General features: G+C 64.3%; 43 protein-coding genes and 1 riboswitch (1 of these 44 only partly in view). Of the genes, 27 read left to right on the top strand and 16 right to left on the bottom strand.

Translation table 11 applies throughout. The features are described from left to right. The 5 genes from Q0319_RS15090 to Q0319_RS15110 all read left to right on the top strand — a co-directional run. On the top strand, positions 1-725 hold the 3' portion of the coding sequence (locus tag Q0319_RS15090; RefSeq protein ID WP_299453958.1) for a LysR family transcriptional regulator. It extends 301 nt beyond the left edge of the window; only the last 725 of its 1026 coding nucleotides appear in the window; its start codon lies off the left edge, out of view; the stop codon is at positions 723-725. Between the two features lie 61 nt (positions 726-786). Beyond that, a riboswitch (ZMP/ZTP riboswitch) is annotated at positions 787-934 on the top strand. A gap of 133 nt (positions 935-1067) precedes the next feature. Next, on the top strand, positions 1068-2312 hold the full coding sequence (gene glyA / locus Q0319_RS15095) for a serine hydroxymethyltransferase (RefSeq protein ID WP_296468460.1): 1245 nt from the start codon (positions 1068-1070) through the stop codon (positions 2310-2312). A 184-nt stretch (positions 2313-2496) separates the two neighbouring features. Then, entirely contained in the window at positions 2497-2970 is a 474-nt protein-coding gene (gene nrdR / locus Q0319_RS15100; RefSeq protein ID WP_296468458.1) for a transcriptional regulator NrdR, read from the top strand. 17 nt (positions 2971-2987) lie between these two features. After that, a complete protein-coding gene (gene ribD, locus Q0319_RS15105; RefSeq protein ID WP_299453963.1) occupies positions 2988-4136 on the top strand; it encodes a bifunctional diaminohydroxyphosphoribosylaminopyrimidine deaminase/5-amino-6-(5-phosphoribosylamino)uracil reductase RibD in 1149 nt (382 codons plus the stop codon). A 142-nt stretch (positions 4137-4278) separates the two neighbouring features. Further along, the gene (locus Q0319_RS15110) at positions 4279-5130 is read left to right on the top strand and encodes a GntR family transcriptional regulator (RefSeq protein ID WP_299453966.1); all 852 of its coding nucleotides are present in this window, start codon (positions 4279-4281) and stop codon (positions 5128-5130) included. A gap of 20 nt (positions 5131-5150) precedes the next feature. Here the strand turns inward: Q0319_RS15110 and Q0319_RS15115 are convergent, their stop codons facing one another. Continuing rightward, positions 5151-6122 carry a tripartite tricarboxylate transporter substrate binding protein gene (locus Q0319_RS15115; RefSeq protein ID WP_299453969.1) on the bottom strand — a complete coding sequence of 324 codons (972 nt, stop codon included), beginning with the start codon at positions 6120-6122 and terminating at the stop codon, positions 5151-5153. A gap of 204 nt (positions 6123-6326) precedes the next feature. Between Q0319_RS15115 and Q0319_RS15120 the strand changes: the two genes are divergently transcribed. The 5 genes from Q0319_RS15120 to Q0319_RS15140 are packed head-to-tail and all read left to right on the top strand — an operon-like array spanning position 6327 to position 11147. Continuing rightward, a complete protein-coding gene (locus Q0319_RS15120; RefSeq protein ID WP_299453972.1) occupies positions 6327-7121 on the top strand; it encodes an aldolase/citrate lyase family protein in 795 nt (264 codons plus the stop codon). Further along, entirely contained in the window at positions 7118-8551 is a 1434-nt protein-coding gene (locus Q0319_RS15125; protein ID WP_299453975.1) for an MmgE/PrpD family protein, read from the top strand. The genes Q0319_RS15120 and Q0319_RS15125 overlap by 4 nt, the downstream gene beginning before the upstream one ends. A gap of 8 nt (positions 8552-8559) precedes the next feature. Beyond that, positions 8560-9300, top strand: coding sequence for an SDR family oxidoreductase (locus Q0319_RS15130; RefSeq protein WP_299453978.1), 741 nt, complete (start codon positions 8560-8562; stop codon positions 9298-9300). A 40-nt stretch (positions 9301-9340) separates the two neighbouring features. Next, complete coding sequence (locus tag Q0319_RS15135) at positions 9341-10657, top strand: Rieske 2Fe-2S domain-containing protein (RefSeq protein ID WP_299453981.1); 1317 nt, start codon at positions 9341-9343, stop codon at positions 10655-10657. Beyond that, positions 10650-11147 (top strand): aromatic-ring-hydroxylating dioxygenase subunit beta, encoded by a 498-nt coding sequence (locus Q0319_RS15140; RefSeq protein ID WP_299453984.1) that lies wholly within the window; start codon positions 10650-10652, stop codon positions 11145-11147. The genes Q0319_RS15135 and Q0319_RS15140 overlap by 8 nt, the downstream gene beginning before the upstream one ends. Before the next feature lie 48 nt (positions 11148-11195). Here Q0319_RS15140 and Q0319_RS15145 read toward each other — a convergent pair whose 3' ends face one another. Next, positions 11196-12623, bottom strand: a complete 1428-nt coding sequence (locus tag Q0319_RS15145) for an NAD-dependent succinate-semialdehyde dehydrogenase (protein WP_296468123.1) — start codon at positions 12621-12623, stop codon at positions 11196-11198. Positions 12624-12874: 251 nt separating this feature from the next. Between Q0319_RS15145 and Q0319_RS15150 the strand changes: the two genes are divergently transcribed. From Q0319_RS15150 to Q0319_RS15185, 8 genes are all read left to right on the top strand, one after another. Continuing rightward, positions 12875-13861, top strand: coding sequence for an XdhC family protein (locus Q0319_RS15150; protein WP_299453988.1), 987 nt, complete (start codon positions 12875-12877; stop codon positions 13859-13861). A 37-nt stretch (positions 13862-13898) separates the two neighbouring features. Further along, positions 13899-14699 carry a sulfurtransferase gene (locus Q0319_RS15155; protein WP_296468127.1) on the top strand — a complete coding sequence of 267 codons (801 nt, stop codon included), beginning with the start codon at positions 13899-13901 and terminating at the stop codon, positions 14697-14699. Positions 14700-14808: 109 nt separating this feature from the next. After that, positions 14809-15999, top strand: coding sequence for a bifunctional 3,4-dihydroxy-2-butanone-4-phosphate synthase/GTP cyclohydrolase II (gene ribBA, locus Q0319_RS15160; RefSeq protein ID WP_296468129.1), 1191 nt, complete (start codon positions 14809-14811; stop codon positions 15997-15999). Beyond that, positions 15996-16529, top strand: a complete 534-nt coding sequence (gene ribH, locus Q0319_RS15165) for a 6,7-dimethyl-8-ribityllumazine synthase (protein WP_296468131.1) — start codon at positions 15996-15998, stop codon at positions 16527-16529. Before ribBA ends, ribH begins: the two co-directional genes overlap by 4 nt. Next, entirely contained in the window at positions 16522-16989 is a 468-nt protein-coding gene (gene nusB, locus Q0319_RS15170) for a transcription antitermination factor NusB (protein WP_299453993.1), read from the top strand. Before ribH ends, nusB begins: the two co-directional genes overlap by 8 nt. 60 nt (positions 16990-17049) lie before the next feature. Then, positions 17050-18021, top strand: coding sequence for a thiamine-phosphate kinase (gene thiL, locus Q0319_RS15175; RefSeq protein WP_299453996.1), 972 nt, complete (start codon positions 17050-17052; stop codon positions 18019-18021). A 59-nt stretch (positions 18022-18080) separates the two neighbouring features. Beyond that, positions 18081-18542, top strand: a complete 462-nt coding sequence (locus tag Q0319_RS15180; protein WP_296468149.1) for a phosphatidylglycerophosphatase A — start codon at positions 18081-18083, stop codon at positions 18540-18542. 93 nt (positions 18543-18635) lie between these two features. Further along, positions 18636-19088: a CinA family protein gene (locus tag Q0319_RS15185; RefSeq protein WP_296468151.1), complete on the top strand. Its 453-nt coding sequence runs from the start codon at positions 18636-18638 to the stop codon at positions 19086-19088. 25 nt (positions 19089-19113) lie between these two features. On the opposite strand, the gene gcvA is transcribed toward Q0319_RS15185, so the two are convergent. Continuing rightward, positions 19114-20031: a transcriptional regulator GcvA gene (gene gcvA / locus Q0319_RS15190; protein WP_296468138.1), complete on the bottom strand. Its 918-nt coding sequence runs from the start codon at positions 20029-20031 to the stop codon at positions 19114-19116. 121 nt (positions 20032-20152) lie between these two features. On the opposite strand from gcvA, the gene Q0319_RS15195 reads away from it, so the two are divergent. Beyond that, on the top strand, positions 20153-20875 hold the full coding sequence (locus Q0319_RS15195) for an RraA family protein (RefSeq protein ID WP_296468140.1): 723 nt from the start codon (positions 20153-20155) through the stop codon (positions 20873-20875). Between the two features lie 63 nt (positions 20876-20938). Here Q0319_RS15195 and pyrF read toward each other — a convergent pair whose 3' ends face one another. Next, positions 20939-21766 (bottom strand): orotidine-5'-phosphate decarboxylase, encoded by an 828-nt coding sequence (pyrF, locus tag Q0319_RS15200; protein WP_296468142.1) that lies wholly within the window; start codon positions 21764-21766, stop codon positions 20939-20941. Positions 21767-21848: 82 nt separating this feature from the next. Further along, positions 21849-22241 carry a diacylglycerol kinase gene (locus Q0319_RS15205; RefSeq protein ID WP_296468144.1) on the bottom strand — a complete coding sequence of 131 codons (393 nt, stop codon included), beginning with the start codon at positions 22239-22241 and terminating at the stop codon, positions 21849-21851. 151 nt (positions 22242-22392) lie between these two features. On the opposite strand from Q0319_RS15205, the gene Q0319_RS15210 reads away from it, so the two are divergent. Continuing rightward, positions 22393-23373: a tripartite tricarboxylate transporter substrate binding protein gene (locus tag Q0319_RS15210; protein ID WP_296468146.1), complete on the top strand. Its 981-nt coding sequence runs from the start codon at positions 22393-22395 to the stop codon at positions 23371-23373. A gap of 86 nt (positions 23374-23459) precedes the next feature. Here the strand turns inward: Q0319_RS15210 and groL are convergent, their stop codons facing one another. Then, complete coding sequence (gene groL, locus Q0319_RS15215) at positions 23460-25106, bottom strand: chaperonin GroEL (RefSeq protein ID WP_296466356.1); 1647 nt, start codon at positions 25104-25106, stop codon at positions 23460-23462. Between the two features lie 61 nt (positions 25107-25167). Then, positions 25168-25455 carry a co-chaperone GroES gene (groES, locus tag Q0319_RS15220; protein ID WP_296466359.1) on the bottom strand — a complete coding sequence of 96 codons (288 nt, stop codon included), beginning with the start codon at positions 25453-25455 and terminating at the stop codon, positions 25168-25170. Between the two features lie 495 nt (positions 25456-25950). On the opposite strand from groES, the gene Q0319_RS15225 reads away from it, so the two are divergent. Both Q0319_RS15225 and Q0319_RS15230 read left to right on the top strand, forming a co-directional pair. Next, complete coding sequence (locus Q0319_RS15225; RefSeq protein ID WP_296466362.1) at positions 25951-26937, top strand: tripartite tricarboxylate transporter substrate binding protein; 987 nt, start codon at positions 25951-25953, stop codon at positions 26935-26937. A 1-nt stretch (position 26938) separates the two neighbouring features. Next, positions 26939-27655 (top strand): alpha/beta hydrolase, encoded by a 717-nt coding sequence (locus tag Q0319_RS15230; RefSeq protein ID WP_299454006.1) that lies wholly within the window; start codon positions 26939-26941, stop codon positions 27653-27655. 39 nt (positions 27656-27694) lie between these two features. On the opposite strand, the gene Q0319_RS15235 is transcribed toward Q0319_RS15230, so the two are convergent. Continuing rightward, positions 27695-28627 (bottom strand): LysR family transcriptional regulator, encoded by a 933-nt coding sequence (locus tag Q0319_RS15235; RefSeq protein WP_299454010.1) that lies wholly within the window; start codon positions 28625-28627, stop codon positions 27695-27697. A gap of 115 nt (positions 28628-28742) precedes the next feature. Here Q0319_RS15235 and Q0319_RS15240 point away from each other — a divergent pair, with 115 nt between their 5' ends. Then, positions 28743-29717 carry a tripartite tricarboxylate transporter substrate binding protein gene (locus Q0319_RS15240; protein WP_299454014.1) on the top strand — a complete coding sequence of 325 codons (975 nt, stop codon included), beginning with the start codon at positions 28743-28745 and terminating at the stop codon, positions 29715-29717. A gap of 50 nt (positions 29718-29767) precedes the next feature. Further along, positions 29768-30292 carry a heme-binding protein gene (locus Q0319_RS15245; protein WP_299454017.1) on the top strand — a complete coding sequence of 175 codons (525 nt, stop codon included), beginning with the start codon at positions 29768-29770 and terminating at the stop codon, positions 30290-30292. Positions 30293-30477: 185 nt separating this feature from the next. Here the strand turns inward: Q0319_RS15245 and Q0319_RS15250 are convergent, their stop codons facing one another. The 8 genes from Q0319_RS15250 to fghA all read right to left on the bottom strand — a co-directional run bounded on the left by Q0319_RS15250 (position 30478) and on the right by fghA (position 40639). Next, positions 30478-31233, bottom strand: a complete 756-nt coding sequence (locus Q0319_RS15250; protein WP_299454020.1) for an SDR family oxidoreductase — start codon at positions 31231-31233, stop codon at positions 30478-30480. Between the two features lie 178 nt (positions 31234-31411). After that, positions 31412-32053 (bottom strand): protocatechuate 3,4-dioxygenase subunit alpha, encoded by a 642-nt coding sequence (gene pcaG, locus Q0319_RS15255; RefSeq protein WP_296466369.1) that lies wholly within the window; start codon positions 32051-32053, stop codon positions 31412-31414. A 14-nt stretch (positions 32054-32067) separates the two neighbouring features. Beyond that, positions 32068-32802, bottom strand: coding sequence for a protocatechuate 3,4-dioxygenase subunit beta (pcaH, locus tag Q0319_RS15260; protein ID WP_296466371.1), 735 nt, complete (start codon positions 32800-32802; stop codon positions 32068-32070). A 124-nt stretch (positions 32803-32926) separates the two neighbouring features. Then, positions 32927-33874, bottom strand: a complete 948-nt coding sequence (locus Q0319_RS15265; RefSeq protein ID WP_296466374.1) for a LysR substrate-binding domain-containing protein — start codon at positions 33872-33874, stop codon at positions 32927-32929. An 85-nt stretch (positions 33875-33959) separates the two neighbouring features. Continuing rightward, positions 33960-36263 (bottom strand): glucans biosynthesis glucosyltransferase MdoH, encoded by a 2304-nt coding sequence (gene mdoH, locus Q0319_RS15270; RefSeq protein WP_296466377.1) that lies wholly within the window; start codon positions 36261-36263, stop codon positions 33960-33962. Between the two features lie 4 nt (positions 36264-36267). After that, positions 36268-37863 (bottom strand): glucan biosynthesis protein G, encoded by a 1596-nt coding sequence (locus Q0319_RS15275; RefSeq protein WP_296466380.1) that lies wholly within the window; start codon positions 37861-37863, stop codon positions 36268-36270. Positions 37864-38017: 154 nt separating this feature from the next. Beyond that, the gene (ggt, locus tag Q0319_RS15280) at positions 38018-39784 is read right to left on the bottom strand and encodes a gamma-glutamyltransferase (protein WP_296466383.1); all 1767 of its coding nucleotides are present in this window, start codon (positions 39782-39784) and stop codon (positions 38018-38020) included. Between the two features lie 9 nt (positions 39785-39793). Continuing rightward, positions 39794-40639, bottom strand: a complete 846-nt coding sequence (fghA, locus tag Q0319_RS15285; RefSeq protein WP_299454027.1) for an S-formylglutathione hydrolase — start codon at positions 40637-40639, stop codon at positions 39794-39796. A 121-nt stretch (positions 40640-40760) separates the two neighbouring features. Between fghA and Q0319_RS15290 the strand changes: the two genes are divergently transcribed. The 3 genes from Q0319_RS15290 to Q0319_RS15300 all read left to right on the top strand — a co-directional run. Then, a complete protein-coding gene (locus Q0319_RS15290; protein WP_299454030.1) occupies positions 40761-41756 on the top strand; it encodes a LysR family transcriptional regulator in 996 nt (331 codons plus the stop codon). 170 nt (positions 41757-41926) lie between these two features. Beyond that, positions 41927-43087, top strand: coding sequence for a mandelate racemase/muconate lactonizing enzyme family protein (locus tag Q0319_RS15295; RefSeq protein ID WP_299454033.1), 1161 nt, complete (start codon positions 41927-41929; stop codon positions 43085-43087). 42 nt (positions 43088-43129) lie between these two features. Further along, on the top strand, positions 43130-44073 hold a 944-nt coding region (locus Q0319_RS15300; protein ID WP_299454036.1), incomplete at its 3' end, for a tripartite tricarboxylate transporter substrate binding protein.

Here is a 44073-nt window from a genome sequence, read left to right on the forward strand (position 1 = left end):
CGCCCTCGATGATCATCCAAATATTGACGCCGGCGCTGGCCGAGTTCCGCCGGGCCTATCCGTCCATCACCGTGTCGGTGCGCGACGGTGGCTCCGACAAGATCGAGCGGGCAGTGCTCGAAGGCGAGGTCGATTTCGGCCTGTGCAGCCGGCTCAATAATTATCCCGAGCTGGATTACGTGCCCATCCTGGCCGATCCGTTCGGCGTCATTTTCCCCAACGACCACCCGCTCGCCCTCACCAACGGCCCCATCAAGTGGTCGGACTTGGCCGGCTACGACTACATCGGCTTGACCGGAGATACCGGCATAGGCGCTTTCCTGGAAACCCATCCGGAGCTCGGCCTGCACGAGAAAACGAAGCTCTACGACCACGTCTCCAGCACCAATTCCCTTTACGCCATGTTGGGCCTGGGCGGCAAAATCTCGGTCGTCCCCTCCCTGGCCGCGCAGGCCAGCCCGCTGAATGAATTCAAGTTCCGCGAATTGTGTGAACCGCGCATCACCCGGGAAATCTGCCTCATTACCCGCCATCTGCGCTCATTCTCGGTCAATACCCGGCGGATCCTCGAGGTGCTGATCGACACGCTGCGCCAGGCCAGGCACCTGAACGGTGTCGAAGTCATCCTCGATGACAGCTGCCCCGTCCTCGATCCCCCGGACGGGGAGGAGGGGGCGGCTGGGCGCCCCGCTGTGGGCATCCGGGAGGCGGTCGCCAGCGTGTGATGCTTGCGGGCGCGGTTTCCTTTGCACTTATCCACTCTGCGCTAAAATGTGAAACATTGCCTTCGCCCTGCGTGACTGGCGATTCGAGCGACCCGGCGGCAGCCGGCCGCTGAGTGGGCTACCACAAGGAAGCGCAGGGTTTGGGCGAGGTCCTGGCCCCGCTCCCGCGGGTTGGGGCTTCTCCCCCGCCGTTCGCCTGGGCAGCCGTTAGGCAGGTTCGCAGATCGCGCATCCCCGTGTCGTCGTTCGATCCGGAAAATGCGCGGTTTTCGCAAATTCGGCTGGCCGGTCTCGTCACGACATGCCGGTTGGCCCGCTCTGCACAGGAAAAGGAAACCCGTCATGTTCGACCGCAGCCGCACTCTCGCCCAGACCGATCCCGAGCTCTGGTCCGCCATCGAGCTGGAAAACCAGCGCCAGGAACAGCACATCGAGCTGATCGCCTCGGAAAACTACGCCAGCCCGGCCGTCATGCAGGCCCAGGGCACGCAGCTTACCAACAAATACGCCGAGGGCTACCCGGGCAAGCGCTACTACGGCGGCTGCGAGTTCGTCGACATCGTCGAGCAGCTCGCCATTGATCGCGCCAAGCAAATCTTCGGGGCCGACGCCGTCAACGTCCAGCCGAACTCCGGCTCGCAGGCCAACCAGGGTGTCTACATGGCCGTGCTCAAGCCCGGCGACACGGTGCTGGGCATGAGCCTGGCCGAAGGTGGCCACCTGACCCACGGCTCGCCGGTCAACGCCTCGGGCAAGCTGTATAACTTCATTTCCTATGGCCTGAACGCCCAGGAAGAAATCGATTACGACCAGGTTGCGCGCCTGGCGGAGCAGCACAAGCCCAAGCTCATCGTGGCCGGCGCGTCGGCTTATTCCCTGCGCATCGACTTCGCCCGGTTTGCCGAAATCGCCAAGGCGAACGGCGCGCTGTTCATGGTGGACATCGCCCACTACGCCGGCCTAGTCGCGGGCGGCGTGTATCCGAACCCCGTGCCGTACGCCGACTTCGTCACGTCGACTACCCACAAGTCGCTGCGTGGCCCCCGCGGCGGGCTGATCATGTGCAAGGCGGAATTCGAGAAAGCCGTCAACTCGGCCATCTTCCCCGGCATCCAAGGCGGCCCGCTGGAGCACGTGATTGCTGCCAAGGCCGTGGCGTTCAAGGAAGCACTGGACCCCTCGTTCAAGGAATACGCCGCGCAGGTCGTGGCCAACGCAAAGGTGATGGCCGAGACCCTGGTCGAGCGCGGTTTGCGCATCGTCTCGGGCCGGACCGAAAGCCACGTCATGCTGGTCGACCTGCGCGCCAAGGGCATTACCGGGAAAGAGGCCGAGCATGCGCTGGGGCAGGCCCACATCACGGTGAACAAGAACGCCATCCCCAACGATCCGGAGAAGCCTTTCGTCACGAGCGGCATCCGCGTCGGTTCGCCTGCCATGACCACCCGGGGCTTCAAGGAAGAAGAGGCACGCCTGACCGCCAACCTGATCGCCGACGTGCTGGACAATCCGCGCGACGAAGCCAATATCGCGGCCGTCCGCGAGCGCGTCAACGCCTTGACCGCCAAGTTCCCGGTCTATCGCTAAGCGCGGCGCATCATGATAGCCACCCACTTCCCGTGTCCCGGAGCCTTTCTTGAGGAGAGGCACCGGCGTACCGGAGAGGCCGGTCCTGCCGCGCCGGGAAGTGGGCGCCGCATCGCGTTCCAGGGATAGTGATCGGCTGGGCCATGGAGACTGGCATGCACCTCGTCTTGAGGGGGAGCTGCGCATGAAGTGTCCTTTCTGTCGTCACGATGACACCCAAGTGATCGACACCCGCGTGCTCGAAGAGGGAAGCGCCATTCGCCGCCGTCGCCGCTGCACGAGCTGCGACCGGCGGTTTACCACTTACGAGCGCGTGGAGCTGTCGTTGCCGACCGTGGTCAAGCGCAACGGCAGCCGGACCGAGTACGACCAGCGCAAGCTGCGTGGCAGCCTCATGCTTGCGCTGCGCAAGCGGGCAGTCAGCGCCGATGCGGTGGACGCGGCGGTTGCCCGCATCGAGGAAGCCTTGATGACGAGCGGGCTGCGCGAGGTGCATTCGGAACGAGTAGGCGAGCTGGTCATGCAGGAGCTCAAGAAGCTCGACAAGATCGCCTACATCCGCTTTGCGTCCGTCTACAAAAGTTTCGAGGACGTAGACGAATTCACCGACGTGGTCCGCGAATTCCAGGGCCCCGTTCCTCCCGTCACGAAATCTTGATCCCTGATGCGATGCCCATGATGCCCGCCGACGCCGAACGCCCAGAGGACGCCGCTTGGATGCGGCGCGCGTTGGCCTTGGCAGAGGGCGCGCTCTACGCCACTTCGCCCAATCCCCGCGTCGGGTGCGTGATCGTGCGGGACGGCAAGGTGCTCGGCGAAGGTGCCACCCAGCCCGTAGGTGGGCCACATGCCGAAGTGTGCGCCTTGCGTGATGCGAGGTCGCGGGGTGAGTCGGTACAGGGCGCCACCGTGTACGTGACGCTGGAGCCATGCAGCCATTACGGCCGCACGCCGCCTTGCGTCGATGCGTTGATAGAGGCCGCGCCCGCACGCGTCGTGGTGGCCATGGGGGATCCCAACCCCCGCGTCGACGGCCAGGGGCTCGCCAAGCTGCGCGCCGCGGGGATCGCCGTGACGACTGGCGTGTGCTTGGACGACGCACTGGCGCTGAACCTCGGCTTCGCGGCGCGCATGAGCCGGGGAACGCCATGGTTGTGGGCCAAGATGGCTGCCACGCTCGACGGGCGTTCCGCATTGCCCAATGGCCGCTCGCAATGGATCACCGGCGAGGCGGCGCGCGCGGACGGCCATCATTGGCGCGCGCGCAGCTGCGCCGTGTTGACCGGCATCGGGACGGTACTGGCCGATGATCCACGCTTGGACGTGCGCCATGTGGAAACAGGCCGCCAGCCACGGAAAATCGTGCTGGACTCCCGCTTGCGCATCTCGCCCGGCGCCCGGCTGCTCGATGGTGCCGAAACGTGGATTTTCACCGCCGTCGAAGACGCCGGCAAGGCAGCGCAACTCGCAGACCGGAATGCCCGCGTCATCTGCCTCCCGGACGGCAACGGCCGGGTCGACCTGCCCGCCATGATGCAATGGCTAGGCCAGCATGAAATCAATGAAGTGCACGCCGAGGCAGGTGCGCAGCTGACCGGCGCACTGCTCGAGGCCGGCTGCGTCGATGAGTGGTTGGTCTACCTTGCCCCCATGCTCGTGGGTGAGGGGGCAGGCATGGCCAAGCTGCCCGTGCTCGAGGATCTCGCCCAGGCGCGCCGCTTCGCATTCAACGACGTCGCGCGCGTCGGCGCCGACGTGCGCTTGCGGGCCCAGGACCCCGAACGCCTTGCCGCCGTCCGCGCGGCAGTGGCGTTGAGGGAGTGAGGGGACAATTTGCTGCCGTTTCTTCGCATTATTCGCTCCCCCGACAAGTGTGCTAACCGTGGGTGGGTGCAATAAGTTAAGCTTTGGTATGCCGGATCGTTTCCGGACCTATCGATGAATAGGAGAAAGGGCTGGCATCCTCATGGTCTCGACAAAAAAAACGGCGGCGGGCGTAAAAACCCGCATGAAGCAAACGCGTACATCCGAGTCTCAATCCGCCAACAATGTGGCCAAGGCGCCGGCGAAGAGCGACGCTCACGCGATTTATCAACGACTGCGTCGCGATATCCTGTCAGGGGCGTTGCCCCCCGGAGAAATCCTGAATACGGTCCATCTCGCGCGTGAGTACAACGTCAGCCGCATGCCCGTCAGGGAGGCGCTTCGGATGCTACAGAGCGAGGGGCTGGTGGATGCTCCTTATCAGCATCGGATGCGCGTGAAGGCTGTGACCGCAGAAGAGGTCGACACGGTCTATGCTACCTGGATCTTGATGCAGTCTTTGGCGGTCGGGCTGACTGTGCCGGAGACGACGCCTTCGGAGCTGGAAGAGCTCAGAGAAGCGGTACACGCGTTAAACCAAATTACTCCGATCAACGCCCGCTCGGCGGCAGCGTGGAGGAAGCGTCACATGGCCTACAGCCGCATGGTAATTCGCCACGCCGGAAGCGAGATTCTCTCGACTATCGAGAAGTGCTGGTTGCGTTCAGAACGAGCTCGCCGAGCTGCACTTCGAACCTCGAGCGCTTCGTGGCAGGCGTCGGAAAGCGAACACAGCGCTATCCTCGCTGCCTTCGAGCAGGGATCGTCGACCAAGGCGGTCGAGCTATTTAGCATGCACTTGGCCCGGGTAGCACTCGAGGTCATAGAAAAGATAGACCCGGAGTACGAACCTCGAGCCATTCGGCAAGCGCTTAGTATGACGGCGGGGAAAGCCGCGGCTGTTACGTTAGGGCGTTCAGCGTCGAGGCGAGAAAAGCGTGCTGCGGGCGAATAAAACCCGCAGAGCCCCCTTCCTTATTGCGACTTGATGCCCATCTGTTGGGCGAGCGTTTTCCAGCGCTGGGCATCAGCCGCTATTTCTTTGTGCGTTTCTTCTGGCGAGCTACCTATGGGAGTCAGGCTCAGCTCCTTTAGTTTCTTCTCGATCTCTGGCAGCTTGAGGGCTTTACGTAGGCCGACCGAGATGTTTTCCAAGACTGCTGGGGGTGTACCTGCCGGCGCCAGCAATCCGATCCAGCTTTCAGCAACATAGCCATTTACGTATTCAGCTACAGCCGGAACATTGGGTAGATCGGCGATCCGCGTAGGCGACGTGACGCCCAGAGCTGTCAAACGACCGGATCGCAGTGCGGCTCCGATTTCGTTGACCGGTGCAAATAGCATTGAAACGTGCCCCGCCATGACTGCGTTGAGCCCTGGACCGACTCCCTGGTAGGGAACGTTCATGATGTCGACGCTAGCCATAGATTTAAAGAGCTCGGCCGTGAAGTAGCTCGTGGTGCCCACGCCGGAGCTGGCGTAAGTGTACTTTCCAGGTTCGCGCTTGAGCGTTGCGAGTAATTCGGGCAAGGATTTGGCTACGCTGGAGTTGGCGGTGAGGACGTAGGGATAGGAAACCGCGATCGTGGCATGGGCGAAGTCTTTGACCGGATCATAGGGGATCTTTGGATTGACCGCGGCGAGAATGGTCAACGTAGCAGGTCCGGCGACCAATAGAGTGTGACCGTCAGGTGCTGCCCTCCGTACGTATTCCCCCCCTATGGTCCCGCTTGCACCCGGCCGGTTTTCAACGATGACGGGCACTTTCCAGATTTCGCTCAGAGCTTGCGCAAAGATGCGCCCCATGTTGTCGGATGCTCCTCCGGGTGAAAAGGGCACGACCAGCGTCACCATGCGGCTAGGGTAGGGAGCAGTGGAAGGTTGCGCGGTGGCCGACGCCGATGCCAGGCCAATAAGCGCAGTTGAGAGAAAGCTGACCATCCTCATGACAATCTCCGTGTTGGCCTTTCGGCGGGTATGTGGATTCTCTCGTCTTCTAAAAAATGGATCCACATTTTTTCTAGTCTAGGTGTGGCCTCTGCATGGTGTCAACGATTTGATTGCGTTGGTCCGATGGGAGTTGTCGGCATTGACAAATTTTCTTAACCAGGCCAGATTATTAAAAAAATGGATCCATTTTGTGAGGGGCGAATGGCTTCAGCATTGAGCTTGAGAGAAAACTGGAAGAAGGGCAAGCCGGTGTTTGGGGCTTGGGCTGCGCTGCCGTCATTTTTTTCTGCCGAGCTACTGGTGGCGGAAGGCTTAGGGTATGTATGTGTCGACCAGCAGCATGGGCTTATCGATTACGAGTCGGCATTGCCGATGTTTGCTGGCATCGAGGCGAGAGGCTGTGTTGCGCTGACTCGGGTGCCCGCCAATGAGGCATGGATGATCGGGCGATCCTTGGATGCCGGGGCGCAAGGTGTGATCGTCCCCATGGTGGAAACGAAAGCCGAAGCAGCCAGGGCTGTCGCTGCGTGCCGTTATCCGCCCCGTGGCGTTCGCTCATATGGTCCGATACGCGCTGCATTGGTCGGTCGATCTCGCGATACGCAGGCGTTGGGAGACAGCCCCTTGTGTTTCGTCATGGTCGAAACCCGAAAGGGCCTTGACAACATCCGGGACATTGTCCGTACACCAGGTTTGGACGGCATCTATGTGGGGCCAGCTGACCTTGCCCTGGGGCTCGGATTGGAACCGGATCTCGACAAAACGGAGCCGGAGCACGTGCGCGCAGTACAAGCCATCCTGGATGCTTGCCGCGAAGCAGGCATTGTGGCCGGCATTCAGTGCTCGAACGGAAAGTCGGGCCGCGAGTATGCCGAGCGAGGCTTTGGTCTTGTCACGGTCGCCAAAGATACGGCGTTGATCCAGGCTGGCGCACGCCGTGAGGCGTCATTAGCCAATGGATCGGCGATGGAGCAACGGCCGGGAGGGTATACGTGAGCACTGCAACATCTTGTCCGGATCGAGTACAGGCAGCGTTGGCTGCCTTTGCCGCGAAGGCGGTTGTTCCTCTTGACGCAGAGCTGGAGCAAGCTGCGTCCCTGACTTTAATCGATGCGGTAGCCGTTGCGCTCGGAGCACTCCAGCACGAGGCCGCAGTTGCCGCACGCCGTTATGGACGTTTGTACCCGGTGACCCGGGGGGCGACGATTTGGGGGACTGGGGAGATCGTCGCCCCAGAAACGGCGACATTGGTCAATGGCGTACCGCTTCGTGGATACGATTTCAACGATTTATATATCGGCAAATGTGGCGGGCATCCCAGCGATATTCTGCCCGGTCTCATTGCATTAGCGGAGGCACGCAGCCTTAGTGGCCGGTCGTTGCTGGAGGCGATGGTGGTGGGTTATGAGGTCACCGTTGCGCTCATGGATGCCGTTAACCTCAAGTTGGGTGGCTGGGACTATCCCGTCATCACGGCGATTGGCGCCACTTGTGCGGCTTGTCGACTGTTGAGCCTTAGTGAACAGCAAACGAGAGAAGCATTGGCTATCACGGTCATTCCGCATCTGGCGTCTTTAGAGCCGGAATCTGGCGATCTCAACGCACGCGGCGACCTTACGATGTGGAAGCGCTTCAATGGAAGCGATGCGACCCGCCAGGCGGTCTATGCAACGCTATTGGCGGAGGTCGGCGTAGAAGGGGTTGTACGGCCATTCGAGGGCCGTTACGGACTTTGGGAAAAGGTCGGCGCGACAGGACAGGAAGCAGACGAATTGATTGGGCGGCTGGGCACGCTCAGTGTCGGTGCTGCACAAAAAAAAATTACCTTCAAGCGATGGCCAGTGGGGTCGCGTGCGCAAAGCGCCATTCAGGCAGCCTTGTCGGCTAGAGGCCAGTTGCGTGACGTTGATGCCATACGAGAAGTTCGCATTCACGCTGACAAGCAGGTATACGAGCATCTGGTCAGCAGTCGCGTGGATGCCTGGGCACCTCACTCACGTGAGACGGCCGACCATTCGCTGCCATACATAGTAGTCGCGGCTTTGTTGGATGGGAAAGTAAACAGTCTGTCATTCGAGCGGACAGTCGTCACGGAGCGGCGGAGGCAAGCATTCTTGAAAGAGCGCGTCAAGGCGTTCGTGGCTGAAGAGTTAAGTCAAGGGGCGGCTGCGGGCTTTCTGTGTCGAGTAGAGGTTATCGAGGCCGATGGCCGAGTAGTGGTAGGAGAGGCGATGGCGCCTCCCGGACATCCTCTGCAGCCCTTCACTCCGGACGATTTTCGCGCCAAGTTCTGTGAAACAGTGGTGCCTATGTACGGCAAGGCCCGTACCGATCAACTGTATCAGGCCCTTTCCTACATAAACGAAGCGGCGTCCGTGGGTGACGTCGTACGTTTGATGGTACTTCCAGAAAATGTTCGCCTATAGGTTTCACAATGAGCGACCGCGCACGAGAGACAGAGTTTCGAGGGATAGGAGTAGTCGTAGCAGGTGGAAATCTCGGGGTGGGGCCTGCGGTGGTACAGGCTTTCGCCGCCGAGTCTGCGTGCGTCGCGATAGGCGTCCTACCCGGTACGACGCCTATGACGGACCTTCCGAAAGGCGTATATCAGCATGCCTGCGATCTTTTTGACCCCGATGTATTTCTGGACGCTTGCGAAGCGCAGGTCGGGCTCGTTCGAGTGCTGGTGGTCGTGCCGCCACCAGTGAGAACTATGGGTGCTCTCGACGTCGAACCAAGCGAAATGGAGGCCATTGTTGAACAGGAGCTGCTAGGCCCTATGCGGCTGATCCAAGCATGCGCTCGTCGCATGGTGGAGAAAGGCATCGGCGGTCGCATCATGTCTTTTGTTTCCATGTCGGGAAAAACCGGCGTGCATCCCCGGGTGGCACCGTTTGCGGCGGCCAAGGGAGGGCTGATTGCATATTCACGATCGCTGGCAGCGGAGTTGGCTCCGCACGGCGTGACGGTCAATGCGATCGCTACTGCTTTATTCGACGTCCAACTGGCTGGCAAGTCGGACGAGGAACGCGCCGCGATCGAAGCCGGTATTCCCGTGGGTAGGGCCGGCCGGTCGGAAGAGGCTGCGCATGCAGCCCTCTTCTTGGCATCGGATCGCGCAGGGTACGTCACCGGAGAGACGCTTAGTCTGTCCGGTGGGCGGTTCATGGACTAGGGGCTGCAATAGGCCCGCTTGCAGAGAGGAGTATTGCGCTATGTCGCCATACCAGTCGGCGATAGGCATTCAGGACTTGATCCGGGAAGGGCCGGGCACGTTCCGCGTGAGCGGACGTGCTTATGCTGACCAGGCCATTTTCGATCTCGAACAGGAGCGTATTTTCCTGAAAACGTGGATCTATGTGGCGCACGAGAGCGAGCTACGCGAGCCAGGCGATTTCAAGACCGCCCATCTCGGCACGCAACCCGTCATTGTCACGCGAGGCGACGACATGCGCATTCACGTGTTCGCGAACCGATGCGTGCATCGAGGCGCGGCTGTGTGTCGTGAGCGCTCCGGAAACGCTCGGGTTTTTGTCTGCCCGTATCATTCCTGGTCTTTCGACCTGACTGGCCGCCTCACCGGTATTCCAGGTAGAGACGACGCGGGCGGTTACGGTCCGGATTTCGAGCAGCCTGAAGGCTTGGCTCGCATTCCCCGAGTCGAGAGTTATCGAGGTTTTATTTTCGCTTGTGCTTCGGACGATGTAGTGCCTCTTGAAACTTATCTGGCTGGGGGAGCGGCGCAGCTCATCGATCGGAAGCTTGCTCAGGCTCCGGCAGGCACTATTAGTCTGCGCGGCGCACCTTTCATCGGCGTTTACCAAGGAAACTGGAAATTCCAGGCTGAAAACATCGTTGACGGCTACCACTTCATGCACACGCATCGTGCCTTTGTTAGTTTGCAGAGCAAATATGGCGACAGTACGGGTGATTTTGGAGTGCACAAGGGCGATAACGCGGCAAAGATGCGACGCAATCGGATGCTCGGGAATGTACTGGCTTCTCGTTACGGCCATGGCATCAATCAGAAACCTACCCCAGACCTGGAGTCGCTGTTCATAGGCAACTATGCAGCCTACTACTTTCAGCTGAGAGAGCTGCATGGCGAAGACGAACTGAAGTGGGTAGTCGGTGCTGGCGCAGGGTGCATCTTTCCCAATTTTGGCATTATCCACAATCAGCTGCGGGTATGGCGGCCGATCGGGCCCGATCTGACCGAGGTCACGATCTATCCCTATTCCCTCGACGGTGCACCGGATAGTTTCAACGAAGGCATGCTACGCAGCCATGAGCGGTTTTATGGTCCGGCTGGATACGGTGCCACGGACGACGTAGAAGTGTTTGCTTTGAATCAGCAAGGGTTAGCGGCCACGCTCTCGGACTGGATCATATTGGAGCGCGGCATGCATGCGGAAACGGTTCTGCCTTCGGGAGAGATCGAGGGGCGCCCGTCCAGCGAGACCGTCCATCGTGCGTTTTGGCGTCGATGGCGGGAATTGATGTCCGCGGAGCCGGAGGGGAGTCATGTCTGACCTGCGAACCCGGATTGAGGCCTTGCTCTATCACGAGGTAGAGTTGTTGGATACGGCGCGCCTCGAGGAGTGGTTGACATTATTTACGCCGGATGGGCTGTATTGGGTGCCCATCGACGATAGGCAGCCGCATGAGGCTAGCGCGTCCATCATTTATGACGATACGATCAGCCGTGAGGAGCGGGTCTATCGCTTTCTGCATTTGACCTTTCCTGCTCAGACCCCGAGGTCGCGTACGCTGCACTTCGTCAACAATATCCGGATCGATGAGCCGTCGCTGGATGGCCTCGTCAACGTACGGACCAACCAATTGATCGTAGAGATGCGAGGCGGGGATTCCAGTCAAGTGGGACTTGGCAAGGTGTCTACTCACGCTGCCGCGGTCCACTATGTCTTGCGGCAGGACGGAGACAAGTTGGGCATCAAAGAAAAGAAAGTGCTCTTGATCAATCGCGACATGCCGCTGGGCAATCTAACTTTCTTTCTCTGACTCCATTCGCGGGGCCGCTTCCGGCCCCGCGAATCGGCGTAGCTGCCGTCAGATCTGCGTGATGAACTTGGTGGTCAGGTAGCCGTCGAAGGACTCGATCCCGCCTTCGCTGCCTATGCCGGAGTCTTTCACGCCGCCGAACGGGGTTTCGGGAAGCGCGACGCCGAAGTGGTTGATGTTGACCATGCCGGCCTCCAGGCCATTGGAGACTGCGGTCGCCGTCTTCAGCGAATTGGTGAACACGTAGGAGGCGAGGCCGTACGGCAGGCTGTTGGCGCGCTTGAGTACCTCTTCGATGGTCTTGAACCGGGTGACGGGCGCCACGGGGCCGAAGGGCTCTTCGGTCATCAGCTTGGAGTCGTCCGGGATGTCGGTGACGACGGCCGGCGCGAAGAAGTAGCCTTTTTCGCCGATGCGGGAGCCGCCCGTCACGACGCGGGCACCGCGTTGGTTGGCGTCGTCCAGGAACATCTGCATGGCCATCAGGCGACGCTCGTGGGCGAGGGGCCCCATCTCGGTGCCTTGGACCAAGCCGTCGCCGATCTTGATCGACGAAATGGCGTCGGTGAAGCGGGCCAGGAATTTGTCGTAGGCCTTCTCTTGGACGTAGAAGCGCGTCGGCGAGATGCACACCTGGCCAGCGTTGCGGACCTTGAGGCGGGCCAGCATTTCGGCGGCCGGTTCGATGTCGGCATCGTCGAATACCAACACGGGGGAGTGTCCGCCCAGTTCCATCGTGACGCGTTTCATGTGCGCCCCGGCCATCGCGGCCAGCTGTTTGCCGACGGGCACGGAGCCGGTGAAGGAGATCTTCCGGACGATGGGCGACTGGATGAGATGGGTCGAGATTTCGCTCGGCACGCCCCATACGATGTTGAATACACCGGGGGGCAGGCCTGCGTCATGGAATAGCTGGGCCAGCGCGACCACGGCGCTCGGGGTGTCTTCGGGCCCTTTCAGGATGATGGTGCAGCCCGCGCCGATGGCGGCCGCGGCCTTGCGAATGGCTTGGTTGAACGGGAAGTTCCACGGCGTGAAGGCCGCGCACACGCCCACCGGTTCGCGCACGACGAATTGGCGCACCGCGGGATTGCGCGGGGGAATGACGCGGCCGTAGATGCGGCGGCATTCTTCGGCGTGCCAGTCGGCGTGCTCGGAGCAGGTCATGACTTCGGCGACAGCTTCGGCCAGAGGCTTGCCTTGGTCGAGGGTGATGTTGCGGCCGATTTCCTGCGCCCGCTCGCGCGCGAGCTCGCCGACCTTGCGCAGGATGCGGGAGCGCTCCATGGGCGAGGTCTTCTTCCAGCTTTCGAAGGCACGCTGCGCTGCCGCTAGGGCACGGTCGAGGTCTTCGGGCGTGGCGTGCGGCAGCTTGCCAAGGACTTCCTGGGTAGCCGGGTTGATGACGTCCTGTTCGCGACGACCGCCGCCTTTGATGAATTCACCGTCAATGTAGAGGGCGAGGTCTTGGTACATACATCTCCTCCTGAGAGCGGCAGCCTGGGCAGGCGCCGGAAAAGGGATAACAAACTGCGAAAAATCTTTCCTTGCCGAAGGTGTAACGCAAAAGACTAGCACGCTGCGGGGCGCCGGGGCATTGGGGGCGGCCTCTAGCCTTCTTGTCCGGTCGGCCCGGCCGGGCTTTCCAGGTGGCCGGCGAAACGGCCCACGGCTCCCCCGTTGCACTATCATGGCGTTCTGCGAACGAAGTGGAGTGGCAACGAGCAATGGACAACGTCGATCTGGATGTCCTGCGGCGCCTGGCCCAATGGCGGCGCGAGGGTCACAAGGCGGTGTTGGGCACGGTGACCCGCACCTGGGGTTCCGCCCCCCGGCCCATTGGCGCGATGGTCGCCGTGCGCGATGACGGCGTCATCGCGGGGTCGGTGTCGGGCGGCTGTATCGAAGACGATCTCTCGGACAAGGCACGCGCCGGCGCATGGTCCGGGCCGGCGCCGCACGTCGTGCGCTATGGGGTGTCGGCGGAGGAGGCCAACCGCTTCGGCTTGCCCTGCGGCGGCACGTTGGAGCTGGTTCTCGAGCCGGTCGGCGAGCACAGCGGCCTGGACCAGTTGCTGGAGGAGCTGGGCGCGGGGAACCGTGTGTTGCGCCGGCTCGATCTTGCCACCGGCGCAGCCACGCTGGAGCCGGCGGGCGATCGCGCCGATACGCTGGAGCTGACCGACAAAGAGCTGGTCGCCACGCACGGGCCGAGCTGGCGCCTGTTGATCATCGGGGCGGGCCAGTTGTCCCAATATTTGGCGCAGATGGCGCTCGCGCTCAACTACGAGGTCATCGTCTGCGATCCGCGCGAGGAGTACACCCAGGGATGGGAAGTGCCGGGCGCGAAACTGGTGACCACCATGCCCGACGACACCGTGGTCGAAATGCGCCCGGACCGGCATACCGCCATCGTCGCACTCACGCATGATCCCAAGCTCGATGACCTCGCCCTGCTCGAAGCCCTGAAGTCCGAGGCCTTTTACGTCGGTGCCATCGGTTCGCGCGCCAACCAGAAGAAGCGCCGCGAACGGCTGCTGGATTTCGACCTTACGCCTGAAGACCTGGCCCGGCTGCACGGTCCGGTGGGGTTGCGCATCGGCGCCCGCACGCCGCCGGAGATCGCCGTCGCGATCTTGGCCCACATGACGGCCGAGCGCTACGGCTATCGCAAGCTGGAGTTCGCGGAGCCGGCCGCCGCCGCGACGGCGTAAACTAGCGGGCTTTGCCGTTTCTACTCACTGGATTGCCGTGCCCGCCGTCGTCAACATCGCCGCTTACCGCTTTATCTCGCTCGAGGACCTGCCCGCCTTGCGGCAGGCGGTGCGGGAGCGCGCAGATGCCTGCGGCCTGAAGGGCACGGTATTGCTTGCCCCCGAAGGCATCAATCTGTTCTTGGCCGGCACGCGCGCCGGCATCGACGCCTGGCTCGATTGGCTTCGCAACGGGCCGGCCTTCGGCGGCAGGCTTGCCGACATCGAGGTCAAGGAAAGCCTGTCCGAGCATGTGCCTTTCCGCAAGCTGCTGGTCAAGATCAAACGCGAAATCATTCGCATGAATCACCCGACGATCCGGCCTGAAGCCGGCCGGGCGCCGGCCGTCGACGCGCGCACGTTGGCGCGATGGTTGCGGCAAGGGCGGGACGACGCGGGCAATGAAGTCGTGATGCTCGATACGCGCAATGCCTTCGAGGTCGACGAAGGTACGTTCGAAGGGGCCATCGATTGGCGGATTTCTCGCTTTTCGGAGTTTCCCGAGGCGGTGCAAGCGCATCGCGCGGAGCTGGAGGGCAAGACCGTCGTGAGCTTCTGCACAGGGGGCATTCGCTGCGAAAAGGCGGCGATCTACATGGCCGAAGCGGGCATCGAACGCATTTACCAGCTCGACGGCGGGATCCTCAAATACTTCGAGGAGGTCGGCGGCGAAAAATTCCGGGGTAGTTGCTTCGTTTTCGACGGACGCGAAGCGTTGGATCCCGAGCTGAGGCCCAGGCTGGATCGCCCGGCGGAGGCTGCCGACGCGCAGGGCGCATCGGATCGACGCTCCAGCTGACGGGCCGGCGGGCTTTCCGTCCCATCCGGGTAAAATACCTGGTTTCCCCGTAGCGGCCGTTCTGCAGGCCGCCACGGTAAGGTTTTTAATCCAGCGCCGGACGACCGTCATGTCTGCATTTGCTTCTCCCGATTCCGCCGCTTCCGGCCCCAGCCCCATCTCGTCGATTCCCGAAATCGTGGCTGAGCTGCGGGCAGGCCGCATGGTTATCTTGGTCGATGAGGAAGACCGTGAGAACGAGGGTGACCTGGTCATGGCCGCGGAGTTCGTGACGCCGGAAGCCATCAATTTCATGGCCCGCTACGGGCGCGGCCTGATCTGCCTGACGCTCACCGAGGAACGCTGCCGGCAGCTGAACCTGCCGCTGATGGTCGCCGCCAACGGCACCAAGCACGGCACGAATTTCACGGTATCGATCGAAGCCGCCCAAGGCGTGACGACCGGGATCTCCGCTGCCGACCGCGCCCGCACCATCCAGGCGGCCGTGGCGCGCGACGCCAAGCCGTCGGACCTAGTCCAGCCCGGCCACATCTTCCCGCTCAAGGCCGCTCGCGGCGGCGTGCTGGCACGCGCCGGACATACCGAGGCCGGCTGCGACCTGACGGCGATGGCCGGGCTCACGCCGGCAGCCGTCATCTGCGAGGTGCTCAAGGATGACGGTTCGATGGCACGCCTGCCCGACCTCATCGAGTTTTCCAAGCAGCACAACATCAAGATCGGCACCATTGCCGATCTCATCCAGTACCGCAGTGAACACGAATCGCTCGTCCAGCGCGTGGCAGAGCGCCCGATGCGCACGGCCTGCGGCACTTTCCGGGCGGTGATGTACCGCGATACGCCTAGTGGCGCGCCGCACCTGGCGTTGGTCCACGGGGTGATCCATCCCGACCGCGAGACGCTGGTGCGCGTGCACGAGCCCACCTCGCTCCTGGACGTGTTGGAGGTCGGCAAGAGCACGCACAGCTGGAGTGTGTCTAGCGCGCTGGAAGCCATTTCCCAGGCTGAGGCCGGGGTGGTGATCCTGCTCAATTGCGATGGTGCGTCCTCCGATCTCGTGGCGGAGTTCCAGCAACTGATCGAGCAGGACCGCACCGGCGAAACCTGCGGCCCGGCCGCACCCCGCATGGATCTGCGCACTTACGGCATAGGCGCGCAAATCCTGAAAGACCTGAACGTCGGCAACATGAAGTTGCTGGCGCGCCCGGTCCGCATGCCTAGCATGACCGGTTTTTCCCTGACCGTGACCGGTTACGACGCCGGCCATGAACAACCCACCACCAAGGACGGCGCCCAATCATGAATCCCTATACCATGACCCCCGATCTGAACGGCGAAGGGCTGCATATCTGTATCGTGCGCTCTCGCTTCAACGAGAACATCGGCGAACAGGAATTACAAGCCTGCCTGGAGGAGCTGGGCAAACTGGGCGTGGATGAACGCGACATCATGGTGGTCTCCGTGCCTGGCGCGCTGGAGCTGGGCGTGACGCTCGCCCAACTGGCCCACACCGGCGAGTTCGATGCGCTGATCGCGCTCGGCGCGGTGATCCGCGGCGAAACCTACCACTTTGAAGTGGTCAGCAATGAAAGCGCCGCCGCCATCACGCGCGTTTCGCTCGAGACGGGCATACCCATCGCCAACGGCGTGCTCACCACCGACACCGAGGAGCAGGCGCTGGAGCGTGCCGCCACCAAGGGCCGCGATTGCGCGCAGGCCGCGGTGGAAATGGCCAACCTGCTTGCCGCTCTCGAACCCGAAGAAGACGACGAGGACTTCGACGAAGACGAGGACGACGAAGACCTGGACGATGAGGAAAACGGGGATGACTGAAGCACACCGCCAAGCCGGGCGCAGCGCCCGACGCCGTGCGCGGGAGATTGCCCTGCAGGGCGTCTATGAATGGCTGCTCAAGGGCGCCGACGCAGGCGAGATGGGAGAGATCGACGCCCACATGCAGGATTCCGAGGGCTTCTCCGAAGCGGACCTCGCCCACTATAAGGCGCTGCTGTACGGGGCGGCGCGCGATGCCAATGCGCTGCGCGAGCGCTTCGCGCCTTTCCTGGATCGCCAGGTTGCCGAACTTTCGCCGGTCGAACACGGCATTTTGCTGATCGGCGCCTATGAGCTGGTCAACCACATTGAGATCCCCTACAAGGTCGTCATCAATGAGGCGGTGGAGCTGGCCAAGTCGTTCGGTGGCACTGACGGCTTCAAGTTCGTCAATGGCGTGCTGGACAAGCTCGCGGCCGTGGTGCGGGCCGAGGAAGTCCAGGCAGCCCGCCGCAGCTGACCGCGAGGCGCGGATGCATTCCGCCGCACGCCTGCTTCGCGTGTTTTCCCCGGAGATGTGATGGCAGGCGGCGAATTCGACCTGATCCGGCGCCATTTCCACCGCGCCGCACCCGACGGCATGTTGGGCGTGGGCGATGATTGTGCCCTGCTGCCCGCGACGGGCGAATCCACCGCCGTCAGCACGGACCTGCTGATCGAGGGGCGCCATTTTTTTCCTGATGTCGATCCCCGGGCACTCGGGCACAAGGCCTTGGCCGTCAACCTTTCTGATTTGGCCGCCATGGGCGCGCGGCCCGTGGCTTTCGTGCTCGGGCTGGCCCTGCCGCGCATCGACGATGCTTGGCTGGCGGCATTCGCGCAGGGGCTTTATGCGCTGGCCGACGCACACGGGTGTGCGCTCGTGGGGGGCGATACGACCCGGGGCCAGGCGGGCGTGACCATCTCGATCACCATTTTCGGCGCCGTAGCCCAGGAGCAGGCCTTGCGCCGTTCGGGGGCGCGGCCTGGCGACGACATCTGGGTGTCCGGCACGTTGGGCGACGCCGATTTGGCGCTGCGCCTGTTGTCGGGCGAATCCGTGCCGGTTGCCGATCCCGCCGCCGCGCTGGCAGCTTCCCGGCAGGCGCTGGAGTGGCCGCAGCCCAGGGTCGCGCTCGGGCTCGCCTTGCGCGGCATCGCGAGCGCGGCCATCGACATCTCGGACGGGCTGCTGCAGGACTTGGGGCATGTCTTGGCCGCAAGCGGCTGTGGCGCCCGTCTCTGTGCCGACGACGTACCCGTATCCCAGGCTTTGGCAGCCTTGCCTCCCGCGTGGCGGTATCGTTGCGCCTTGGGGGGCGGGGACGCTTATGAGCTTTGTTTTACCGCGCCGCCCTCCGCGCGCGAACGGGTCGCCGAGGCGGCCGCGCGAGTGGGAACGGCGGTGACGCGCATAGGGGCCGTGGAGCTTGGGTCCGGGCTGTCCGTGGTGGACGGCAGCGGCGCGCCGCTGCCGGAATTGCCCCGCGCAGGCTTCGATCACTTCGCTTGAATGCCATGACCGATTTCTCTTCCGCCGGCACGGCGCCGGCCAGTCCGAATTTCGCATGGATGCGCGTCCGACTCTCGCGCATCGTCGCCTTTGGCCTGGGGAGCGGCCTGATGCGGCCGGCGCCGGGCACCTGGGGAACGCTCCTTGCGTGGCTGCTGTGGCAGCCCTTGGCCGTAGTGTTGGCGCCGCTGCACCAGGCCGTGTTCCTGTTGGCCGCTTTTGTGCTGGGCGTGTGGGCGTGCCACCGCACTGGGCGCGACCTGGGCGTGCCCGACCACGGCGGAATGGTATGGGACGAAATGGTGGCGTTCTGGACAGTGCTGTGGCTGATTCCCGGCTCGGCCGTGGCCCAGGCTTTCGGTTTTCTGCTCTTTCGCTTGTTCGACATCCTCAAGCCGCCTCCGATCGGCTATTTCGACCGCAAGCTCAAGAACGGGCTGGGCGTCATGTGGGACGATCTCATCGCGGCGTTCTATACATTGCTTGCGTTTGCGCTGTACTACCGCTTCATGGGCGGCTGAAGTCCGCTCCGCACGACCGGAGGTTCCATGTTCGACGAAGACTCCCTCGCGCTGTCCGCCGAAGTCGGACGTTTCCTGCAGGCAAGACAATTGATGCTGGCGTCGGCCGAGTCATGCACGGGCGGGCTGGTGGCCGGCCTGGTGACGGCCATCGCAGGATCGAGCGCCTGGTTCGACCGCGGCTTCGTCACCTACACCAATGCCGCCAAGATGGCGCAGCTCGGCGTGCACGAAGCGACGCTCGCGGCGCACGGTGCAGTCAGTGAAGAGACGGCGGCCGAAATGGCGGCAGGCGCCTTGCGCGCGGCGGGCGCGCAGGTTGCGGTTTCTACCACCGGCATTGCGGGGCCGGGAGGCGCTACGCCGGGCAAGCCGGTGGGCATGGTGTGCTTCGGCTGGGCCTGGGGCGACCCGGCGCATCCTGAAGTCAGGACCGCTACCCACCTGCTTGAAGGGGACCGCACCTCCGTTCGCATGCAATCCGTGCACATCGCGTTGCGGGGCGTCTTGGAGAGGGTGGGTGGCGCCGGCGGGCGCGGGGCTTAGCCAGCCCCCTTGCACGGCTGGCCTGTCATTGCCTGAGCGCCGCGCGGCGCGCCTCGTCGGCCTGGGCTTCCGCCAGGATCCAGTCCCGGAAGGTGCTCAGGTGGGCGTCGTCTTCCAGCCTCTCCGGGTAAACCAGATAAAAGGCGTTGTCGATCGGCACGCGCGGCCCGAACGGCGCGACCAGCCTGCCCACAGCCAGATCTTCCGCCACCAGCGCATGCTGCCCCATCGCAACGCCCAGGCCTTCCAGCGCCGCCTGGTACGCAAGACTCACGCTCTCGAAAGTCAGTCCCCGATCGGGGTCGACGTCGCCGGCGCCGGCGGCCTCGAGCCAGATGCGCCAGTACTCCGGCCGGGCCACCGATTGCAGCAAGGTGTGGCGGGCGAGGTCGCGCGGCGTTTTCAGTGGCGTCGGCCCGCTGAGCAGCCGGGGGCTGCATACAGGCAGCAACTCGATGCCGACCAGGTGGCGTGAAATGACGCCCGGCCAATCGCCCCGCCCCATGCGAATGGCGACGTCTGCATCGTGCACAGAGAAATCCACGGGCTTGAGCGACGTCGTGAAGATCGCGTCGCGCCCCGGGTGGGCGGCATGGAAGGCGGGCAGCCGCGGCACGAGCCAGCGCATGGCGAAGGTCATGGGGCACCAGACGTGCAGCGGCCGTTCGCGCACGCCTTGCATGGCCCGCAGGGTGGATGCGGCGATGCGGTCGAAGACATCGCTCAAGTCGTTCAGGTAACGCTGGCCCACCGGCGTCAGGCGCACTTCGCGATTGACCCGCTCGAATAGCCGGGCGCCGAGGAATTTCTCGAGCACCATGACCTGGCGGCTCACCGCGCCGGGGGTGACGTGCAGTTCGCGGGCGGCGCGGGTAAAGCTCTGGTGGCGCGCCGCGGCCTCGAACGTGCGCAGGGGATTCAGCGGGGGCAGGCGAGGGCGCATGATGGATGAATAAAAGTCAATGATATTGACTATAAATCGATTGATGCCGCCCGGGAATGCGATGAGAATTTTTCAATCATTGTCCCGGCCGCCAGGGGCCGCATTCCACAGGAGACACCGCATGACCAAGACGCTGTTGGGCAAGATCGCCCCAGAACGCGTAAAAAGCCTCGACATCGAACGTCCGCCGAAGGATCTGATCGACGGTTTCAAGGCGCTCGGCGATGCCACCGGCATCGTCTCAGACGTCATGGACAACCTCGGCATCGTCGGCGCGCTGCCCGGCTCGCGCCTCAAGCCCACCATTCCCGGGGCCACCATCGTCGGGCCGGCCCTCACCCTGCGCAACACCGTGCTGACGGGGCATCCGACCGACAATGCGCGTGCCTATCGCAACGGCATGGCCGAGATCGAAGCCCACAACATCGCGGAAGACGGCGACGTGCTCGTGATCGAAGGCGTGCCGGGGGTCTCCAACATGGGCGGCATTTCGGCCCAGGTGGCCAAGCGCCAGGGCGAGATCGGCGCCATCGTGTCGGGCGGCGTGCGCGACATTGCGCATTCGCGTCGCGTCGGCTTCCCGGTGTGGGCGACCGAAGTCTCGCCCATCACGGGCAAGTGGCGCATCGAGACCATCGAAATCAACGGCCCGGTGCAGATCGAGGGAATACGCGTGAACCCCGGCGATATCGTCGTTGCTGACGACACCGGCGTGTGCTTCATTCCCAAGGAACGCGCACGCGAAGTGCTGGAACTTTCGCGCAAGCGGGCGGCCGCGGAAGATGCGCGCTGCGAGGCGATCGATCGCGGCGTGCCGATCATCGACTTGCCTTCTGCGACTTAAGCCCGCATCGGTTTGCGGGGGCGTGCCCCGCCATGCCGTGGTCGCTCTCGGCCGATCCGGCGCTTAGCCCGGCTTGACGCGATAGCGATTGATCGCGTCGCGCGTGTCGCGGGCCGCGCGTGCCGCGGCCTCGAGCCAGTCGTCGCCGTTGCCGGCGTAGAGGATGGCGCGCGACGAGTTGATCATCATGCCCGTTCCGGCTGCATTGCAGCCGGCTTCCACCGTGGCCTTCACGTCACCGCCCTGGGCACCGATCCCGGGCACCAAAAGCGGCATGTCGCCTCCGATCCGGGCACGCACCGCAGCTAGCTCGGCGGGGTAGGTGGCGCCGACCACCAGGCCGAGCTGGCCGTGCCGGTTCCATTTGTCTGCGACCAGGCCGGCTACGCGCAGATAAAGCGGCTCGCCACCGGTCTCGAGGAATTGAAGGTCTGAGCCGCCGGGGTTGGAGGTGCGGCAGAGCACGATGACGCCCCGGTCAGGCCAGGCGAAGTAAGGCTCGATCGAATCCCAGCCCATGTAGGGGCTGACGGTGACGGCGTCAGCGCCATAGCGTTCGAAGGCCTCGATGGCGTATTGCTCGGCCGTGGAACCGATGTCGCCACGCTTGGCGTCCAGGACCAGCGGGATGTCCGGATGGTGTTCCTTGATGTGACGGCACAGCGCCTCGAGCTGATCTTCGGCGCCGCGCGCCGCGAAGTACGCGACCTGGGGCTTGAAGGCGCACACGTAGGGGGCGGTAACGTCGACGATGGCGCGGCAGAAGTCGAAGATGCGATCGGCGCGTCCGCGCAGCTCGGCGGGGAAACGGGAAGGGTCCGGGTCCAGGCCGACGGTCAGCAAGGAGTCGGATGCAGCCCAGGCCTGCGTGAGTTTGCGGGTGAAAGACATGATGAGACGGGACGGAATCGAGCCGCCATTGTAGGATCAACCGCGGCTTCGCGCGAAACGGGGCGCCGCCCGGCCGCGCGCATTAGGCTGCCCATCGTCCCGCCAGGACGTACACCCAGAGGCCACCCGAAAAGAGCAGTGCCAGCAAGACGGCCGCGCTGCCCAGGTCTTTCGCCCGCCCAAGCAGCGGGTGGGCTTCGACCGATATGGCGTCGGCCAAGGCCTCCACCGCCGAGTTCAGCAGCTCCGCCACCAGCACGAGTAGCATGCTAAAGAGCAGCAAGAGGGTTTCCGAGGCGTCGCGACCCAACCAGACCGCAGCCGGCACCAAGACGAGCGCGAGCGCGACTTCCTGGCGGAAGGCCGCTTCGTGCCTGAACGCGGCGCCCAGGCCTTGCATCGAATAGCGCCAGGCGCGGAGGATGCGCCGCAGGCCACCGGCGCTCTTATAAGGGGAGTGCTGTCGATCAGTCATGGGAGCGAGCCAGGAAGGAAGCGCGCAGGATACCGCCAAACGCGTCGGCGGCGCAGCCTTGGGGTTTGCAACAATGGTCGGCGCCGCGGGGCGATGTTGACATAGATCCCGCAATAACGCCTTTCCAAGCGAATGATAAGGAGACGGAGTCATGAAGCACTTTTCGTCGCCGGCCCGGGCCGCCTGCCTGGCCGGGCTGCTTTCTGCGGCATTGGCCGGTCCCGCCCCGGCAGCCGAGTTTCCCGAGCGATCAGTACGCATCGTGGTCGGCTTTTCGGCGGGGGGGACGACCGACGTCGCTGCACGGATCATCGCCAAGGAATTGAGCGATGACCTTGGCCAGAGCTTCGTGGTCGAAAACAAGCCCGGGGCGGGCAGCAACATCGGTGCGGAATCGGTGGCTCGCGCCAAGCCGGACGGCTACACGCTCTACATGGTGGCCGTGACGAGCGCGATCAACCAGACGCTGTACAAGAACCTGAGCTTCGACATCGTCAAGGATTTCTCGCCCGTTGCCCTCGTCATCAAGGTTCCCAACATCCTCGTGGTGAATCCTTCCCTGCCCGTCAAGAGCGTGCAGGAGCTGGTGGCCTACTTGAAGGCCAATCCTGGCAAAGTGTCCTTCGCTTCGTCCGGCAGCGGCACGTCCATCCACATGGCGGGCGAACTGTTCAAGCTGCGGACCGGTGCGGACATCGTGCATATTCCCTACAAGGGCAGTGCGCCCGCGATCACCGACCTGATTGGGAACCAGGTGCAACTGATGTTCGACAACATGCCGTCCGCGTGGCCGCACGTCCAGGCCGGCAAGTTGCGGGCCTTGGCGGTCACGACCGCGGAGCGTTCGGCCACGGCCCCCGACCTGCCCACCATGGTCGAATCCGGTTTCGAGAAATTCGACGTCTCGTCGTGGTTCGGCCTGATCGCGCCCGCGGGCACGCCACCAGAAATCGTGTCCAAGCTCAACGCCTCGGTGCTCAAGGCACTGGCCAAGCCTGAGGTGCAGCAGAAGTTCAGGGACCTGGGCGCGATCACCGCCCGCACGACGCCCCAGGAGTTCGGCGACTTCATCAAGAGCGAGGTCGAAACCTGGGCGACGGTGGTCAAGGCCTCCGGCGCCAAGGTTGAATAAGGCGTTTCGGCAATAAAAAAAACCGCGCGGCGTATGCCGCGCGGTTTCCAGGCCGAGGCCGAAGGGGATAGGGTTGCGGGACCCGATTAGAAGTCCATGCCGCCCATGCCACCCATGCCGCCCATGCCGCCGCCGGCGGGAGCAGCAGGTTTGTCTTCGACCAGCTCGACCACCGTGGCTTCCGTGGTCAGCAGCAGCGAAGCAACCGAGGCGGCGTTTTGCAGTGCCGTGCGGGTCACCTTGGTCGGATCCAGCACGCCGCATTCGACCATGTCGCCGTACTCGCCGGTGGCGGCGTTGTAGCCGTAGTTGCCCTTGCCGTTCAGCACGTTGTTGACGATCACGCTGGGCTCCTCGCCGGCGTTGGAGACGATGGTGCGCAGCGGTTCTTCAATGGCACGCAGGACGATCTTGATGCCGGCATCTTGATCGGGGTTGTCGCCCTTGAGGTCCTTGATGGCTTGCTTGGCACGGAGCAGGGCCACGCCACCGCCGGGAACGATGCCTTCTTCCACCGCAGCGCGGGTGGCGTGCAGGGCGTCTTCCACGCGGGCCTTCTTCTCTTTCATTTCGACTTCGGTGGCGGCACCGACCTTGATCACCGCCACGCCACCGGCCAGCTTGGCCACGCGCTCTTGCAGCTTCTCACGGTCGTAATCCGAGGTCGCTTCCTCGATTTGGACGCGGATTTGCTTGACGCGGGCTTCGATGGCCTTGGAGTCGCCAGCGCCGTCGATGATGGTGGTGTTTTCCTTGGCCACTTCGACGCGCTTGGCTTGGCCCAGCTCTTGCAGGGTGGCTTTTTCGAGCGAGAGGCCAGTTTCTTCGGAGATGACGGTGCCGCCCGTGAGGATGGCGATGTCTTCGAGCATGGCCTTGCGACGGTCGCCGAAGCCGGGCGCCTTGACGGCGGTGGTCTTCAGGATGCCGCGGATGTTGTTCACCACGAGGGTGGCCAGGGCTTCGCCGTCCACGTCTTCAGCGATGATCAGCAGCGGGCGGCTGGCCTTGGCGACTTGCTCCAGGATCGGCAGCAGGTCGCGGATGTTGCTGATCTTCTTGTCGTGGATCAGGATGTAGGGGTTGTCCAGCGCCGCGACTTGCTTGTCGGGGTTGTTGATGAAGTAGGGCGACAGGTAGCCGCGGTCGAACTGCATGCCTTCCACGACTTCCAGTTCGTTTTCCAGCGACTTGCCGTCTTCGACGGTGATGACGCCTTCCTTGCCCACTTTTTCCATCGCGTCGGCGATGATCTGGCCGATCGAGCTATCGCTGTTGGCCGAGATGGAGCCGACCTGGGCGATTTCCTTGCTCGACGAGCAGGGCTTGCTCAGCTTCTTCAATTCTTCCACGGCGGCGGCGACGGCCTTGTCGATGCCGCGCTTCAGGTCCATCGGGTTCAGGCCGGCGGTGACGTATTTCTGGCCTTCGTGGACGATGGCCTGGGCCAGCACGGTGGCGGTGGTGGTGCCGTCACCGGCGTTGTCGCTGGTCTTGGAGGCGACTTCCTTGACGAGCTGGGCGCCGAGGTTTTCGAACTTGTCCTTCAGTTCGATTTCCTTGGCCACGGACACGCCGTCCTTGGTGACCGTGGGGGCGCCGAAGGAGCGCTCGAGCACGACGTTGCGGCCCTTGGGACCGAGCGTGACCTTGACGGCGTTGGCGAGGACGTTTACGCCGCGCACGACGCGGGCACGGGCGTCATCCCCGAACTGGACTTGTTTGGCAGCCATTTAAGAAAATTCCTTGGAGTATGGGTTGAACGCTAGGGGATCTTGCAGCGAGCCTCAAGGCTTACTGGATCACCGCCAGGATTTCTTCTTCACGGATGACGAGCAGTTCTTCGCCGTCGACCTTCACGGCTTGGCCGGCATACTTGCCGAACAGCACCTTGTCGCCGACTTTGACGTCGACCGGCAGAACCTTGCCGTCTTCGGTCTTCTTGCCCGGGCCAACGGCCAACACTTCGCCTTGGTCAGGCTTCTCGGCAGCGCTGTCGGGGATGACGATGCCTGAAGCGGTTTTGCGCTCGTTGTCCAGGCGTTTGACGATCACGCGATCGTGCAAGGGACGGAGGGCCATACAAACTCCTGATATTCTCGAAGTTGACGTCTGATTATTGAAAAGAGGCTGGAACGCCGGATTCCGGCCAAGACCCGCGCGAGCGGACGATGCGACAGCCTCGCCGGAATGCCCCCGCGCCGTGGACGGCGTTGTTAGCACTCTCGGCTAGCGAGTGCTAATTATAGGGATGGGTCTAGGGTCTTTCAAGCTGAAGGGCGTAACGAGATCGATCCGGTCGAGCGCGACCACCGTTTTGGCGCGGCGTTCGCGCAGGCTAGGGGTTTACCCGAGCGCAAAGCGCGTCAGGCTTTTTTCGCCGGCGCCCCGGGGGTGCCATCGATGCGATGCCCGCGCCGCGCGGGGTCGGGAATCCGCCGCACCTATCGAGAAATCGGATAACAGAGATTTGGAAACGGGCCTGTATTCCCGGGCCCGGCGGCGTAATAATGGCGCGCGGCTGCCGGCAAGGCTCCGTATTCATGCACGACAAATAGATCGATACAAGGAGACAGCATGGAAGCTTTCCGATTTCGTGCCGCCGTGGGCGCATGCGTGCTGCTTGGCGCTGCTGCGACTGCCCCGGCCGCCGCACAAGATTTCCCCGCGCAGTGCCAGGTCCTGAAAATCATCGTTCCGTATTCTCCCGGGGCGTCCGCGGACCTTGCTGCAAGGGTGGTCGCCGAGCGGCTCGGCACGGCTCTGGGCAAGACCATGGTCGTGGAGAACAAGCCGGGCGCGAGCGGCAACATCGGCACCGAAGAAGTGGCGCGCGCCCGGCCAGACGGTTGTACGCTCTTGATGAACGGAACGGTCATCGCGACGTTCGTGCACAGCTTTCCGAAGCTGGGCTATCACCCGTTCAACGACCTGGTGCCCGTGGGCAGCGTGGGCATCACGCCCACGCTCACGGTGGTGCCGGCCAAGAGCCCGTTCCACAGTTTTTCGGAGCTGGTCGAGGCCGGCAAGGCCAAGCCCGATACCTTGAACTACAGCATCGCAGGCTACGGACTGCAGCAACACTTGGCGATCGAGGAAGTGATGGCGCGCACCGGCGCCCGGTTCGTCTACGTGCCCTATAAAGGCGCGGGCGGCGCCGGCATGACCGACCTGCTTGCCGGGCGCGTGGATTTCGCGAGCTTCCTGGCTGCGACGGTCGCGGGTTTCATCAAGAATGGGCAATTGCGCGCGCTGGCCGTGATGCAGGACAAGCGTTCCCCGCTCTTTCCCGACCTGCCGGCCACCGGCGAACTGGGCTTGAAGGGCCTATACGGCGGCGTGCATTTCTTGTTGTTCGCACCAGCCAAGACGCCCCGGGCGATCGTGGACCGTCTCGATGGTGCGCTGGCGAAAGTGGTCGGCTCGGCCGAGGTCAAGGAACGCTTGGCTGGCGCCGGCATGGAAGCGACCGTGATGTCTTCCGCCCAGATGGCAGCCGAAATGCAAGCGCTGTCTGACGCGCTGGGACCCACGATCAAGCGGCTCGGCATCCGGCTGGAATAGCATGGAGCGACGCACTTATGTGTTGGTGCACGGCGCCTGGCACGGGGGGTGGTGCTGGCGCCGGGTGGCCGACCGCTTGAGGGGCGCCGGCCATGCGGTTTTCACGCCGACCCTCACCGGGTTGGGGGAGCGGCGCCACCTGCTGCACGAAGGGATTACGCTGGACACCTTCGTGCAGGATGTCGCCAACGTGATCGAGGCGGAAGAACTCACCGACGTCTACCTGGTCGGACACAGCTTCGGCGGCCGGGTGGCGTGCGGGGTTGCCGACAGAATGAGGGATTCCGTGCACCGGCTGGTCCTGCTCGATGCGGGCTTGCCGGAGCCGGGCAAAGCGGCGTGGGACGGACTTCCCCCCGCAGTGCGCGAGGCCCGCGTGGCGCAGGCCAAGGCCGCCGGACTGCGCTTTGCCATGCCCGCGCCGCCGGCCGAGGCCTTCGGCGTGGTCGAGCCTCAGGCGGCCGCGTGGCTGGCCCGCCGGCTGACCCCGCATCCGCTGGGGGCGTACACGTCGCCATTGCGCCTGTCGAACCCCCTGGGCAACGGACTCCCCGTCACCTATATACGCTGCACCGCGCCGGCCTACGAGCCGATCGCTGCCAGCGCGGAACACGCGCGAGTCCGGAGCGATTGGGAATACCTCGAGCTCGCTACGGGGCACGACGCCATGGTGACCGCGCCAGAAGTCTTGGCGCAAATGCTGCTGGCGCTGAGCTGAGAACGGGCGCCCTACGCGCGCCGGCATCTTCCGGGCTGGCTAATCGGGTGTTGCATGTGAGCTCGCGCTTGTGCGCAGTCGCCTGATCGAAGGATGATCGAGCACGAAGTCTATGAAAGCCTGCGCGGCGGGTGACACCGCCACGTTGGCCCGATGTACGACCGAAACTTCGCGGTGGACGATTGGATCGACCAGCGCCTTCCATGCGATGACCTGCCTGTTTGCCAGCGCGGTCGCATACCCGGGCACGATGCCGATGCCCAGGCCGGAGGCGACCATGCCCATCAGTGTGCCCACGTATGTGGCTTCGGCCACCGGATCCAGCACCATGCCGGCGGCGTTGTAGCCGCGCTCGGTAAGCTCCCGGAACACGCTGCCGCGGGGGAGGGTCAGCACGTTCTCGTCCTGCAGGCGGCGCCATCTCAGGCGCCGCGCACGCGCTAACGGATGTCCTACCGGAAATATCGCGACTAGGGATTCCTCGAACAAGCGGATGCGATGCAGCTCAGACTCCGTTCGCTTGAAAGTGCCGATGGCGAGGTCGGCGGCGCCATTGCGGACTTGGGGCAGCACTTCATCCGGCAGAGCGTCTTTCAGCATCAGTTCGATGCCGGGATAGCGGCGCCTGAAGTCGGCTATGAGAGGCGGAAGCAGCGTGCCCGACAGCACGAGCGGCGCAGCGACCACCACCCGACCGCGCTGGTGAGCCACCCACTGATCGACGTTGGCAATGGCATGCGCGATGTCGGCCAAGATGCGTTCCGCACTGGCCAAGAACTCCGCTCCGACGGCTGTCACGCTGACACTGCGGGTGGTGCGGTCAACCAACCTCGTGCCCAGGCCGCTTTCCAGCTCGCGAATCAGCATGCTGAGCGCCGATTGTGTGACGTGCATCGCGCCGGCTGCCTTGGTGAAGCTGCCGAGCTGGGCAACCAGGACGAACGCCTGTAGCTGACGTACCGTCAGATTCATGAAATGAGCTGATCTATGGATAAGAAATATTCGTTGGAATTATAAGTTGCGCTCGCGTGTAATACGCCGCAGAACAAGTGAGCAAATGCGCGAATTTCTAGCTCGGGGACACATCATGAACTACGGTAACTGCCTGGCTGCGCTATGCGTGGCCCTATCGGCCTGCATGCCTGCGGCAGCGGAAGCACAAGACAAGTACCCGTCGCAACCGGTGAGGATCGTTGTGGGCTTTCCTCCCGGCAGTTCCACGGACGTCGGCACGCGCATTCTTGCCGGCGAGCTGGGTCGCCAGCTGGGGCAGAGCGTGGTCGTGGAGAACCGGCCGGGCGCCAGCAGCGACATCGCCGCACGAGCGGTCGCCGGTGCCCCGGCAGATGGTTATACGCTTTTCGTCATAACGATCGCCAATGCCATCAATTCCAGCTCGCGCAACCCGGACCTTGTGGACATCGTCAAGAGTTTCGACGTCGTGGGAATGGTTGGCAATGTTCCCAATGTCCTGGTTGCCCACCCCGGGCAGAAGATGCAGTCGGTGGATGACTTGATTGCCGCGGCCAAGGCCAACCCGGGCCGTGTGACGTTCGCCTCATCAGGCAACGGCACTTCGCCTCACCTCGCGGGCGAATTGTTCGCGAACAAGGCAGGGGTGAGCTTGCTGCATGTTCCCTACCGCGGGAGCGCGCCGGCCATGACGGACTTGTTGGGCGGACAAGTCGCCATCATGTTCGCGCCCGCTTCGACGGCCTTGCCGCACATCCAGGCAGGCAAGCTCGTTGCGTTGGCGGCCGCCAGCAAGGCGCGCGTGGCAGCTTTGCCCGACTTGAAGACTTTGTCGGAGCTGGGGCTCAAGGATTTCGATACCTCGGTCTGGTTCGGGCTCGCCGCTCCTGCGGGAACCGGGCAGGACGTGCAGCAGAAACTCTCGGCCGCCATCCAGGCCTCACTCGATTCCCCCGAACTGCGCAAGCAGTTCGCCGCGCAGGGCATCGAACCTTTCAAGGCTGGTTCGGAGGATGCCTCTAAATACGTCCGCGCCGAGGTCGAAAAGTGGGCCGAGGTGATGCAGGCGGCAGGGGTCAAGCTGGAGTAACTCCAGGCCTCAATAATCTTCATTTAGTACTTGGCAGGAGCAAACCAGGCATGGCAAAAATACAGATAGCAGAATGCAGGGAATTCATCCGCGCGGCGGAGGAGAAGGCGCGAGAAATGGGGGTGCCGGTCTCGATCGCCGTCGTCAGCGCTGAGGGGCATCTCATTGCCCTGGAGCGCATGGACGACGCCGGTTTCATCACGCCCGAGACAGCCCGTAGCAAGGCCTATACCGTGGCGGCATTCCGCTCGATGAGTCCGCGGTTCCAGGATGGACTGATCATCCAGCAATGGTTCAAGGAGCGGAACCCCCAGATGCTGATGAACGCGTCGGTCTTTACTGGCGGACAGGTTGTGGCGTCGGGAGGGTGCGCTCCCGTGTTCAAGGGCGACGAAATGGTCGGAGCCTACGGGATAAGCGGCGCGACCTCAAACCAAGATGAGGTCATCGGCCGCTATGCCCGCGAGAAGGTGGGTTGGGCGCACAAACCCGCGACGGACGATACGCCCGAGGACGTGAAAAAGCACATCAATGAAATCTACGCCTCGGTGGGGCTTGGGGACCGAGCGCTCTGAGCGACCGCCGCGGAGCATCAGGGCGTACTTCATCCCGCGGGGAGGCCGGTTGGAGCGGCATCAGGGCCGCATAGACCGGTCGCACCCACTTAGTGATTTAGGATCCCGGTCAGTTCAACTGAATCTTGGCCATGCCAATTTTCTCGCAGAATCGCCTGAGTAGCTTCGGCACCTGCTATGACTACTCAGAAAGCGAAGCGCGACATGCCGCCATCGACCGGTATGACCGCGCCCGTCACGTAGGAGGCGCGCGCCGAGCAGAGGAATACGGCCAAGTTGGCGAGTTCCTCGGCCTCGCCGAAACGGCCGGCGGGGATCTCCTGGCGCGCGAACTCGAGCTCGCTTTCCACGGTGGGATAACGCGCCTTCATCTGTTCGCTGTGGATGCGGCCGGGCTGCAGGCAATTGACGGTGACGTTATCTGCGGCGACCAGGCGCGATAGGCCTTTGGCCCAGACGTGGACGGCGGCCTTGGCGGAGAAGGCAGCGTTGAGGATCTTGGGTTCGGACGTGCCGGTGATGTTGATCACACGCCCCCATTTCTGGCTGCGCATGCCGGGGATGATCGCATGGGTCAACTCCCTCAGGCGGAAGAAGTTGAGCGTCATGCCTTCCATCCATTTGTCGGGCCCGGCATCGAAATCGAGGGGTCGGCTGCCGCCGCCGGCGTTGACCAATATGTCGATGTGGCCGAAGGCCGCGCGCGCCGATTGCTCGATGAGTTCGATCGAGTCTTCCCGGTAGAGGTCGGCCTCGACGACCAGGGGAGCGGGGCCGCCGGCAGCCATGATGTCCTGGGCAAGCGCCTCTAGGAGGGGGCGGCGGCGCGCGACCAGCGCGACGCGGACGCCTTCCATGGCCAGGCCCATGGCAATGGCTTTACCTATTCCTTGGCTGGCCCCCGTGACCACGGCCGTGCGTTCCCGCAATTGCAGATCCATTTTTCCTCCCTGGTGTTGGTGGCGAGATAGTAGTCATCGCCGACGGTCTTGGAAAGAAGAAGGACGTGCGCAAAAAAAGCGCCGCATCGGTGGATGCGGCGCTTTTGGCCTCGCTGCGGGATGGCCGGGAGGGGACGGCTGGGCCGGCTGCGGGCGGGCCCAGCCGCGAGCCCGCGCATCAGACGTCGAAGAACACCGTTTCCTTGCCGCCGTCGGGCGTGTCCTGGATGCGGATGTCGAAGCGGTACACCACCTTGCCGTCGCGTTCTTCGCGCTTGGCAATCAGGGTGTTGCGCCGTACTTCCCACTCGATCCCATTGATGATGGGATCCTTGGCATTGGCTTCTTTCTCGTCTTCGAAGTAGACCCGCGTGTGCAGGCCGATGTTGATGCCGCGGGCGAACAGGACGAGGCAGATGTGGGGCGCCTGCATGGTGCCGGGCTTGGGCCCGGGCACCGGGCCGGGCTTGATGGTCTCGAAGCTGTAGAAGCCAGTCTCGAAATCCGCGCCCGTGCGGCCCCATCCGCGGAAGGTCGGGTCGATGGGCTTGTCTTGCGTGTCGGCCGGGTGGGCATACTTGCCGGCGGCGTTGGCTTGCCAGATTTCGATCAGCACGTCGCGCAGCACGGTGCCGCTGCCATCGAACACCTGGCCCTCGAGGCGGATGCGTTCGCCCTTGGTTTCGGGCTGGACGAGGACGTTGCCGAAATTGTTCTCGAAAATATCGAAGCCGGCCTGCTTGGGAGCGAGGCCGATGTGCACGTACGGGCCGCCCGTCTGGGAGGCCGTCTCGCGGTAGAAGGTGATCTGGGTGCTCATGATCCTGTTCTCCCTCAGACGTTCTCGAACCAAGTCGCGGAGCGGCCGCGCAGCGTGATGTCGAAGCGGTAGCAGCGGCTGTCGAGCGGAATGAAGTTGCCGATGTCCTGCAGCGCGATCAGGCCGCGGATTTGCTCTTCATTCTTGATGGTCTTGAGAATGGGGCAGTGCGGGATGAGCGGATCGCCTTCGAAGTACTGCTGCGTGATCAAGCGCTGCGCCCAGCCGTCGGCCAGGATGGAGAAATGAATGTGCGAAGGCCTCCAATCGTTGAGGCCGTTGCGCCATGGATAGGGGCCCGGCTTGATGGTGCGGAACCAGTAGTAGCCGTTCTCGTCGGTCAGCATGCGTCCGCAGCCGCCGAAATTCGGGTCGAGCGTGCCGATGTAGGTGTCGTTCTTGTGACGGTAGCGGCCGCTGGCGTTGGCTTGCCAGACTTCGATCAGCGCGCCCTTGACCGGGCGGCCGAATTGGTCGCGCACGAAGCCGTGGACGATGATGCGCTCGCCGATGGGCAGGCCGTCCTTGGCGAAATTAGTGATCAAGTCGTTGTCTTTGGGGCCGAGCTCTTCCGGCCGGAACACGGGCGAGGTGATCTCGGATACCGAGGGCGGGTTTGAGATCAGCGCGCGGCGCGGCGAACGCAGGACGCTGGTCTTGTAGCCAGGGGTGTAGGCTGGCGGGTGCGATTCGGGATCGCGCGGGAGGAAAAAGCCCGTCGTCGAGGAAGGCAGAAGGGGATTGCTCATGTCTCTCTACCGTTGGTGGGAATGTTCGCAGCGGAAACTGTAGTCACCGCGGCTGGCGGGGACAAGTGAAGAATGCGCCGGCAAGGTATAACTTGACGGAATATCTTCGGCCAAGGCTACTCGTTCAGGAAGAGGCTCCTTCCAGTCGTTCGCACGCGGCGCGCCAGCGGGCCGCCACTTCCCGTACCACCGCGGCCATGTCGCCCGCCAGCGGCCGGTGGACGGCGGGCTGTGCCTGGGTGAAGAGGCCGATGGCTTCGGTGGCTGCCCCGGGCACCCGGCGCGCGGCCAGGATGCCGTGCTCGACCTCTTGTTTGACGGTGCTGAGCGATGCGAACCAGAGCGCATCGCTGTTCAGCGCAAGGTTGCGGGCGAGGGGGATGGCGAGGGTTTCCAGCCGTTCATGGCTGGCGGCGGGACGGAGCTGGGCGAGGAAACTGTCGGCGGCCTGGTAAATGCTGGTGCCAGGCAGAGGGAGGATGACAGGGTAAGACAGCTCCTGCCATGCGTGCCAGTCGGCCCGGGCCAGGGGGTGTAGGGGGCGCATGGCCACGACCAGCGGTTCGCTCCACAGGGGCTCGAAACGTAGTTCCAGCATATGGTCCGGTTCTGCCAGCCGCCCGACCACGACGTCGAGCTCCCCTTGCCGCAGGCGGCCCAATAGTTCCGGGTTGAGCCCGGTTTCCAGCCGGACGGGGCCGTGGCGCCCGCGCGCACGCCAACTTTGCAAGATTTCCTGTGGCAGCTCCACCGCCAGGGAGGGCAGTACGCCCAGTTTCACCGAGTCGCCTTCCGGATCGCGCGCCTCGCCCAAGGCCATTTCCAGCGCCATGACGCCTTGGCGCGCATGCTGCACGAAGGCCATTCCCGCCGCGGTCAACGCCACGCCATGGCGTTGGCGGACCACCAGCGGCTTGCCGACGATCTCTTCCAGTTCCTTGATGATCTTGCTTACCGCCGGCTGCGTAATGGACAGGAACTCCGCTGCGGCGCGCATGTTGCCGTGCTGCGCCGTGGCGAGCAGGCACCGGATGTGTTGCAGGCGGATGCGGTTGAGCGGCGACGGGGACATGGGAACGAACGTCGGGAAAGCCGTGATGGTACGGCTTTCCCGGCGCGCATGTCAGGCCCGCCGCCCCGAGGTGGCACCCGGTGCTTCAAGCCGCCCGGACTTCGAGCTCCGGCTGCGCCAGCGCCCGGTGGACGCGCCCGAGCACCTCGGGGTCGTCGAGCAGCCGGAGGCGCTGCGCATCGGTGAGGTGCGAGAGGCCCGTCTCGAGCACCTCGTTCGTGAAGCGCGCCCGGGCGTGCTCGATCAGGGGATGCCCCGCCCGGTGGCGGGCGGTCGCACATGCGCGGGCCAGCGCGTTCACCGCGGGATCGGTGAGCGCCTCCATGAAGCCGGGACTGCGGCGCGCCTGGTTGGCTTCGTTATAGCGATCGGTATCGAGCAGCTCGCGTGGCGGCGCGGTTTCTTCCGGAATACAGAACAAACCGTTGGCGAAGGCCCGCCGGCCCAGGCTGACCCGGCTGGAAAGCACGGACAGCGGGATCGCGAGCAGCAAGGATGCCAGGATGGGCAGCATCCACCAGAGGAAGTTGGGGTTCAACCAGGCGACCAGCAGGCCCCAGCACACGCCTAGCAGGGTTTGCAGCCCGTGGCGCTTGACGGCTTCGCCCCACGGCGTTTCGTTGTTGGCGCGGGCGGGCGATTTCCATTGCACTTTCCATCCCAGGAAGGCTGCCACGACGAAACGCGTGTGGAAGAGCATCCGTATGGGCGCGAGCAGCATGGAAAACAGCACTTCGAGCAGCATGGACTTCAGCAGCTTGCCGCCGCCCCGGTAACCCTGCGCGCCTTTTACCCAGGCGAGCAGGACGCTCAGTATCTTGGGCAGGAAGAGCAGCAGGGCCGTGGTCGAGAACAGGGCGATGGCCTCTTCGGGATGCCACTGCGGCCAAATGGGGAATAGCTGATGCGGCGCGACGAAGTATTGCGGCTCGGTGAGCGTGTGCACGGCCAGCAACGCCGTGGACAGGGCGAGGAACAGGAACCATAGCGGTGCCGACAGATACGACATGACGCCGGTCAGGAATACTGCGCGGTGCACGGGGTGCAGGCCGTGGATGAAGAAGAGCCGGAAATTCATCAGGTTGCCCTGGCACCAACGCTGGTCCCGCTGCAGCTCGTCCAATAAATTGGGCGGCAGTTCTTCGTAGCTGCCCGGCAGGTCGTAGGCGATCCAGACGCCCCAGCCGGCGCGCCGCATGAGCGCGGCTTCGACGAAGTCGTGGGAGAGGATGGCGCCGGCGAAGCTGCCCTTGCCGGGCAGGGGAGCGAGCGCGCAATGCTGGATGAAGGGGGCCAGCCGGATGATGGCGTTGTGGCCCCAGTAGTGAGATTCGCCCAGCTGCCAGAAGTGCAGGCCGGCCGTGAACAGGGGGCCGTATACGCGGGTTGCGAACTGCTGCACGCGCGCATAGAGGCTGTCCATGCCGGAGGCGCGCGGCGCGGTTTGGATGATGCCGGCTTCAGGGTTGGTGTCCATCAGCACGACGAGCCGCTTGAGGCATTCGCCGCTCATGACGCTGTCGGCGTCGAGCACCACCATGTAGTCGTACTGGCTGCCCCAGCGGCGGCAGAAGTCGTCGATGTTGCCGCTCTTGCGCTTGACCCGCCGGCGGCGGCGCCTGTAGTGGATGCGGCCGAAGCCTTTGACGGCTTTGCACAGCTCCACCCAGGCGCGCTGTTCTTGCACGCAATGGTCGGGCTTGTAGCTGTCGCTGAGGATGAAGAAATCGAATTTGTCGAGATCGCCGGTGCGCTCGACCGATTCATAGGTTGCCCGCAATCCGGCAAACACCCGGCCCACGTCTTCGTTGCAGATGGGCATGACGATGGCGGTGCGCGTGTTGGGAGAAATGGGCACGCCCTCGGCCACGGTGGCGGAGATGCTGTAGCGGTCCCGGCCGATCAGCAACTGCAGGAAGCCCATCAGCGCCGTCCAGAAGCCAGCCGATACCCAGCAGAACAGCAGTGCGAACAGCAGCAGGATGGCGACTTCCAGCGCTTGTCCGCCCTGGTAGGGCAGCACGGCCTTCATGTACCAGGTAGCGATGGCCGTCTGGCTGAGCACACCCACCAGCAGGATCGAGCGACGCAGCCGTCCCGCGGTTTTCCAGCGCGGCTCGGGCGGACGGGCGAGCCGCTCGGCGCGCCGCTGGTGCAGCCTGCCGCGCATCTTGCGCCACCCGCGCACCAGCGGGTTGGTGACCCACGGCTCGGGGACCATGGAGGTCCGCCGGATGGGTGGCGCCGTCTTGACGCATAGGCGGCCCGCATCGTCGCGGCCGATGACGCCGTACTCCTGGATCTCCGGGCCGTAGGCCTCGATCAAGGCTTGTTCGAGTGCCGCCGCGTCGCTGTCTTGCCCAGGGGCTGGGTTTATCGCTGTTGCCATGGCGTCACTCGGTTTTCTCATAGCCAGGCAACTGATAGCTCCAGGTTTCGGAGACGGGCGTCTGGCCGTGGACCAGATGGGCCCGCATTTCGACCGGCTTGGTCGTGTCCTTGACCTTGAGGCGCACGGTGACGCGCCAGCCGCCGGTGACGGGGTTGCGGCGCAGGCTGTTCTCGATCACGTCGGCGTTGCCGCCGGTGGAAAAGTTGAGCGATACCGGCAGGGGCGGATCATTGGGCTTGGCGGGGGCCGGATCGGAAAAGTCGATGACGAAGGCCGTGCTGCCATCGGGGCGCCGGATCAAGTCAGCGCCCTTGACCTCGCCTGCCGAGCGCCGCGTCTGTAGCACGCGCGCCAGTTTGGGATCGTACAAGCCGGCTTCGTTGCGCGTCCAGCGCAGCGTGTAGTTGAAATCCAGCGCGGAACCGGGCTTGGGCTGTTCTTCCGGTACCCAGAAGGCCACGATGTTGTCATTGGTCTCGTCCGAGGTCGGGATCTCGACCAGCTCGATGCGGCCCTTGCCCCAGTCGCCGCGCGGCTCGACCCAGAGCGTGGGCCTCAGGTCATAGCGCTCGTCCAGGTCTTCATATTGGCGGAAGTCCCGTCCGCGCTGCTGCAGCCCGAAGCCCCGCGGGTTTTCGACCAGGAACGAACTGTTGGCCAGCCGGCGTGGATTGTTCAGGGGGCGCCACAGCCATTCCCCGTTGCCGGCGTGGAAGGCCAGGCCGTCCGAGTCATGCAGCTCCGGCCGGAAGTTTTGGGTTCCGGACGGTTGGGCCGACCCGTACAAATACATGCTGGTCATGGGCGCGATGCCGAGCTTGGTTACTGGCGCGCGCAGGTAGATGCGCGACCGGACCTCGACCGTGGTGTCTTCGCCCGGGATGATGGTGAACCGGTAAGCGCCAGTGGCGCGTGGCGAGTCCAGCAGTGCGTAGACAACGAGGTGTTTGTCGCTGTTGGCCGGTCGGGCAATCCAGAATTCGCGGAAGCGGGGAAACTCCTCGCCTGACGGAACCGCGGTATCGATCGCGAGACCGCGCGCCGAGACGCCGTAGACTTGGTCCTTGCCAACCATGCGGAAATAACTGGCGCCAAGGAATGAGGCGATTTCGTCATCCCGCTTGGATGGGTTGTTGATCGGATAGAGGATCCGGAACCCCGCGAATCCCAGGCCTTCGAGTTGTTTGGGGTCGGGGCTGCGCGGGCCGAAGTCGAAGTCTCGCGGGTCATACTTGATTTCGCGCACCCCTTCCAGGTCCACCTCGTGGATCTTGACCGGCAGATCGAAGGCCATGCCTTGATGGTGGAAGGCGATCTGGAAGGGGGTGCGGCCTTCGGCCCACAGGAATTTCTCGCGCTTGGGCTGGATTTGCTTGTACTCCGCGAACTTGAGCTCGCGCAGCTCCCGTGGCAGTTGGCTGGTGGGAGCCTTGTATTTTTCCTCCGCGAGCGCTTTGGCGCGCCGGGCGACGTCCGAGAAGTCGAACGCCCAGGCGGAATGGGCGGCAAGGAACCCAGCCGCAAGGACCAGGGCCGGTAGGGAGAGGCATGCCCGCAGGCGCGTTCCTGCGAAAAACGGAGTGAAAAGTTCAGTCACGGATCTGGGTCGTCCGGGGTGGCGAGATATGCTGAGACAAGAGGATTTTAGAAGGTATGCCTGTTTGCAGGGGCTTTCTTCCGCAAGCATGTAATACCGGATGTAGCGATCTTTTATGGGGCCATATGGACGTCGAAACCCCCAATTGGTTCCCCTATCGTCCGTTTGCACTACCCTCGCGCCGCGGGTCGGCGCCGGCCCGCAGGAGCCCGTTGCTCAGTACTTCGATGCCATGCAGGCCGCTCGGAAACGGGCGCATGGCGACCGCGTGTCCCATGGCCTGCAACGCTGGAACCAGCGCCTCGAGCTGCGTGCCGCGTTCGAGCCCGGTGGTCCGGTTGCGGCCTCCGTAGCGGGGGAGGTCGATGGCGGACTGCACGTCCAGCCCCCACACGAGACTGGCGATCAAGGTTTGGGCGACATAATTGGCGATCGCGCCGCCGCCAGGGGATCCTACCACCATGCGCAGCCGCGGGCCGGCGCCGTAGGCCCGCAGCACGATGGTAGGAGCCATGGTGCTGCGCGGGCGCTTGCCTCCTTCCGGCCGGTTGGCGACGGGTATGCCGCGTGCATCCACCGGGGACAACGCAAAGTCCGTCAACTCGTTGTTGAGCAGGAATCCTTCCACGAAGATTTTGCTGCCAAACGCCTGTTCGATGGTCGAAGTCATCGCGACCGCGTTGCCGGCCGCGTCGACGATGGAGACGTGCGTGGTGGAGGGCAGCGCCGGGGTGTCGTCCTGTCCATGGCGAGAGGATGCCCCGGGCAGGGGTTCGCCCGGGCGCGCGCGCCCCATGGATCGTTCGGGGGAGATCAGCGCCGCCCGGCGGGACAAATAGGCAGGGTCCAGCAAGGCCTGCACCGGGACGTCCACGAAGTCAGGGTCGGCGAGGTAACGGTCACGGTCGGCATAGGCCAGCCGGCCGGCTTCGGAAAAGAAATGGACGGCGGCAACCGATGTGGGTTCCGCCTTCTCGATGGGCGTGTGCTCGAGCAGCGCCAGCATTTGCAGCACGGCCAGTCCCCCGGAACTCGGCGGAGGCGCGCTGCAGACCAAGTAAACGCGGTAGGGGCGGCACAGGGCCTCGCGCTCCTTGGCCGTATACCGGGCCAGGTCTTCGGTGGAGAGCGCTCCCGGGGTGGGGTGGCTGCGGACCGCGCGCACCATGGCTTGGGCCAGCTGTCCCTGGTAGAACGCGTTCGCGCCATCGCGGGCTATGCGCTCGAGGGTCCGCGCGAGGTCGGGGTTCCTCAGGATCTCCCCTTCCTGCCTGGGTGATCCGTCCGCGCGGAAAAAGTATTCGCGTGCCGCCGGCTGGGCGGCCAGCCGCTGGTTGCCGCGCAGCATGGCCGCCAGGCGGGCCGATACGGGAAATCCGCGGCGGGCCTGGTCGATGGCGTCGTCGAACAGGCTGGGCCAGGGCAGTTTGCCGTGGCGAGCGTGTGCCATCTCCAAGGCCCGCAGCAGGCCAGGCACGCCAACCGATCTGCCGCTGTCCACGGCTTCGAGGAAAGGCATGGGTGCGGCGCCGCGCATGAACAGGGTCTCGCCGACGGCAGCGGGGGCCGTTTCCCGGCCGTCGAAGAAGGTCACCGCATCGCGCGCCGCATCGTAATAGAGGAGGAATGCTCCGCCGCCGAGGCCAGACGATTGCGGTTCGACCAAGCCCAGCATCATTTGCGCCGCAATGGCTGCATCGATTGCGCTGCCTCCGCGCTCGAGCACGCGCAGGGCCGACTGGGTGGCCAGCGGGTGCGCGGTGGCTGCCATGAACCGGCGGCCCATTACCGCCTGCTTGGCTTGGTAGGCGGTCTGCGGCTCCGGGTCTACATCGAAATCGATGTCTTGGGCGACTGCGTGCGCGCCGGCCATCAGCGCGCACGCCAGCCCGAGTAACGGGAACTTACGAAAGCGTCTCATTGGCCGGGCTCAGGCGCCGAGTGCCTTCGCGTGGAACCCAAGGTGATCTTCGATGAAGGTGGAGATGAAGTAGTAGCCGTGGTCATAACCGGGATGCCGGCGCAGCTCCAGTGGCTGCCCGGCGTCGCGACACGCCGCCTCGAAGGCCTCGGGCCGCAGCTGGGTGTCCAGGAATTGGTCGGCCAGCCCCTGGTCGATCAGGATGCCATGAGGAAACGGCTGCCGCGATGCGCGCATCAGCTCCGTGGCGTCATATTGCTTCCACGTTTCGCGGTCCTCCCCCAAGTAATTCCCGAAAGCCTTGTGCCCCCAGGGGCAGTCCATCGGATGAGCAATGGGGGCGAAGGCAGAGACCGACCGGAATTTGCCGGGGTTGCGCAGGGCGAGCACGAGCGCGCCATGGCCACCCATGGAGTGTCCGAAGATGCCGGCGCGTCCGGGGTCGCCGGGCAGCTGGGAAGTCACCAGGCCGAAGAGTTCGTCGACGATGTAGCTGTACATCTTGTAGTGGCGGTTCCACGGAGCCTGGGTGGCGTCCAGATAGAAACCGGCGCCTACCCCGAAGTCCCAGCTATCGGCTTCGCCATCGATGCCCGCGCCGCGCGGGCTGGTATCCGGCGCGACCAGCATGATCCCGTGCCGTTGCGCGAAGCGCTGCGCGCCGGCCTTGATCATGAAGGTTTCTTCGGTGCAGGTCAGTCCCGCAAGATAGAACATCACGGGTACGGGCCCCGCGTCCGCATGCGTGGGCAGGAAGACCGAGAAGCGCATCGGCAGTCCGATGGCGGTGGAGTCGTGGCGGTAGAAACGTTGCTGGCCGCCGAAGCACTGGTGCAGGCTGATCAGTTCGAGCATGTGGAGTCCTTGCGGCCGCCCGGCCCGCGGCAGGGCGGCAAAGCGGTGGATCTTTCGCGGTACGCTTGAGACCCTGGGCCCGCGAGGCTAACAGGAATTGCCGCACACCGACAAGCAAGCCATGAGCAAAGCGTTGAACACCCCGACCCCGGCCGCCGAGCGGCAGCTCTCCTCGCAGGCCCGGCGCCTGGGCCTGGACCGCATCCGTTTCGATCTTACGTCCATCCGTCTATTCATCGCCACGGTCGAGCACGGCAGCATCACCCGGGCCGCCGAACAGCAGTGCGTGGCCGTGACCGCCGCCTCGCGACGCATCGCCGAACTGGAGGCCCAGTTCGGCATCGCGCTGTTCCAGCGCCGGCCGCACGGCATGGTTCCCACCGATGCCGGCCGCAGCCTGCTGGCCCATGCGCGCGCGCTGATGCACTCGGTCGAGCGCATGCACAACGACGCAGCCGCGCATGCCGACGGCCACAAGGGGCTGGCCCGCGTGGCGGCCTGTACCTCGGCGGCGCTGCAGTTCCTGCCGGGCGACATACGCGCGCACCAGGCGCTGTTTCCCGACATCGACATCGAAACGCAGGAGGGGACCAGCTACGGCGTGATCAAGGCGGTGGTGCAGGGAACCGCAGAGGTCGGCATCTACGAAGCGGCCGTCAGCACGCCGCCGGCGATGATGCGAACCCGCCCGTATCGCGAGGACAGGCTGGTGCTCGTGACCCACCGGGCCCATCCGCTCGCGCGGCGCAGGCAGGTGGGATTCGCCGACATCCTGCCGTGCGATCTCGTCGGCTTGAACGAGGACTCGGCGTTGTCGATGCTGCTGGTGCGGCTGGCCGCGCGCCACGATGGCAAGCTCAACGTCCGCGTGCGCGCCCGCAGCTTCGACACCATGCTGGCCATGATCCAGGCCGAGCTCGGCGTGGGGCTGGTGCCGCAGGGAGTGGCCCAGTGGCTGGCGGTGAGCAAGACGTTCCGCCACATCGAGATCGCCGAGCCTTGGGCGCGGCGGCAGTTCGTGCTGTGCCACCGGCATGCTCCCGATATCTCCTCCGCCGCGCTGTCGGTTGCCGAATTCCTGGCGCGATCCGGGCCGCGCGACGCACCGCCGGCCTGATGCGCATCCGCATGCGCGAAATGCGAAACCAGCGTGAAAAAAATAGCAATGGCCGCCAGCCGCGGCCTTTGTCAGCATAGCTGCCGGCTGCGCCTGCGCAGCCTCGAGGCTCATCCTGCCTGACGCCGCGATGCGGCGCGGAGGGCCGATTCGTTTCACGCTAGAAGGAAATGCCGGTGAAGATTGCCCGCGTACACGCTACGCCATTGAACGTCCCGCTCGAATATTCAGCCGGCGGTGTGCGCCGCTCGACGTCGCTGTCGGCATGCCATGTCGAGGTCGAAACCGCAGACGGGCTGGTCGGCCATGGCCTGACCGCGATTACGGAAGAAGAGGTCGCGGCAGGCATCATCAACGCCGTGGCCGGTCCCGCGCTGGTCGGCATGGACGCGATGAACCACGAGGCGGCGTGGAACAAACTGTACTGGCTGCTCTGTCCGCGCGGACAGACCGGCTATGGCATGCACGCCGTCGCGGCGCTGGACGTCGCGTTGTGGGACCTCAAGGGCAAGGCCCTCGGTCAACCAGTCTGGCGGCTCCTGGGCGGCGCCCGCTCCAAAGTGCCGGTCTACACCACCTTCGGCTTCAACTTCCTCGATCGCGACGCCCTTGCCGAGGCCGCACGCGCATGCGTGGCGGAAGGCTTCGGGCATCTGAAGATGGTGGTGGGGCACGGCGCGCTGCAGCGGCGCGACGAACCGCGGCCGCTGGGCGAGGTCATCCGCGAGGATGCGTTGCGCGTGCGCGCGGTGCGCGAAGCGGTGGGGGCCCAGCCTTCCCTCTACATCGATGCCAATTGCAGCCTCGACGGCTTCCATGCCGAGAAGCTGGCGCTGTCCGTGCGCGATTGCGACATCGCGTTCTTCGAGGAGCCCGTCACGCAGAACGACGTGCGCCTGATGGCCGACCTGCGGCGCCGCACCGGCATGGCCGTGGCGGCCGGCCAGAACGAGGGCCTCGCCTTCCGCTTCCGCGACATGCTGACCGCAGGGGCGGTGGACTACGTGCAGCCCAACGTGGTCATCAGCGGCGGCTTCACCCAGGCCGCCAAGATCGCTGGCATGGCCGAGGCCTACAACGTGCCGATGGCCAACGGCGGCGCCTTCCCGCTGCACAACATGCACCTGCATGCCGGGCTCGCGCACGGCGGAAGGGTCGAGTGGCACCTGGTGGCCGTGGAAATGATGAGAAAGCTCTACCGCGACATTCCCGAGCCGCGCGACGGTTGGCTGGAGCTGCCGGAGGCGCCGGGACTCGGCTTCGAGCCCGACCGCGCGTCCATCGCCGAGATCGCCAAGCTGCCGTGCTCGGCCGGCAAGGGCAAAGGATAGCGCCCGCCGTCGTCCGGACCCATACCCATAAAGGAGACATTCATGCGCATTGCCCTTCGCCTGCTGGCCGCGATGGCGCTCGCGGTGCCGGCCCTTTCATTCGCCACCGGCGCCTGGCCCGGCAGCCGTCCCGTCCGACTGATCGTGCCCGCCAGCGCCGGCGGTTCGCTCGATACCCTGGCGCGGCCGCTGGCCCAGGCCATGTCGGACTTGTCCGGCGGACGCTTCATCGTCGAGAACGTCGGCGGCGCGGCGGGAATGATAGGCGCGAACAACGTGGCCAAGGCCGCGCCCGACGGCTACACCTTTCTGTTCGGCGCCATCCATCATGTGATCCTGCCCATCGCCTATCCCAAGATGCCCTACGACACGGCCAAGGACCTGGCGCCCATCGGGCTGATCGCCAATGTGCCGAACGTAGTGCTGGTGCGCAGCGATTCGCCGTTCAAGACCCTGGAAGACCTGGTCCGCGCGGGCAAGACGTCGGAGCAGGGCCTGAATTACGGCACGGGCGGCAAGGGCGGCTTGCACCATCTCTCCACCGAGCATTTCAAGCTGCTGACCGGCGCCAAGATGCAGGCCGTGCATTACCGGGGCAGCGCGCCGGCGATCACGGACCTGCTCGGCGGCCAGATCGACCTGATGTTCGAGACCATGCCCATGGCCCTGGGCCAGATACGAAGCGGCGCGCTGCGCGCCCTGGCCGTCACGTCGGCCGCGCGCTCGCCCGCGCTGCCGAGCACGCCCACGCTGGCCGAAGCCGGCGTGCCCGACCTCGCCGTGACGACCTGGTACGGCATCTTCGGCCCCGCCAAGCTTCCGCCCGAGATAGCCGAACGCATGCGCGGGCTCATCGTCCAGGCCCTGGCCACCGACAAGATCAAGGCGCTGTGGAAGGACTACGGCGCTACCGTCGACGGCCCCGGCGCCCGGGACTTTCCCGGCTTCGTCGCCAGCGAATTGCGCCACTGGGCGGACGTCGGCCG

This window comes from uncultured Pigmentiphaga sp. (genome assembly GCF_937950555.1).
Classification (GTDB): domain Bacteria; phylum Pseudomonadota; class Gammaproteobacteria; order Burkholderiales; family Burkholderiaceae_B; genus Pigmentiphaga.

Coding starts and splice junctions, on each gene's coding strand:
- glyA (WP_296468460.1), top strand. CDS start 1,068: ATGTTCGACCGCAGCCGCACTCTCGCCCAGACCGATCCCGAGCTCTGG.
- nrdR (WP_296468458.1), top strand. CDS start 2,497: ATGAAGTGTCCTTTCTGTCGTCACGATGACACCCAAGTGATCGACACC.
- ribD (WP_299453963.1), top strand. CDS start 2,988: ATGATGCCCGCCGACGCCGAACGCCCAGAGGACGCCGCTTGGATGCGG.
- Q0319_RS15110 (WP_299453966.1), top strand. CDS start 4,279: ATGGTCTCGACAAAAAAAACGGCGGCGGGCGTAAAAACCCGCATGAAG.
- Q0319_RS15115 (WP_299453969.1), bottom strand. CDS start 6,122: ATGAGGATGGTCAGCTTTCTCTCAACTGCGCTTATTGGCCTGGCATCG.
- Q0319_RS15120 (WP_299453972.1), top strand. CDS start 6,327: ATGGCTTCAGCATTGAGCTTGAGAGAAAACTGGAAGAAGGGCAAGCCG.
- Q0319_RS15130 (WP_299453978.1), top strand. CDS start 8,560: ATGAGCGACCGCGCACGAGAGACAGAGTTTCGAGGGATAGGAGTAGTC.
- Q0319_RS15135 (WP_299453981.1), top strand. CDS start 9,341: ATGTCGCCATACCAGTCGGCGATAGGCATTCAGGACTTGATCCGGGAA.
- Q0319_RS15140 (WP_299453984.1), top strand. CDS start 10,650: ATGTCTGACCTGCGAACCCGGATTGAGGCCTTGCTCTATCACGAGGTA.
- Q0319_RS15145 (WP_296468123.1), bottom strand. CDS start 12,623: ATGTACCAAGACCTCGCCCTCTACATTGACGGTGAATTCATCAAAGGC.
- Q0319_RS15150 (WP_299453988.1), top strand. CDS start 12,875: ATGGACAACGTCGATCTGGATGTCCTGCGGCGCCTGGCCCAATGGCGG.
- ribBA (WP_296468129.1), top strand. CDS start 14,809: ATGTCTGCATTTGCTTCTCCCGATTCCGCCGCTTCCGGCCCCAGCCCC.
- ribH (WP_296468131.1), top strand. CDS start 15,996: ATGAATCCCTATACCATGACCCCCGATCTGAACGGCGAAGGGCTGCAT.
- nusB (WP_299453993.1), top strand. CDS start 16,522: ATGACTGAAGCACACCGCCAAGCCGGGCGCAGCGCCCGACGCCGTGCG.
- thiL (WP_299453996.1), top strand. CDS start 17,050: ATGGCAGGCGGCGAATTCGACCTGATCCGGCGCCATTTCCACCGCGCC.
- Q0319_RS15180 (WP_296468149.1), top strand. CDS start 18,081: ATGCGCGTCCGACTCTCGCGCATCGTCGCCTTTGGCCTGGGGAGCGGC.
- Q0319_RS15185 (WP_296468151.1), top strand. CDS start 18,636: ATGCTGGCGTCGGCCGAGTCATGCACGGGCGGGCTGGTGGCCGGCCTG.
- gcvA (WP_296468138.1), bottom strand. CDS start 20,031: ATGCGCCCTCGCCTGCCCCCGCTGAATCCCCTGCGCACGTTCGAGGCC.
- Q0319_RS15195 (WP_296468140.1), top strand. CDS start 20,153: ATGACCAAGACGCTGTTGGGCAAGATCGCCCCAGAACGCGTAAAAAGC.
- pyrF (WP_296468142.1), bottom strand. CDS start 21,766: ATGTCTTTCACCCGCAAACTCACGCAGGCCTGGGCTGCATCCGACTCC.
- Q0319_RS15205 (WP_296468144.1), bottom strand. CDS start 22,241: ATGACTGATCGACAGCACTCCCCTTATAAGAGCGCCGGTGGCCTGCGG.
- Q0319_RS15210 (WP_296468146.1), top strand. CDS start 22,393: ATGAAGCACTTTTCGTCGCCGGCCCGGGCCGCCTGCCTGGCCGGGCTG.
- groL (WP_296466356.1), bottom strand. CDS start 25,106: ATGGCTGCCAAACAAGTCCAGTTCGGGGATGACGCCCGTGCCCGCGTC.
- groES (WP_296466359.1), bottom strand. CDS start 25,455: ATGGCCCTCCGTCCCTTGCACGATCGCGTGATCGTCAAACGCCTGGAC.
- Q0319_RS15225 (WP_296466362.1), top strand. CDS start 25,951: ATGGAAGCTTTCCGATTTCGTGCCGCCGTGGGCGCATGCGTGCTGCTT.
- Q0319_RS15230 (WP_299454006.1), top strand. CDS start 26,939: ATGGAGCGACGCACTTATGTGTTGGTGCACGGCGCCTGGCACGGGGGG.
- Q0319_RS15235 (WP_299454010.1), bottom strand. CDS start 28,627: ATGAATCTGACGGTACGTCAGCTACAGGCGTTCGTCCTGGTTGCCCAG.
- Q0319_RS15240 (WP_299454014.1), top strand. CDS start 28,743: ATGAACTACGGTAACTGCCTGGCTGCGCTATGCGTGGCCCTATCGGCC.
- Q0319_RS15245 (WP_299454017.1), top strand. CDS start 29,768: ATGGCAAAAATACAGATAGCAGAATGCAGGGAATTCATCCGCGCGGCG.
- Q0319_RS15250 (WP_299454020.1), bottom strand. CDS start 31,233: ATGGATCTGCAATTGCGGGAACGCACGGCCGTGGTCACGGGGGCCAGC.
- pcaG (WP_296466369.1), bottom strand. CDS start 32,053: ATGAGCACCCAGATCACCTTCTACCGCGAGACGGCCTCCCAGACGGGC.
- pcaH (WP_296466371.1), bottom strand. CDS start 32,802: ATGAGCAATCCCCTTCTGCCTTCCTCGACGACGGGCTTTTTCCTCCCG.
- Q0319_RS15265 (WP_296466374.1), bottom strand. CDS start 33,874: ATGTCCCCGTCGCCGCTCAACCGCATCCGCCTGCAACACATCCGGTGC.
- mdoH (WP_296466377.1), bottom strand. CDS start 36,263: ATGGCAACAGCGATAAACCCAGCCCCTGGGCAAGACAGCGACGCGGCG.
- ggt (WP_296466383.1), bottom strand. CDS start 39,784: ATGAGACGCTTTCGTAAGTTCCCGTTACTCGGGCTGGCGTGCGCGCTG.
- fghA (WP_299454027.1), bottom strand. CDS start 40,639: ATGCTCGAACTGATCAGCCTGCACCAGTGCTTCGGCGGCCAGCAACGT.
- Q0319_RS15290 (WP_299454030.1), top strand. CDS start 40,761: ATGAGCAAAGCGTTGAACACCCCGACCCCGGCCGCCGAGCGGCAGCTC.
- Q0319_RS15295 (WP_299454033.1), top strand. CDS start 41,927: ATGCCGGTGAAGATTGCCCGCGTACACGCTACGCCATTGAACGTCCCG.